A 54288-nucleotide genomic window follows, 5' to 3' on the forward strand; every position below is an offset into this window, starting at 1 on the left:
GCGCTCGCCCACGGTGGCATCGCCCAGGTAGGCCAGGTGGTTGGCCTTGGCGCCGCGCGCCAGCGTGCTGTTCTTCACTTCCACGAAGTTGCCGATGTGCACCTCGGGGCCGAGTTCGGCGCCGGGGCGCAGGCGGGCAAACGGCCCGATCAGCGCGCCTTCGCCCACCGTCGCGCCCTGCGTGTCGCCGTCGATGTGCGTGAAGGCGTGGATGACCGCGCCAGCGCGGATCTCGGCGTTGCGGACCACACAGTTCGGACCGATGCGCACGCCATCACCCAACACCACATGGCCTTCGAACACGCAGTTCACGTCGATCTCGACGTCCTGCCCGCAGCGCAGCGTGCCGCGCAGGTCAAAGCGGGCCGGGTCGGCCAGACGCACGCCGTCGGTCATCAGGCGCTCGGCCTGCACGCGCTGGTAGCGGCGCTCCAGGTCGGCCAGTTGCGCTGGGCTGTTGACGCCCAGCACCTCGACTTCGTCGCGCGGCTGCGCGGCCACCACGGGCACGCCATCGGCGCGGGCCATGGCCACCACATCGGTCAGGTAATACTCGCCCTGGGCGTTGTCGTTGGTCAGGCGGCTCAGCCAGCCCTTCAGCAGCCGGGTGGGCGCGGCCATCATGCCGGTGTAGACCTCGTCGATGGTGCGCTGCTCGTCGTTCGCATCCTTGTGCTCGACGATGGCCAGCACCTTCTCGCCCCAGCCGTCACGCACGATGCGGCCATAGCCGGTCGGGTCGTCCAGGCGGATGGTCAGCAGGGCCAGGTGTTCGCCTGCGCAGGCCTGCACAAGAGCCGCCGCGGTGGCCGCCTCGATCAGCGGGGTGTCGCCATTGAGGATGAGCGTCACGCCCTCATCCGGCAACACCGGCACGGCCTGCTGCACGGCATGGCCGGTGCCGAGCTGTGGCTCCTGACGCACGAAGTGCAGCGGCGCGCCGGCAAAGGCGGCCTGCATGGCGCCTTCCACCTGCTCTGCGCCGTGGCCCGTGACCACGATCTGACGCGCGGCCCCCAGCGTGGCGGTGGTGCCGATGACGTGCGCCAGCATGGGCCGGCCGGCCAGCGTGTGCAGCACCTTGGGGCGCGAGGACTTCATGCGGGTGCCTTTGCCCGCGGCCATGATGACGATGGAAAGTGACATGAACGACGTGGTGGAGTGGGGTCAGGGTGCCGGCTGCAGCGGCACGATCACGGTACGCGGCCCCAGTGTCAACGGAAAATCTTTCAGGGCGGCGTCGAACAGTGGCGCGTACAGCGCCGGGTCGGCCGAGCCCAGGCGGCCCAGGCTGGCGCGCGCCTCGTGCAGCACCGCGTGGGTGCGGCGATCGCGCACGACCACGCCCACCAGCATCTCGACGTAGGGTTGCTCCATGCGGTAGCTCAGTGCCAGCCCGCCACCGCCCGTGCCCCACCAGCCTCCCACACCAGGACGGCCCCAGGGGTGATACCAGTAGGGCGCGCCGCCCCAGAAGGGGTCATAGCGCGGCGTGACGCGGGTCGAGGCCGTGAGCTGCACGGTGTAGACCGCCTGATCGGGCCCGCTGGCCAGCGTGAAGCCATGCGAAGCAAGTGCCGGCGCGGCCGCAGCCTCGAGCTGGCCGATCTGGTCCGCGGCATTGGCCTGCGAAGGCAGCCGGTCGAAAACATAGGGGCCGGGGCTGCGGGTGGCCGGCCAGTCGCCGAAGGTCTGAACTTCGGTGCGCACCTCATTGAGTGCCGCGCAGCCCTGCAGCGCCAGCATCGCCACGCACAACAGCCCCCCGGTCAACCAGCGGAGGGCAGAAAACCGGGTTGTGCGGGCGGTGGTCATGGTCAGACTTCCTTGCTGCGGATCGGGATGGACTTGATCGACACGCTGGCCTCGGCGGGCAGGCCGGCCTCGGGCGTGTCGCCACAAGCTTCATCTTCGTCGAAAGCGATGTCCCCACCGGCTTCGGGCTTGCCCGTCGCCTTGATGGTCTCGAACGGGTAGAGCTTGCGGTCCATCAGGTGCGAGGGCACGACGTTGGACAACGCAGTGAACATGTTGTCGACCCGGCCGGGGAACTTGCGATCCCACTCGTTGATCATCTCGCGCATCTGCTGGCGTTGCAGGCCGTCCTGGCTGCCGCACAGGTTGCACGGGATGATGGGGAACTCGCGGTGCTCGGCGTACCTGGCTAGGTCCTGCTCGCGGCAGTAGGCCATCGGGCGGATGACGACGTGCTCGCCGTTGTCCGTCACCAGCTTGGGCGGCATCCCCTTCAGGCGCGAGCCGAAGAACATGTTCATGAACATGGTCTGCAGGATGTCGTCGCGGTGGTGGCCCAGCGCGATTTTGGTGCAGCCCAGTTCCTTGGCCACGCGGTAGAGGATGCCGCGGCGCAGGCGCGAGCACAGGCTGCACGTGGTCTTGCCCTCGGGCACCACGCGCTTGACCACGCTGTAGGTGTCCTGCTCTTCGATGCGGAAGGGCACGCCGACCTTGGTCAGGTACTCGGGCAGCACGTGCTCCGGGAAGCCCGGCTGCTTCTGATCCAGGTTGACCGCGACGATCTCGAACCGGATGGGGGCCCGCCGCTGCAGGTTCATCAGGATGTCGAGCATCGAGTAGCTGTCCTTGCCGCCGGACATGCACACCATGACCTTGTCGCCATCTTCGATCATGTTGAAGTCAGCAATGGCCTGCCCCACCTCACGGTGCAGGCGCTTGCGCAGCTTGTTCATCTCGTGCGCGTGCTTGCGGGCGCGGGCAGCCTCTTCGGCCTCCTGGGCGCTTTGCTGCACCGCCTGGGCCACGGGCACGCCGGCCTTGGCCTCGACCGCCAGGGCGGCACGGGCAAACAGCAGGGCGTCGTCCACCATGCGGTCTTCTTCGTCGGGCGTGTGGAAACTCAGGTGGGTGGACATAGGGGCGGTCGCGTCGGTCATAACCGGGTATTTTCGCCGATCCCGGCAATCCGCGTGCTCACCACTGCCCGGTTTCCATGCGGATGGCCACCTCGCAGTCGTCAAAGATCTCCAGCTTGGCAATCTTCACGCGCACGCCGAGCACGCCGGGCAGGTCCATCAGGCGCTTGCACAGCTTGCCGATCAGGGTCTCGAGCAGGTTGGTGTGCTCGGACTGGCACTCTTCGATGATGATGGCGCGCACCTTGCGGTAGTCCAGCACATTGAGCAGTTCGTCGTCGCGCGGCAGCAGGGGCTGGCTGCCCATGTTGAGCTCGGCGTCGACCTGGATGGGCTGCGGCGCGTCGATTTCGTGGTCAAGCACACCGAGGCTCGCGTCGAAGCGCAGGCCGGTGAGGGTCAGGATCTGGTTGCCTTTGGTCAGGGACATGGCTCGCGCTCACATCATGGAAAAGTCGCGCTCGAAGCGCTGGAGGTGCTGGCCGCCATCGACCAGCAGCGTGGTGCCCGTGATCGAGCGGTTGGTCAGCGCGAAGGCCACGGTCGCGGCCACGTCTTCCGGGGTGGACGAGCGCCCCAGCGGCGACAGCGCATGCGCCTGCTGGAAGGCTTCGCCCTGCAGCCACTCGCTGGTCAGCGTGAGGCCCGGCGCCACGCCGATCACCCGCACGCGGGGGGCCAGCGCCAGCGCCAGCAGCGTGGTGGCGGATTCGAGCGCCGCCTTCGACAGCGTGTAGCTCAGGAAATCGGGGTTCGGGTTCCACAGCTTCTGGTCGAGCAGGTTGACGACCGCCCCTGCCCCACCCTCGTTCACGCCGCGCTCGGCCAGGTGCGCCGCCAGCGCCTGCGCCAGCACGATGGCCGGTGCGGTGTTGGCGCGCAGGTGCTTTTCCAGCGCGGCGTAGGTGAAGGTGGCCGCGTCGTCGTACTCGAAGGTCGAGGCGCTGTTGACCACGGCGTCCAGCCGGCCCAGGCCCTGCACCGCGGCGGGCAGCAGCGCCCGGCACGCGGCTTCGTCAGCCAGGTCTGCCGCCAGCACCACAGCCTGGCGGCCCAATGCGCGGACGTCGGCGGCGGTCTGCTCGGCTTCGGTGCGCGAGGCACGGCAGTGCACGGCCACATCCCAGCCCTGGCGGGCCAGCGTCAGCGCAATCAGGCGCCCGAGGCGCTTGCCCGCCCCCGTGACGAGCACGGCCGGCGCAGCAACAGAGGGAAGTGTGGAAGACATGGACTTTCTACAATGCGGCGATGAACCGCCCGAACCCATCCGGCCAGAGTGTAGTGGCCGCCCCCGTCTCCAGCGCACCGCTGGCCCGCCTGATCGCCCACGAGATCCGCGAACGGGGCGGGTGGATGCGCTTCGAGCGCTTCATGGAACTGGCGTTGTACGCGCCAGGGCTGGGCTATTACACGGGCGGCCGACGGGTGCTGGGCAGCATGCCGCAGGACGGCAGCGACTTCGTGACCGCCCCCGAATTGACGCCGTTGTTCGGCCAGCTGCTGGCCCGCCAGGTGGCCCAGGCGCTGGAGGCCACCGGCACCACCGAGGTGTGGGAGTTCGGCGCCGGCACGGGCGCGCTGGCCGAGCAGCTGCTGGGCGAGCTGGGCGATCGGCTCACCCGCTACACCATCGTCGACCTTTCGGGCACGCTGCGCGACCGCCAGCACCAGCGCCTGCTGAAAGCCCACCCGGCCCTGGTCCACAAGGTGGTCTGGGCCGACAGCCTGCCGGACGCGCTGAACGGCGTGATCGTGGGCAACGAGGTGCTGGACGCCATGCCCGTGCACCTGCTGAGCTGGAACGGCGAACACTGGCTGGAGCGCGGCGTGGCGCTGGCCGACGCCGCCACGGCCGAGGACGACGTGCCGCGCTTTACCTGGGCCGACCGCCCGGCCCCCGAGGGCGTGCGCCCTCCCACCGAGCAGCCGGACGCGGCCTACCCCCCCGGCACCGTGACCGAAACCCACGGCCAGGCCGAAGCCTTCGTGGCCACGCTGGCGCAGCGCATGGCGCGCGGCGCGGCCTTCTTCATCGACTACGGCTTCCCCGAGTCCGAGTACTACCTGCCCCAGCGCCACGGCGGCACGCTGATGTGCCACCACCTGCACCAGGCCGACCCGGACCCGCTGAGCAGCGTGGGCCACAAGGACATCACCGCCCACGTGAACTTCACCGGCATCGCGCTGGCCGGCCAGGAGGCCGGGTGGGAGGTGCTGGGCTACACCAGCCAGGGTCGATTCCTGACCAACTGCGGGCTGGGCGAGGCGCTGGCCAGCACCGGCGAGGCCTGCACCGCCGACCAGCTGAAGGCCCGCGCCGCCCTGCAGATGCTGGTGGCCGAGCACGAAATGGGCGAGCTCTTCAAGGTGATCGGCTTCGTGAAGGGGCCCTGGTTCGATGCGATCGGCTTCGAGCACGGGGACCGGACGCACATGCTGTGACCCCCGGGACTGCGGGGCCGGGGAACACCGTGTAAGGGAATGACACGAAAGAATCTGGGGGTGAAGATAGATGGCGGCGAGCGCAGTCCAGCGCCAAGGCTCTCATCTACAACCTGCTCAGGATTTCTTGATGTCACAATTCCCTCGACTGGCCCTGGCCGGCACGCTCGCGCTCGCGACAGCCGGCGTGGCACACGCGACGTCGTCCGTCATGTCCACCATCTCGAACATCGCGGTCACTACCGCGGGAACGGTGACGGCGTATTCTCCGTTCGCACAAGCGGTGGTCAGCGCCTATGATCTGGTGCCGCACCCGCTAGTTGGATGGTTGTCAACGAACGCCGTTTCGGATTGGGCATCCGACCTCTCCACCCCCTCCCCCTCGGTGTCGGTCAATGTTGCGAGTGACTCGGCCACCGCATCCGCATTCGCATCTGCCACGAACGTGTCTGCAGCCGTGACCACCGGTGCCGCGGGGGGCTCCGGTTATGCGACTGCATCCTTCAACAGCGTGTTCTCCATGGCGGCCCGGTCCAGGGTGACGGTCACCTGGGACGCCAGCGTGCTGGGCATGGGCGCCGGCAACGGCACTTTCCTTACCTACACTGGCTACGGCACCGTAACCGGTGCCGCACATGTCGACCTCGGGAACATCTCCGCGTCCACCCAGGGCAACGGCTTCTGGTACGGTGACGACGACTTCGGCTTCTCCTTCGAAGAGACCGCGACCGGCAAGAAGCTGACCGTTTCCACCGGCGCCACCGGACGCGACATCAGCTTCGCTGCCTCGGTGTTTGCGCAGACCGTCGATTACGCCGCCCCGGTTCCCGAGCCCGAAACCTGGGCACTGACCTTCGCTGGTCTGGCCGTCATGGGTGGCATCGCCCGTCGCCGAATTGCCAAGTAAGCCTTCTGCCTCACGCTGAAAGCGGGCTTCGGCCCGCTTTTTCTGTTGGGGAGGCCGCCTCCGTCGCCGGGATAGCGTGCATCAATGGAGGACATCATTCAGATTCACGCCCACGATGCTGCACTGCCGCGATAATTGCGCCCATGCTGCAACAACGCACCCTCAAGTCCCTGACCCGTGCCGTGGGCGTTGGCCTGCACAGCGGCCAGCGCGTCGAACTGACGCTGCGCCCGGCACCGGCCAACACCGGCATCGTGTTTCGCCGGGTGGACCTGGCCCAGCCGGTCGACATCCCCGTGCGTCCGGAATCGGTGTGCGACTGCCGCATGGCCACCACCATTTCGCCCGGCGGTGACCCGGGTGCGCCCAAAGTCAACACCATCGAGCACCTGATGTCGGCCTGCGCCGGCCTGGGCCTCGACAACCTGTATGTGGACATCACGGCCGAAGAGGTGCCCATCCTCGATGGCTCGTCGGCTGCGTTCGTCTACCTGCTGCAGAGCGCCGGCATCGAGCTGCAGAAGGCGCCCAAGAAGTTCCTGCGCGTGACCCGTCCGATCGAGGTGCGCGACGGCGAAGGCCGCACGCTGAAGTGGGCCCGCCTGGAGCCGTACCACGGCTACAAGCTCGCCTTCGAGATCGACTTCGACCACCCCGCCGTTGACCAGACCGGCCAGCGCGTCGAGTTCGACTTCGGCGCCGGCCAGTACAAGCGCGACATCGCCCGCGCCCGCACCTTCGGCTTCACCAAGGACGTGGAGATGATGCGCTCGCGCGGCCTGGGCCTGGGTGCCAGCATGGACAACGCCATCGTGGTGGACGACTACCGCGTGCTGAACGCCGACGGCCTGCGCTACGACGACGAGTTCGTGAAGCACAAGATCCTCGACGCGATCGGCGACCTGTACGTGGTGGGCTACCCGCTGCTGGCGGCCTACACGGCCTACAAGTCGGGCCACGCGATGAACAACCAGCTGCTGCGTGCGCTACTCGCCGAGAAGGACGCGTGGGAAATCGTCAGCTTCGAAGACGAGGCCAAGGCCCCGCGCGGTCTGGCCGAGCTGGCCCCGGCCTGGTAAGGCCGAGGGGCGCGCCATGGTCCTGATCCGCACGGCGGCCCTCTTTCTTGTGCTCGGCTTTCTGGCCTGCATGGGCCTGTTCCGGCTCACCGGCCAGCCGGTGTGGCGCCAGCGCGCCATGACGTGCGCCCAGTGGGGCGTGGTGCTCGCACTGGGCGTGGTCGGGTTCTTCGTGCTGCGGCGCGCCGCCGTGTTCATCTGACACGGCCCGTGCCGCCGGGCATCAGCCCTCCGAGCGATCGTCGTCGCGGTCGAAAAAGCCCTGGCCGAACGGCCCGCGCACCGGCTGCAGCGTCTTGCTGAAGATCGACACGCCGTCGATGTCACGGAAGTCGACCGTCAGCGCGTGCGAATGGCGGTCGATGTTGACCTCACCGAAGAACTGCAGGCCGGCAAACGGCGACAGGTTGGCCTGACCGGCCGGTGGTGCCTTCTGGAACACCACCTGCGGACCAAAGGTGTTGTCCAGCGCGTTGGGGCCGAAGGTGCCGGCGTTCAGCGGTCCGGCCACGAACTCCCAGAACGGCTCGAAGTCCTGGAACTGCGCCTTGGCCGGCTCGTAGCGGTGGGCGGCACAGTAGTGCACGTCGGCCGTCAGCCACACTGTGTTGCGCACGCGCTCGTGCTTGATGAAGCGCAGCACCTCGGCGATCTCCAGCTCGCGGCCGAGCGCCGGACCATCGCCGTTGGCGGGGCCTTCCCACCGCGCCCGGCCCTGGGCGTCCTTGCCGTCGCCGATCTGCAGGCCCAGCGGCATGTCGGAGGCGATCACCTTCCACGTTGCGCGGGACTTCTTCAGTTCGGTCTTGAGCCACTCGATCTGTTCGCGGCCCAGGATGGCGGTGTCCGGCCCGGCTTCGGTCTGGCGGTTGTGGGTGTTGGGACCGCGGTAGCTGCGCATGTCGATCACGAACACGTCGAGCTGCGGGCCGTGCGACAGCTTGCGGTACACACGCTGCGACTCGACCGCCGAGAACGGCCGCATCGGTGCGTAATCCAGGAAGGCGCGGGTGCCGCGGGCCGTCAGCAGCGGCACGTTCTTCTCGGTGTAGCGGGCGTCAGCCGACAGGTCCTTGGCGTCCGACCAGTTGTTGGTGACCTCGTGGTCATCCCACTGCCAGATCTGCGGCACCTCGGCGTTGAAGCGGCGCACGTTCTCGTCCAGCAGGTTGTAGCGATAGCGACCGCGGTACTCGTCCAGCGTCTCGGCGACCTTGGCCACTTCGGGCGTGACGATGTTGGTCCACAGCTGGCCGTTCTCGGCCGTCACCGACTCCTTGATCGGGCCGTCGGCGTAGATGGTGTCGCCGCTGTGCAGGAAGAACTGCGGCTGACGCTGGCGCATGGCCTCGTAGATCTTCATGCCGCCGAAAGACGGGTTGATGCCCCAGCCCTGGCCGGCCGTGTCGCCGCCCCACACGAAGCGCAGGTCACGCGGGCGGGTGGAGGGCACGCTGAAGCGGCCCAGCACCGGCTCGCTCATCGCGCGGCTGTTGTCCAGGCCCTGGAACTGCACGCGCACGAACACGTCGCGCCCAGCGGGCAGGCCGACCAGATCCTGGCGGGCCGTGAAGTCGGTTTCTTCCAGCGCGTACGGGCCGATGATGCGGCGGCTCTTGCGGAAGGACTCGTCGAGCGACCACTCGACGATCATGCGCGAGGCCCGGTCGGCACGGCTCCACAGCAGCGTGGCGCCCTGGGTGGGGTCACCCAGCTGCAGGCCCTGGGCCGCCACGGGGCGAACGGCGTCCGAGGTGATGAGGGCGGGCGCACCGGCCGCCCAGCTGGGGCGAACCAGCGCGGCCGAGCCGAGGGTCAGCGCAGAGGATTGCAGGAACAGGCGGCGGGGATGCTTCGAATCGGACATCGTGGTGCTTCAGGGTGGAGGGATCCGCGCATGCTGGCCGCCGGCCGTGACGCCGGCTTGACGCCGATGCGGTCCGGATGGACTGCCGTCGGCGTGTACCGACGGGGACCATCCGGTCCCGGGTTTCCCCGTCTCGATTGCGGAAAACGCTTGGCTACCATCGGCTCCCGGGCCACCACAAGGGCCCGCACCCCAGAACAAGCCGAACACACTTCGGTACCAAGGAGACATCAGCATGGATTACGCCGCCCTGTACCGGCGGTCGGTGGACGACCGTGACGCTTTCTGGCGCGAACAGGCCGCCCGCATCGACTGGCACACACCGTTCGAGCTGGTGTGCGACACGGCCAACCCGCCGTTTGCACAGTGGTTCGTCGGCGGCGAAACCAACCTGTGCCACAACGCGGTCGACCGCCATGCGGCCACCCGGCCCGACCAGCCCGCGCTGATTCATGTCTCCACCGAAACCGGCCGCGAAGAAACACTGACCTTCGGCCAGCTGCACACCGAGGTGCAACGCATGGCCGCCGTGCTGCAGGGCCTGGGCGTCAAGAAGGGCGACCGCGTGCTGCTGTACATGCCCATGATCCCCGAGGCCGTGATCGCCATGCTGGCCACGGTGCGCCTGGGTGCCATCCACTCGGTGGTGTTCGGCGGCTTTGCCAGCCACGCCCTGGCCAGCCGCATCGATGACGCGCGCCCCACGGTCGTGGTCACAGCCGATGCCGGCTCGCGTGGCGGCAAGGTCATTCCCTACAAGCCGCTGCTGGACGAGGCCCTGGCCCAGTGCAGCCACAGCGTGCCGCACGTGCTGCTGGTCAACCGCGGTCTGGCCGACGCCAGCATGACCGCTCCGCGCGACGTGGACTTCGCCCAGGCCCGCGAGGCCGTGCTCGATGCACAGGTGCCCTGCACCTGGGTGCCGTCCGAGCACCCCAGCTACACGCTCTACACCAGCGGTACCACCGGCAAGCCCAAGGGCGTGCAGCGTGACACCGGCGGCTACACCGTGGCGCTGGCCACCTCGATGGAGCAGATCTACTGTGGCAAGCCCGGCGAGGTTTTCTTCTGCACCAGCGACATCGGCTGGGTCGTGGGCCACAGCTACATCGTCTACGGCCCACTGATCGCCGGCATGGCCACCATCGTCTACGAAGGCCTGCCGATCCGGCCGGATGCCGCCATCTGGTGGTCGCTGGTCGAGAAGTACAAGGTCAGCGTGATGTTCTCGGCCCCGACCGCCGTGCGCGTGCTGAAGAAGCAGGACCCGGAGTGCCTGCGCCGACATGACCTGAGCAGCCTGCGCCACCTCTTCCTGGCCGGCGAGCCGCTGGACGAGCCGACGGCCGCCTGGATCGGCGAGGCCATCGGCAAGCCCATTGTCGACAACTACTGGCAAACCGAGACCGGCTGGCCCATTCTCAGCCTGGCGCGCGGCATCGACCCGGATGCCAAGACCCGCCTGGGCTCGCCCGGCATCCCCATGCCCGGCTACGACGTGAAGCTGCTGGACGACCAGACCGGCGCCGAGCTGACGGAGCCGAACCGCAAGGGCGTGCTGACCATCGGCTACCCGCTGCCGCCCGGCTGCCTGCAAACCGTGTGGGGGGACGACGACCGCTACGTCAAGACCTACTGGAGCACCTTCCCGCACAAGCCGGTCTACAACACCTTCGACTGGGGCCTGCGCGACGCCGACGGCTACTACTTCATCCTGGGCCGCACCGACGACGTGATCAACGTGGCCGGCCACCGCCTGGGCACCCGCGAGATCGAGGAGGCCGTGAGCAGCCATTCCGGCGTGGCCGAGGTGGCCGTGGTGGGCGTGGCCGATCAGCTCAAGGGCCAGGTGGCGCGCGCCTTCGTGGTGGCGCGTGACCCGTCGCGCACCGCCACCCCCGCGCTGCGTCAGGCGCTCGAAACCGAGATCATGCAGACGGTGGACCGGCAACTCGGTGCCGTGGCCCGCCCGGCCCGCGTCGATTTTGTGAACGTGCTGCCGAAGACCCGCTCGGGCAAGCTGCTGCGCCGCGCCATCCAGGCGGTGTGCGAAGGCCGGGCCACCGGCGACCTGACCACGATCGAAGACCCGACCGCCTTGCAACAGTTGCAGGACGCGGTCAGCGAGGTGCGGGGCTGACGGACGCCGTTGCCCCAGGAGCCTTGCTGGCCGCCATTACACAACCCTGGGCGCCCGACCGGCCCGGGACCTGAAGGCGAGACCCCGGTCTCGCCTTTTTTCTGGGACTGCGCAAGTCGGCCGTTGGCGGGCACAATGCGGGTTTGACACCGCACCGGACTGAACCAAGATGAAGACCCCGCCTCCGCTGACCGACGCCGAGATCAACGAGATCGACGAGCTGCTGGCTGCCGTGCCGGCCCCGTATGAAACCGTGGATGCGGTGATCCTGGACGGCTACCTGGCCGGTGTGCTGGTCCAGCCGGTGATGCTCGAGCCCGAGCAATGGCTGCCCCCGATCTTCGGCACCGAAGGCATGCCCGAGGGCGGCATCGAAGGCTGGAGCGAGGCCCAGCACAACCGCCTGATCACGCTGATCACGCGGCGCAAGGACGAAATGCTGCGCGGCATCCTGGAAGACGGCTGGTTCGACCCGCTGGTGCCGATGATGGAAGACGAAGACGGCAAGGCGCTCGAGGGCAAGGACGCCATGGAGGGCCTGGGCTACTGGGCCGCCGGCTTCGAATGGGCTTTGGCCAACTTCCCGCAGCTGGAAGAAGCCGCCCTGCCCGGCGTGCCCGATCTGCTCGACTCCATCTGGCGCCATCTGCCCGAGCAGGACGAGACCCAGCGCGCGATGACGAAGGCGCTGGACGAGGAGCACCCGCTGCGCAACCTTGATGAAGGCATCGAGGCGCTGGTGTTCGACGTGGTCGACCTGGCCCAGATCGGCATTGCCGAGCGCACCAAGGTCGAGACCGTCGTGCGCGACCAGCCCAAGGTCGGCCGCAATGACCCCTGCCCCTGCGGCAGCGGCCGCAAGTACAAGCAGTGCCACGGCGCGAACTGACCTGACGCACCCCGGCCGCCAGCGCCGGTGCGCAGCGGCCCCGTCACGCCCGTGAAGATCCAGCTCCTGTCCGATCTGCACCTCGAGACCGAGGTCTACGCGCCCCGGCCCGCCCCGGGCGCCGACCTGCTCGTGCTGGCCGGCGATGTCGACAGCACCTGGGCCGGGCTCTCGCACTTCAAGAACTGGCCGGTGCCGGTGCTGTTCGTGCCCGGCAACCACGAGTTCGACCGCCGCGATGTGGACGAGGCCCTGAGCGGCCTGCGCGCGCGCTGCACCGAGCTCGGCCTGCGCCTGCTGGAGCGCGAGTCCATCGTGCTGCGCGCGCCCGACGGCCGCCGCGTGCGCTTTGTCGGCACCACCCGCTGGTGCGACTTTGATCTCTTCGGCGAGAAGGAGCGGCCCCGCGCGATGCGCGCCGCGACCTACTTCGTCCGCGTCATGCAGTCCACGCGCGGGGGCGCGCCGTTCGACCCGGTCGCCGTGCGCGAAGAGGGCCTGCGCTGCCGAGACTGGCTGGCCACCGAACTCGCGCGACAGCCCACCGAGGCCGACCCGTGGGATGTCACCGTGGTGATCACCCACTTCGGCCCCAGCCTGCGCAGCGCCGATCCGCGCTACGGCCGCCAGCCCGGCACCGCCAGCTTCTGCAATGCCGACGACCACCTGCTGGCCGGCGCGCAACTCTGGCTGCACGGCCATCTGCATTGCCGGCACGACTACCTCGTGCCCCACGCCGGTGGCGTCACCCGTGTGGTGAGCAACGCACGCGGGCACGCCTACAAGGGCGAAGCCGATGGCCACGACGGCCAGTGCTGCATCAGCGTCTAGACTTCACGCTGGCGCGTCCGGCTTGATGGCGGTCAACGCCGCGGTGCCTGCGGGTGCCGACACTGATCTCCAGGCTCATCCATCACACGAGGTTCCATCCATGAAGATCCTGCTTCCGGTCGACGGCAGTTCGTACACCAAGCGCATGCTGGCGTGGCTCACGACGCATGAGGAGTGGCTCACGGGCCAGCACGAATTCACCGTGCTGACCGTTGTGCCTCAGATTCCGCCACACGCAGCGTCGATGTTCCCGCCCGAGCAACTGAAGTCGTATTACGACGACACGGCCGAGGCCATCTTCAAGCCGATCCGCAAGTTCACAGCCAAGCACGACATGGCCACGAACTACGTCGCCAAGACGGGCCATGCACCCGACGTCATCGCCAAGCTGGCCGACAAGGGCAAGTTCGACCTCGTCATCATGGGTTCGCACGGCCACAGCAACCTGATGAACCTGGTGATGGGCTCCGTCACCAACCAGGTGCTGGCGCGCTGCAAGGCGCCCGTGCTGCTGGTGCGCTGAAGCCTCGGCGCGGTGGTCAGGCCAGCGTGAAGCGGCCGACCGCCTGCTGCAGCCGCATCGCCTGGTCGCTCAGGCTGGCTGCGGCGGCGCTCGACTCTTCCACCAGCGCAGCGTTCTGCTGCGTCGTCTGATCCAGCAGCGACACCGCCTGGTTGACCTGGACGATGCCCAGGCTCTGCTGCTCGCTGGCCGAGGCGATCTCGGCCATCAACTGGCTCACCTTCTGAACCTGGCCGATCAGCCGCTCGATCGATTCGCTGCTGTGGCTGGCCAGGTCGTAGCCCTGCTCGATGCTCTCGACGCTGCTGCTGATCAGACTCTTGATCTCGCGCGCGGCCTGGGCACTGCGTTGCGCCAGCGTGCGCACTTCACCGGCCACCACCGCAAAGCCGCGGCCCTGCTCGCCGGCCCGTGCCGCTTCCACCGCGGCGTTCAGCGCCAGGATGTTGGTCTGGAAGGCGATGCCATCGATCACCGCGTTGATCTCGGCAATGCGGGTGCTGGTCTGCTTGATCTCGGCCATCTTGGCCACGACCTGACCGAACACCTCGCCGCCCTGCGTGGCTTCTCGCGAAGCGGCCGTGGCCAGTTCATTGGCCTGCACCGCGGTGCTGGCGTTCTGCTTCACGGTGGCCGACATCTCTTCCATCGACGAGGCGGTCTGCTGCAGCGACGAAGCCTGGTTCTCGGTGCGCGCGCTCAGGTCAAGGTTGCCCTGCGCGATTTGGCTGGACGCGGTGGCCACCGAGTCGCTGGCGGCCTTGATCCCGAAGATGGTGGCCTTGAGTTGCTCGATGGCCTGCGCCATGGCGTCCACCATCTGGCCCACCTCGTCCCGGCTGCGGCTGCGCAGCGTGCGGGTCAGGTCGCCGGCTGCGAGGGCCTGCGCCACCTGCATGGCGTCTTGAACGGTACGGGTGGTCTCACGGGTCACCACGACGGACACCCAGACCCCCAACGACAGGGCCAGGAGGGTGATGGCACCGATCAAGGCCAAGCCGGTCTGGTCCTCGCGGATGCGACGATCGAAGAGGGTGTCCAGCCGCTTCAGGGCCTGCTCGCTCACCGCAAACTGCGCGGTGATGACCTCGGTGGTGGCCTGAAAGTAGTCGCTTCCCGCCATGTTGGGCAGGGTTTCGCTGGCCGACACGGCATCCACCAGGGCCATGCCGCGCTGGACGGCGGCCTCGGCCTGCTCGGTGGCCCGAACGAACTCGGGCACGGCCTCGCCACCGCGGGCGGCGGTGGCGCGCGCCAGGTTGCGCTCGGCGTCGGTGGCATGGCTGAGCGCCATGCTCTTCAGCGCCTGCAGCGTCTGGCGCTCGTCGGGCGTGCTGGCGCCCCGCACCAGCATGCCGGTGCCACGGGCGCGGGCAAGGCCCAGCTGCTCGGTCAGGCGGGGCAGGTCGCGGAAGGCCGCCTGGATCAGGAAATAGCTTTCGGCATCGGGGTCGAGGCTCAGGCCGCTGACCGCGCCCACGTCTTCCAGCAGCAGCAGGCTGCGCACCACCAGGGCGGTGTGACGGCGAACGCTGTCAGGCGAGGTCAGCGCACCTTTCGCGACGTCGGCCCCCAGCGCCGTCCAGTCTGCCTGGAGCGCCTGCAGCGCGGCCGTGGTCGGCGCGTGCTCGAGGGTGGCCACGCTGTGAACGGCTTCACCCAAGGCCTTGTCGAGGCCGGCCCGGCGGGCTGCCAGGTCCCCCTTCTTGCTCGCATCGCCGCTCAGAAAGGCGTTCGACATGCCGCGGTGCTCCTGCATGAGCTTGATCACGGCCAGCAGGTCCCGTGAGGGCTGCATCCCGATGCGCTCTTGTTCGACCGCGCCCAGTTTGGCCGCCGCCGTGCGCAGCACCATCACGGTGGGCGCGCCCGCCATCAGCACGGCGAGCAGGCACAGCAGAACGAATTTGTGCCGCAACGGCAGGTTGGCAATCCAGGCAGACATCGGCACGACTCCGGACCCGGCGGAAACACACACCGGCGGCGAAACACTCTGGGCGGCTTCGCTTTGCCCTGAACGCCCTTCCGACGCCCTGACACGCCGGGGCCCATCCTGCGCCCGACGGCCTCTCTTACGGCGTGATTCGGGTTTACTTGAGGGTAAAGATGAACAAAATGAAAAAGCCCCCTGGGAAGGGGGCTGGCTTGTGTGCCTGATGCCACCCGGAAAGCCGGGCGACGGGTGCGCGAAACGGCTCAGCCGCGCTGCTGGCGGCGGCGCATCACGCCGGCGGTCAGCAGGCCCGCGATCATCAGGGCGTAGGTTTCGGGCTCGGGCACTTCGCACACGAACTTCAGCGAGTCGATGAAGTAAGCATCGCCGGCGTAGCCGAACTTGAAGGACTTGCCCGTCAGCAACGGCGTGGTGGTGTGGCTGTCGAGCGAGTACAGCTTAGAGGTTGCGCCATCCACGGACAGGCTGAACTGGTTCGAACCAAAGGGCAGGTCGTCCATGTCCCAGTAAAGCAGCGAAACCGTCTTCTCGAACGAGACGGTGATGGACTCGCCCTTGCCCAGGCGCGGATCGAGCACACCCAGAGGGCCACCGGTCACAACGCCCAGTTCGCCCGCCACCACCACCAGCTTGCCGGAATCGGCAGTCACCGTCGCGTCTCCACCCGCGTCGGTGTCCTTGTAGACGTACGTCGTCTTCTTGTCCAGCAGGTTGGAGAAGGTGAGCGTGGTGAGGCAATCGGGCTTGCAATCATGGACGGGCGGCTTGTGGCCGCCAGTGGCGTGTGCCGAAACGGAGGCAAAAAGGGCCGAAACGGCCAGCATGATGGACGCAATGCGCATGAAAAGTTCTCCCAGAGGTCAGTGGCGCCGAATCGGCCCCATGAGTGACATTGTCGAGACACCAACAGGGACTACGCCACCCCCCAATTGACAATATCCCGCTTGTCTCCCCGCGAACACGGGGGCAATTTGCGCCCCTTGCACGGAACTTCGGACGATGTCCCTCCCCCGGTCAGGAGAGGGGAGAGGTCCCTAGAATGTTTGCGCCCCCCAGCCAACAGGCCCACACCATGTCTGATATCCGCATCCGCGGTGCCCGCCAGCACAACCTCAAGAACCTCGACCTCGACATCCGCACGGGTGAGCTGACGGTCGTGACCGGGCCCAGCGGTTCCGGCAAGTCGTCGCTGGTGTTCGACACGCTCTATGCCGAGGGGCAGCGCCGGTACGTGGAGACCTTCAGCGCCTACGCGCGGCAGTTCCTCGACCGCATGGACCGCCCTGCCGTGGACCGGGTGGAAGGGGTGCCGCCGGCCATTGCCATCGACCAGACCAACCCGGTGCGGACCTCCCGCTCGACCGTGGGCACGATGACGGAGCTGAACGACCACCTGAAGTTGCTGTTCGCCCGGGGAGCGCAGTTGTTCGACCAGGACACGGGCCAGCTGGTGCGCGAAGACACGCCGCAATCGGTGTTCGACGAACTGCTGCGTCGTTGCAGCGCCACCGAGGGCGGCCGGCGCGTGGTCGTGACCTTCGCGGCCGAACTGCCGGCCAACACCAGCACCGAGCAGATGGAGGAGTGGCTGTCGGCCAGCGGTTTCTCGCGGGTGCAGGCCCAGCGGGTGGTGAAGGCCAGCAGCCTGCCGTCAGCAGCATTGGTGGCGGGCCAGGCGCGTGCCACGGCCGCACTGGATGACGCCGATGCCCCGAAGAAAAAGCCGGCGGCCAAGAAAGCGGCGGCGAAGAAGACCGCCAAAAGTGAAGCCGACGCGCCCGGGTCCGACGAGCGCCTGGTGCTCGACGTGGTGGTCGACCGCTTCCGCATCGGCGCCGACCCGAGCGGGGCCGACCTCGACCGTCCCCGCGTGATGGAGGCGCTGGAAGTGGCCTTCAAGCGCGGCAGCGGCCACATCACCGTCTATGCATTGACCGACGACGAGCCTGAGCTGTGGCGCTTCTCGGCCGGCCTGCACTGCCCGGACAGCCACCGCCGCTACAGCACGCCGCAGCCGGGCATGTTTTCGTTCAACTCAGCCGCAGGCGCCTGCCCCACCTGCCGGGGTTTCGGCCGCGTCATCGGCGTGGACTGGGGCCTCGTCATCCCGGATGCGAAGAAGACGCTGCGGGGCGGCGCGATCAAGCCGCTGCAGACGCCCGCCTGGGCCGAGTGCCAGAACGACCTCATCAAGTACGCGGGCGATGCCGGCGTGCCGCGCGACACGGCCTGGTCGCAGATGAGCGCCGAGCACAAGCACTGGGTGCTGGAAGGCGACCCGGACTGGAAGGGCAACTGGAACAAGCAGTGGTATGGCATCCGCCGCTTCTTCGAGTACCTGGAAAGCAAGGCCTACAAGATGCACATCCGCGTGCTCTTGTCGAAGTACCGAAGCTACACGCCCTGCCCCACCTGCGAGGGCGCGCGCCTGCAGCTGGAATCGCTGCTGTGGCGCCTGGGCTCGAGGGCCGATGCCGACGCGGTGCTGCTGCCCGGCAAGCGTTTCAGCCCCAAGGGGCTGCCGCTGCAGCGCGAGGCCTTCGAAGCCCTGCCCGGCCTGAACCTGCACGACCTGATGCTGCTGCCGATTGACCAGCTGCAGCGCTTCTTCAGCTTCGTGACGCTGGCCAACCGGGGCGACAACGAGGCCCTGGCCCTGCTGCTCGACGAGATCCGCACGCGCCTGAAGTACCTGGTCGATGTGGGCCTGGGCTACCTCACGCTCGATCGGCAAAGCCGCACGCTCTCGGGCGGCGAGGTGCAGCGCATCAACCTGACCACGGCGCTGGGCACCTCGCTGGTCAACACCCTCTTCGTGCTCGACGAGCCCTCGATCGGCCTGCACCCGCGCGACATGGACCGCATCAACCTGGCCATGCAGCGCCTGGTCGATGCCGGCAACACGCTGGTGGTGGTCGAGCACGACCCCGCCGTGATGCTGGCCGCCGACCGCGTGATCGACATGGGCCCCGGTCCGGGCCACCAGGGTGGGCGGATCGTGTTCGATGGCTCACCGGATGAGCTCAAGCGCGCCGAAACGCTGACCGGTGCTTACCTCGGTGCGCGTCGCACCATCGGCATCGGCAAGCGCCGCCCGGTGGAGGAGAACACGCCGAAGCTGATCCTGCAGGGCGCCCGCGAGCACAACCTGAAGAACCTGAACGTCGACTTCCCGCTGCAGCGGCTGGTGGGCGTCACCGGCGTGAGCGGTTCGGGCAAGTCCTCGCTGATCCAGGACATCCTGCACCCCGCGCTGCTGCGTCACTTCGGCCAGGCCACCGAGAGCCCGGGCGAGCACGATGACCTGTTGGGGGCCGACTGGCTCAGTGGGGTGAGCTTTGTCGATCAATCGCCCATTGGCAAGACGGCGCGCTCGAACCCGGCCAGCTATGTGGGCGCCTTCGATGCCGTGCGCACGCTGTTCGCGACCACGCCGCTGTCCCGCGAGCGCTCGTACACCGCCGGCACCTTCAGCTTCAACGCGGGCAATGGCCGCTGCCCGACCTGCGGCGGCTCTGGCTTCGAGCACGTCGAAATGCAGTTCCTGAGCGACGTGTACCTGCGCTGCCCGGATTGCGACGGAACCCGCTTCCGCGCCGAGGTGCGCGAGGTGCAGATCGAGCGACTGAACAAGAAGCTCAGCATCTCGGACGTGCTGGAACTGACCGTGGCCGAGGCCGTGCGCCTGTTCGCGCAGGATGTGGACGTGGTGCGTGCGCTGCAGCCGCTGGCCGATGTGGGCCTGGACTACGTGAAGCTGGGGCAGCCGGTGCCGACGCTGTCGGGCGGTGAGGCACAGCGCCTGAAGCTGGCCGGCCACCTGGTGGAAGCCGCCGCGCAGATGAGCAAGAGCGGCCAGCGCACCGCGCGCAAGGGCACCCTCTTTCTGTTCGACGAGCCGACCACCGGCCTGCACTTCGACGACATCGCCAAGCTGATGCGCGCCTTCGGTAAGCTGCTGGACGCCCGCAACAGCATCATCCTGATCGAGCACAACCTGGACGTGATCCGGGCCTGCGACTGGCTGATCGAGCTGGGCCCCGAAGGCGGCGATGCCGGCGGGCAGATCGTGGCCACGGGCGCGCCGGAAAGGCTGAAGCTGGGCCGCACCCACACCGCCGTGGCGCTGCGTGAGTATGAACAGGCGCTGGGCCTGAAGGACGAAACAGGCTCATCCGATGAGCCTTCAAAACCCACCGCCCCCACCAAGGCGAAGGGGCGCGGCAAGCCGGCGCCGGCCGGCGAGACCGCAGCGACCCCAGCCGCGCCCAACCGCGTCATGGTGCCCGCGGCCAACGACAGCACCGCCCTGCTCGCCGCCGAAGCCACGCCCACCTACGCGCTGGCCGCCAGCGACGACGGCGTCTCGCTGCAAGCCCTCATCAAGGCCCGCCGCGAACAACGCCGTGCGGCGGCCGCCAAGGCCCCGGGCCACGATGCCATCGAGGTCGTCAACGCCCACGAGCACAACCTCAAGGGCCTGAGCGTGCACATCCCGCGTGGCAAGTTCAACGTGGTCACGGGCGTGTCGGGCTCGGGCAAGTCGACGCTCGCCTTCGACATCCTGTTCAACGAAGGCCAGCGCCGCTACCTGGAATCCCTCAACGCCTACGCGCGCTCGCTGGTGCAACCGGCCGGCCGGCCCGAGGTCGATGCGGTCTACGGCATCCCGCCCACCGTGGCCATCGAGCAGCGCCTGTCGCGCGGCGGGCGCAAGTCCACCGTGGGCACCACCACCGAGGTGCACCACTTCCTGCGCCTGCTGTACGTCAAGCTCGGCGTGCAGCACTGCCCCTGCTGTGTCGACGCCAACGGCCATCCCATCCCGGTGCTGCCGCAGACCCCCGAGGCCATCGCCGCCCAATGGGTGCGGGATCACCGCGGCCAGCACATCGGCCTGATGGCGCCGCTGGTCGTCAACCGCAAGGGTATCTACACCGAGCTGGCCAAGTGGGCCGCCGGCAAGGGCTTCACGCACCTGCGGGTCGATGGCGAGTTCCTGCCCGTCGCGGGCTGGGGCACGGCCAAGGGCCCGAAGATCGACCGCTACCGCGAGCACACCATCGAACTGCCGGTGGGCGACGTCGTCGTCACGCCCGAGAACGAAGGCCGCCTGCGCGAGTTGCTGGCCAGCGCGCTGGAACACGGCAAGGGCGTGGTGCACCTGATCACCGGGCTCGATGGCCTGGCCGATGCGCTGGCCACGGGCAAATCGACGCTGCACATGGGCCGCGTGAAGGTGTTCTCCACGCAGCGCGCCTGCCCGAGCTGCGGCACCAGCTTCCCCGAGCTCGACCCGCGCCTGTTCAGCTACAACAGCAAGCATGGCTGGTGCCCCGATTGCGTGGGCACCGGGCTGGCGCTGACGCGCGAGCAGCGCCTGGCGCTGGATGACTCGCAACAGGACGACAACCGCGGCCGCGAACAGACCTTTGCCGAGCCCGAGGTCGAGGACGTGGAAGACGTCGAATGCGGCACCTGCCACGGTGCGCGCCTGAACGCGGTGGCGCGCGCGGTGCAACTGCGCGGCGACTCGATTGCCGATGTGTCGGCGCTGGCCGTGAAGGACGCGCGCAAGTGGGCCGAGAAGCTCAAGCTTGATGGCCGCGAGGCCACGATCGCGCGTGACATCGTCAGCGAGATCAAGTCGCGCCTGGCCTTCATGGAGCAGGTGGGCCTGGGCTACCTCAGCCTGGACCGCGCCGCGCCCACGCTCTCGGGCGGCGAGGCCCAACGCATCCGCCTGGCGGCGCAACTGGGCAGCAACCTGCAGGGCGTGTGCTACGTGCTGGACGAGCCGACCATCGGCCTGCACCCGCGCGACAACCAGCTGCTGCTCGATGCCCTGCACACGCTGGGCAAGGAAGGCAACACCCTGGTTGTCGTCGAACACGACGAGGACACCATCCGCCGTGCCGAGCACGTCATCGACATCGGCCCGGGCGCCGGCGTGCGCGGCGGCACGGTGGTGGCCCAGGGCACGGTGGCCGACATCATGGCCTCGGCCGATTCAGTCACGGGCCGCTGCCTGCGGGCACCGATGGTGCACCCGTTGCGGCGCGATGAAGAAGGCCAGCCCCTGCCGCGCCGTGCCATCGCGGCCGACACCCCGCTGCTGACGGTGAAGAAGGCCCGGCTGCACAACCTCGACCAGGTCACGGTGGAGGTGCCGTTGCACCGCCTGGTGGCCGTCACCGGCGTGTCGGGCTCGGGCAAGTCCACCCTGGCGCGCGACGTGTTGCTGGCTAACGTGCAGGCCGCCGTCGCCATTGCACCCAAGGCCCGCGCCACCACCCGGCCCACGTGGCATGGGTGCGAAGGCATCGACGGCTGGGGCCTCGTCGACCGCGTGCTCGAAGTCGACCAGACGCCGATCGGCAAGACGCCACGCTCATGCCCGGCCACCTACATCGGCTTCTGGGACACGATCCGCAAGCTGTTTGCCGACACGCTGGAAGCGCGCGCGCGCGGCTGGGGCCCGGGTCGCTTCAGCTTCAACACCGGCGAAGGCCGCTGCCCCGATTGCGAAGGCCAGGGCATCCGCACCATCGAAATGGCCTTCCTGCCCGACGTGAAGGTGCACTGCGACACCTGCAACGGCATGCGCTTCAACCCCGAAACGCTGGCGGCCACCTGGCGCGGCAAGCACATCGGCGATGTGTTGAAGATGGAGGTGGACGAGGCGGTCGAGTTCTTCGCCTCGATGCCGTCGATCGCGCACCCGCTGAAGCTGCTGCAGGACGTGGGCCTGGGCTACCTCACGCTGGGTCAGCCCTCACCGACGCTGTCGGGCGGCGAGGCGCAGCGCATCAAGCTGGTGACCGAGCTAAGCAAGGTGCGCGACGACATCACCCGCCGCGGCCAGAAGGCCCCGCACACGCTGTACGTGCTGGATGAACCGACGGTGGGCCTGCACATGGCCGACGTGGAGCGGCTCATCAAGGTGCTGCACCGCCTGGTCGACGGCGGCCACAGCGTGGTGGTGATCGAGCACGACCTCGACGTCATCGCCGAGGCCGACTGGATCGTCGACATGGGCCCGGAGGGCGGCTCCGGGGGCGGGAAGGTGGCGGCACTCGGCACGCCGGATCAGGTCGTGGCCAGCCGCTCGCACACGGGGTTGGCGCTCAAGGGTGTGCTGCAGCGGTGACGGCAGCCGTGTGACCCGCCTCGCCTGCCTCGCCCGGGTCAGTGCAGGCGGTCGGCACGCAACGCGCCGGCCGATTGACGCAACCAGGCCGACACCTGCGCGGGCGGCAGGGCCGGCGCCAGCCAGTCGCCCTGACCGAGCAGGCAGCCACCCGCTTGGAGCACCTCGATCTGGCCAGGCGACCCGACCCCCTTGGCCACCACCGCCAGGCCCAGGTTGTGCGACAGGGTCACCATCGCATTCACGATGCGCGCGCAGGCCCGGTCATGCTCCATCGCCTGCACCAGCGTCGCGTCCACCCGCACGCCATGGATGGACGGCAGCGACAGCATCGGGATCGACGACAAGGCCGCGCCCATGTCGTCCAGCACCAGCCGCACCCCGAGCGCATGCAGGCCGCTGACCACCTCGCGGTGATCCTGCATCACCAGCATGGCCGATTCATGAAAGACCAGCTCCAGCTCGTCGGATGGCAAGGCGCTCTCGCTCAATGCATGAGCCACCAGGTCGACGAAGGCAGACGACATGAGCTGCGAGTTCCGGATCGGCACCGACACCGGCACGCCCTGCCCGCCCCGTCGGAGCGCGGCCGCGAACCCGCATGCCTCACGCAGCACCCAGGCGTCCAGTGCGTCGCGCAGGCCGGCCTCTTCCGCCACATGGGCCCAGCGCGTGGCGGTCAGCACCTCGGCGCCCTCGGTGGGCCAGCGCAGCTGGGCGTCCAACGCCACCACCATGCCGTCCTCATCCAGCGACATCACGGGCTGGTAGACCAGGCTCAAGCTGCGGGGCTGCGCCAGTTCGCGCGCCAGGGCCTCGGCCGCCGCACGCTGTGCAGCATGGCGCTGAGCCAGGGCGGGCATGTGCACCGCGAGCGGCCCGCGCCCGTGCGTGTACGCCATGGCGCCGAGCGCCGGATTGAGCAGGCTGTCGATGCGCGCGAAGGCGGCCTGCCCGATGGCCAGGCCAGCGCGGGGCTCGAGTCGGACGCTGTGGTGACGAGCGACACTCACCGGGCATTGCAGCGCGTCCAGCAGCGCCTGGGCTTGCAGCACCGCATCCCCGCCTGCCTGCCATGCCAGCACCCAGCCACCGCCCCCGTCGTGCGAGGCCACCATGCCGGCCGAAGCCGGCAGGCACTGCCGCAGCAACGCCAGGACGACGCCCGGCACGGCCGCCGCGACCTCGGCGGGCAGGGTGTCCCGCAAGAAGGCGTGGCGCTCGATCTGGATCGTCATGACCGCGAGGTGGGCCCCACCGCCGCCCGCATCGGCCACCGACACCGGCGAGATCGCACAGGGACCGGGCGCCCGGTCCAGCGGCGACACGGCCGTGCCATCGACCAGGAGCACGACCGGCGTGTGCCAGGCATCCTGGATGGCCTGCATCACCGCTGAGGCGCCGGGATCGACCAGCAGCGGCTGCTCGACCAGCACCAGGTCCGCGCGGCCTTCGGGCAGCACGGGCAGAACCTGCTCGATCTGGCTGACCTGGCCGGTCACCTGCAGACGCGCGCCCGCGTCGGGCCCGAAGCTGGCCAGCGCCTCCTGCGCGTCCAGCCCCACCAGCACGACAGGAAATCGGCCTCCCGACATCAACCGGTGTTCCGAGCCTGTCCCAGGCGCATCTGCAGCGCCTGCATCGCCAGCTGCCCGAGGTCTTCCATGGCTGCGAGCTGATCGGCCCGCAGCCGGTGCGGGCGGTTGTCCACCACACAGAGGGTGCCCACGGGCTGGCCCTCGCACAGCAGCGGCACCCCGGCATAGAAGCGCACGTGCGGCGGCCCGATCACCAGCGGGTTGTGCACAAAGTGCGGGTCAGCGTGGGCATCGTGCACCTCGAACACGCGCTCGGACGCAATGGCCCGGGCACAGAACGAGAAGTCGTTGTGAGACTCGCCGCCTTGCGGCAGCCCCACTGCTGCCTTGAACCACGTGCGCCGCGCATCCACCAGGCCAATCGCCCCGATCGGACAGCCCGTCACGGTGACAGCGAGACGGGTCAGGGCATCGAAAGTCGCCTCGGGGGGCGTGTCAAGCAGAGCCAGTGCACGCAACACCGCCAGCCGCTGGCCATCGTGCACGATGGGCGGGGCGCAGTGAACCAATTGCGCGAGGGCGTCGGAGGCGGGGGACTGCAGCATGCGGGTCTCGAGGGGCAAGGGATCCGAAACAGCCTGTTAAAAGATCATAAACGCCCTTGCGCCACCCAAATCGGGCTCTCTTCGAGCACCCCTTCACGTTATACGGCCTGCTTCACCCCCAGCACGGCACACCATCCGAGCAGGGTCAGCACGGACCCGGCCGTGGTCCAGAGAATGATCCGGGCGATCAAGCCGGTGTCGGCGCCTTCGCGCTCGGCCAGCATCGACACATTGGCCGCGGCGGGCAGCGCTGCGGCCAGGGTGACCGCCACAAGCCCCATCTCGGACAGGGGATGGCCCATGGCCTGCAGCGCCCGCCCCATGCCCCACACCAGCGCCGGGTGCACGGCCAACTTCAGGCTCACCGGGATCAGGAGCCCGCTCAGGCGGGGTGCCCGTGCACTCGGCTGGGCCCTCGCCGGCATCTGCGCCCGCGCCACGATGGCCCCGAGGGTGAACAAGGCCGCCGGGGTGGCGGCCTGCCCCAGCAGGCGCAACGTGTCGTCCACCGGCGTGGGCACCACCCAGCCCAGGGCCCCGCACGTGATGCCGGCCGCCATGGCCTGAAGCAACGGATTGCGCAGCGCACCGCGCAAAGAAGCACGCAAGGAGGCCAGGGCGTCGCCGCCGCCTTCCGCACCGGCGTGGATCCAGGCCACGCAGCACGAGCAGGTCAGGATGACGTCGACCAGCAGCGTCGCCGCCACCGGGCCCGCGGCACCCGGGCCGAGCAGGCCGGTGAGCAGCGGCAGCCCGAGAAAACCGGTGTTGGGAAAGGCCGCCACCAGGGCCGCCATGCCGGCATCCCGCCGGTTCATTCCGTAGCGCACGGACCAGACCAGCCCCGCCACGGTCACCACCGCGCTCGACAACGCGTACACGGCCAGCAGCCCCCACACCGGCCCCGCCTGCAGACGCCCACCTGCCCCCAGTCGGAACAGCAAGGCCGACAGCGCAAAGTACAGCACGAAGACCATCAGGGCGCCGATGCCCTCGACCGGCAGCAGGCCCTTGCGCGCGGCCACCCAGCCGATCAGCACCAGCGCAAAGAACGGCAACAGCAGCGACAGCAAGGACCCCATGCGGGCATTGTCACGGCAAGCGCCGGCCGCGACAGCGGGCTCCGGCCACGGCCGCGCGCTCAGCGCACACGCCACATCGCCAGGATGCCCCCGCGGCGCATCACGCGCCAGCCGAACAGCACGGCCAGGATGACGGCGTAGACCAGAACCTCATCGGTGTCGTTCTTGGCGGCCTTCTTAAGGTAGAAGTGCAGCAGGCCCAGCATGGCCACCACGTAGGTCAGCCGATGCAGCCACTGCCAGCGCCGCCCGCCCAGCGCCCGCACGGCGGCATTGAACGAGGTCAGCGCCAGCGGCAGCATCACGACAAAGGCCAGCATGCCGACCAGGATGAAGTTGCGCTTGAAGACGTCGCGCACGATGTCGTCCAGCGCCCAGCCCTTGTCGAAGCCGGCATAGGACAGCAGATGCAGCACCGCGTAGACGAATGTCGTGACGCCCAGCGTGCGCCGGAAGCGCACCAGGGCGGGCAGCGAGGCCAGCTCACGCAGGGGTGTGATGGCCAGCGTCAGCCACAGCCAGCGCAGGGCCCATTCGCCCGTCTCGCGGATCAGTTTCTCGGCCGGGTTGGCCCCCAGCGAGCCGACCATGGCGCCCACCAGCAGCGCGATGGCGGGCACCGCACACACGGCCCACAGCAAGGGCTTCATCCAGGGGCGAACCAGCCAGGCGTTCAGAAAGGACAGCGGGGGCGCAGGCATGACAGACATGGGCAGACAGGCAGTTCAGTAGTTCTTCTTGAGGTCCAGGCCAGCATACAACTGCCCCACCTGGGCCTCATAGCCGTTGAACATCAGCGTAGGCTTGCGGGGGGCGAACAGCCCCCCTTCGCCGATGCGTCGCTCGGTGGCCTGGCTCCAGCGCGGGTGGTCCACCCTGGGGTTCACGTTCGAGTAGAAGCCGTACTCCTGCGGGTTGGCCTTGACCCAGCTGGGCGTGACCGGCTTCTCGGTGAACTGAATCCGCACGATGGACTTGGCGCTCTTGAAGCCGTACTTCCAGGGCACGACCAGCCGCACGGGCGCGCCATTCTGATTGGGCAGCACCTCGCCGTACAGGCCGAAAGCCAGCAGCGTGAGCGGATGCATGGCCTCGTCGATGCGCAGGCATTCCACATAGGGCCAGTCGAGCACGCGCGACTGCACGCCCGGCATCTGCTTCGCATCGGCCAGGGTGTAGAACGACACAAACTTGGCGCGGCTGGTGGGCTCGACGCGCCCGGCCAGTGCCGAGAGCGAAAACCCGATCCATGGGATCACCATGGACCAGCCCTCGACACAGCGCAGGCGGTAGATGCGCTCTTCCATCGGGGCCGTGCGCATCAGGTCTTCCAGCGCCAACCGCTGCGGCTTGCCGACCTCGCCATCCACCAGCACCGACCACGGCCGGGGCCTAAGCGTGTGCGCATGCTCGGCCGGATCGCCCTTGTCGGTGCCGAACTCGTAGAAGTTGTTGTAGCTGGTGATGTCCTCGTACGAGGTGGCCTTGTCCATCACGAGCGCACCCGGCACGGCGCTGCGCGCAGCCGGCAGGGCCGCCGCCTTGCCGGGCCGCTTCACAGCCGATGCGGGGCCCTGCGCCAGCGCGGCACCACCCACCGCAACGCCCGCCACACCGGCCAGACCCTGCAACAGACGGCGCCGGTCGGCGTAGATGGCCTGTGGCGTGACCTCCCGCTCGGGCAGCACGAAGCCGCTGTCAGGATGCAGTCGGTGGTGACGGGTGCGGATGAAGGACATGGCAGGCTCCACGACGGGGACGCCGCGAACCTTACACCCTCGGCGTCAGGACCGGGCCGCTGGGGCTTTTGCCGCGCGCACGCGCACCAGCTCGGCCGTGTCCCGGTAGTCCGGCACGCTCGCTGCCCAGCCGAGTTCTTCCTCGATGCGCAGGCGCAAGGTGTCGGCGGCAGTCGCCTCGCCATGCACCACGTACACGTGCTTCGGCTCCTTGCCCAGGTGCTTCAGCCACTTCAGCAGGCCGCGCTGGTCGGCATGGGCCGACAGCCCTTCGATCTGCGTGACCTCGGCACGGATGGGCACGTACTCACCGAAGATCTTGAGCGAGGTGGCGCCCGCCACCAGCGAGGCCCCCCGGGTGCCACCCGCCTGGAAACCGCTCAGCACGATGGCATTGCGCGGCTGCGGCCCGAAGTGCGAGATGTGGTGGAGCGCCCGGCCGCCCGTCAGCATGCCGCTGCCGGCAATGATCACCATGGGATAGCGCTGCCGCATCAGCGCCTGCGATTCGGCAACGTCGCGCACGAAGCGCGTCATCTCCTGGATGCCCTGACACTCTTCCGGCGTCAGGCGGTGCTGGTCCATGTGACGGCGGTAGAGCTCCGTGGCCGAGATGGCCATCGGGCTGTCGAGCACGACCGGCAACTTCGGGATCGCGCCGGCCTCGCGCAGGCGGTAGAGCGAATACAGCAGACTCTGTGTTCGCCCCACGGCAAAGGCCGGGATGATGACCGTGCCGCCGCGCGCCGCGGTACGCCGGATCACATCGCCGAGCACCTCGATGGCATCGACGTCGGCATGCAGTCGATCGCCATAGGTTGACTCGACCACCACCCAGTCGGCCATCTGGCCGTTGGCCGGCGGCAGCATCACCAGGTCGTCATCACGCCCCAGGTCGCCGGAGAACAGCACCGACTTGCCCTTGTGCTCGATGGCGATGCTGCTCGCGCCCAGGATGTGTCCGGCCGGCGTGAAGCGCACCTTCACGCCACCCTCGAGCGCCACCACCGCATGGGCATCGACCCGCTTCAGGTGCTGGATGGCCTTCTTCGCATCGCGCACGGTGTAGAGCGGCTTGGCCGGCGAATGCTTCGTCGCCGCGTGGCGATTGCGGTAGCGCGCTTCCTCTTCCTGCAGGTGGGCCGTGTCCTGCATGAGGATTTCGGCCAGATCGGCCGTGGCAGCCGTCGTCCACACCGGGCCCTTGAAGCCATCGCGGTACAGCGCGGGCAGCATGCCGCTGTGGTCGATGTGCGCGTGCGTCAGCAGCACGGCGTCCAGGCTGGCCGGGTCGAACGGGAAGCCGGCCCAGTTGCGCTCGCGCAGCGTCTTGAAACCCTGGAACAGGCCGCAGTCCACCAGCAGCCTGAGGCCGCCCACTTCAACCAGCGTCTTGGAACCGGTGACGGTGGCGTTCGCCCCGTAGAAAGTCATGCGCATCGGTGCTCTCCGTTGAATCATTCAACGCTAGCACAGCGACGCGCCGGTGACCTTGCCACACATCGCACCGCGCGCTCGCTACGCCGGGCGATGTGTGGCGCGCGCCACTCAGGCAGCCTTGCGGGCCGGAGCCTTCTTGGCCGCTGCACGCGGCGCACGCGGCTCGAACTCGAAGCCGACCTTTCCGGCCTTGGCATCCCAGCTCAGGAAGGCCTTGAACTTGCGCCGCGTCTTGTTCGACACGAAGTTCTCGAGCAGGTCGGTCTTGCCGGTTTCCAGCAGCTTGCCGAACTGCTCCGGCGTGATGGGTTGCTGCAGGATGACCTTGCCGCTCTTGAAGTCGCACTTGCCCTTGGCTGCGCCCAGGGTGTTTTCACACACGTAGTTGGTGCCGTGCTCGTAGACGCTGCCGCCGCACTTCGGACAGGCGCCCAGCGTGGTGGCGTTGCTGAAGTCCACGGCCTCGCCCGACTCCTCTTCCTTCTTCGCGTCTTCGCCGAAGTCGAACTCCATCTTCCAGTTGTTGAGCTCGGCGTCCTTGACGAGCTTGAGCTCGGCGGTGAAGGGCCAGCCCGCCTTCGAGCGGAAGCCTTCCAGCGGGCCCAGCTTGTGCTCGCGCAGCAGCTGCTCCACCTCGTGCAGCTCGAAGCTGCGGCCCGCCGGGATCTTGGTCATGCTGAAGCCGCAACCAGTCTGGCCTTCGGCATCACCGCCACCCTTGCCGGTGCAGGTGAAGCGGCGGTAGTTCTCCTTCACGACGCCGCCGCAGTTCGGGCACGGCGTGCTCAGCGTGGCGTAGTCGCCCGGGATGGTGTCGCGGTCGTATTCCTTGGCCTTCTGCACCACGCGCTGCGTCATGCTCGCGATCTCGGCCATGAAGGCCTCGCGGCTCAGGCGCCCGCGCTCCATCTCCGAGAGCTTGTGCTCCCAGTTGCCGGTCAGCTCGGGCTTGGTCAGGTCTTCCACGCCCAGGCCGCGCAGCAGCGTCATCAGCTGGAAGGCCTTCGCGGTAGGGATCAGCTCCCGGCCCTCGCGGATCATGTACTTCTCGGTCAGCAGGCCTTCGATGATGGCGGCGCGCGTGGCCGGCGTACCGAGGCCCTTCTCCTGCATCGCAGCCTTCAGCTCCTCGTCGTCGATCAGCTTGCCCGCGCCTTCCATGGCGCTCAGCAGCGTCGCTTCCGAGTAGCGGGCGGGCGGTTTGGTCTTCAGGGCATTGACGACGACGTCTTCGTTGCGCACGGCCTCGCCCGGCTGCACGGCCACCAGCGTGGTGTCGTCGCCCTCTTCCGCGGCTTCCTTGCCGTACACGGCCAGCCAGCCTGGTTTGACCAGCACCTTGCCGTTGGTCTGGAAGTGGTGCGTCTTGCCGGCCGCCGGAATCTTCGTGATGCGGGTGGTGACCATGAACTCGGCCGCCGGGTAGAACACCGCGATGAAGCGCTTGACCACCATGTCGTACAGCTTGGCCTCGGCCTCGGTCAGGCTCTTGGGCGTCTGCATCGTCGGGATGATGGCGAAGTGGTCCGACACCTTGGCGTTGTCGAACACGCGCTTGTTGGGCTTGATGTAGCCGTCGTTGACCGCCTTGCGGGCGTGCTGGGCCAGCTCGCGCAGCGGGCCGGGCAGGTCCTCGTCGGCGATCATGCCCATCGTCTGCTGGACCACGCTCACATAGTCTTCCGGCAGCGCGCGCGAATCGGTACGCGGGTAGGTCAGCACCTTGTGCTTTTCATACAGCGCCTGCGCCAGGCCCAGCGTGGTCTTGGCGCTGAAGCCGAAACGCGAGTTGGCCTCGCGCTGCAGCGTGGTCAAGTCGTACAGCAACGGGCTCGACTGGCTGCTTGGCTTGGCCTCTTCCGTCACCGTGCCGGTCTGGCCGCGCACGGCATCGGCAATGGCCTGCGCCTCGGCGGCGCTCCAGACGCGGTCGGCGCGGAACTCGGCCTCGGCCGAACCCTCGGCTGCCGCCTTGTCCTTCTTGAAGTCCGGGTTGAACCACTTGCCGTCGTAAGTGCCGGCGGCCGCGTCGAACGTGCCCTTGATTTCCCAGTAATCGCGGTAGACGTGCTTGCGGATCTTCTCTTCGCGCTCGACCACGATGGACAGCGTCGGCGTCTGCACGCGGCCCACGGTGGTCAGGAAGAAGCCGCCATCGCGCGAGTTGAACGCCGTCATCGCCCGCGTGCCGTTGATGCCCACCAGCCAGTCGGCCTCCGAGCGGCAACGCGCGGCGCTGGCCAGCGGGGTCATCTGCTCGTCGGTGCGCAGGGCTTCGAAGCCGTCGCGGATGGCGGCCGGCGTCATGCTCTGCAGCCACAGGCGCTTGACGTCCTTGCCCAGGCCCTTGGCCTTGGTGGTGGCCGTGCTGTCCTGCGCGTACTGCACGATCAGGCGGAAGATCAGCTCACCCTCGCGCCCCGCGTCACAGGCGTTGATCAACGTGGTGACGTCCTTGCGCTTGATGAGCTTGACCAGGGCGTTCAGGCGCCCCTTGCTCTTGTCGATCGGGTTCAGATCGAAATGCGGCGGGATGACCGGCAGGTTGGCGAAGCTCCACTTGCCGCGCTTGACGTCGAACTCTTCCGGCGCCTTGATCTCGACCAGGTGACCCACGGCCGAGCTGACGACATAGTGCTCGGACTCGAAGTATTCGTCGTGCTTCTCGAACTTGCCGTCCACGGGCGTCAGCGCCCGCACGATGTCCTGTGCGACCGACGGCTTCTCTGCAATGACCAGGGCTTTGCTCATGGGCGTGTTTATATCTTCACTCAGCCTCGACGTTGGAGGCAGGGTTCCGTTCTTACAATCGGGCCTCGCGCGCACGTGCACACGTACGTACACGTGCACACACGCACGCGCGCGCCCACCAATTCAATGTAACCAAAAAGGCCGATGACGCAAGCCGCCACCAAGCCCCACCCTGCCGCCCGCACGGCCCCCAGCAGCGCACGGGCCACGGCCAGCCGTCGCACCCAGGTCCGGGACTCCGGCGTCCACGGCAAGGGGGTGTTCGCGGTGCGGCCCCTCAGGGCAGGCGAGCGGGTCCTCGAGTACAAGGGCGAGATCATCACTTGGGAAGAGGCCCTCGATCGCCATCCCCATGATCCCGAGCAGCCCAATCACACCTTCTACTTCCACCTTGACGACGGCCATGTCATCGACGGCAAGTACCAGGGCAACTCGGCCAAGTGGATCAACCATTCGTGTGCGCCCAACCTCGAAGCAGAGCAGGTCGGCAACCGGGTCTTCCTGAACGCCTTGCGCGACATCGAACCCGGTGAAGAGCTCTTCTTCGACTACGGCCTGATCATCAATGCCCGCATGACGGCCAAGCTGAAGAAGGAGTACGCCTGCTGGTGCGGCAGCCCCGCGTGCCGGGGCACGATGCTGGCGCCCAAGCGCCGCCGCTGACGCATGACCGAAACCGATCAGGCTGGGCTGGACGCCGCCGTGACGGACCTGAATGCGGCCGCCGAACAGATCTGGATGGCGTGCCAGGCCGATTGGCCCGGCCTGTCGGTCGAGGTGCAGCCCGAGCTGGCGTCCACCAACACCACCCTCATGGCCCGCGCCGACGAGGCGGAGCCCGGCCCCGTTCTGCTGACTGCGGCCAGCCAGACCGCCGGGCGGGGCCGACAGGGCCGGCAGTGGGCCGCCCGCGCGGGTGACAGCCTGGCTTTCTCGCTCGGGCTCCCCGTGGCGCTGGACGCGATTCCGGGCGGCGGCAGCGCCCTGTCGCTTGCCGTCGGTCTGGCGGTGGCCGAAGCGCTCGACGCACTGCGTGCGGAACGCGCGCGATCCACGGGCCTCGGTGCACCGCAGCCGCTGGGCCTCAAGTGGCCGAACGACCTGTGGCTGGAAGGCCGCAAGCTCGGGGGCATCCTGATCGAAGCGCGCAGCGGGGCCCATCTGCCACACGGGTACCGTTGGCTCGTGATCGGCGTGGGCCTGAATGTGCGGGCTGCCGTGCTGCCCGGCACCGCCTGCGTGGCCGAGGGCCTGCCCGCCTCCGCACGACCGACCGCGGGTGAGGCCTGGACGGCCGTGGCCCCCGCGCTGCTGCAAGGCGTGCGGGCCTTCGTCCGGCATGGCTTTGCATCACTGCAGGCCGCCTATGCCGAGCGTGACGTGCTGGCCGGCCAGCCTGTGGCCTTGTGGACACGCCCCGGCGCCGATCCGCTCGCCGACGCACCGCACGCCTCCGGCATCGCCACCGGCGTGGATGGGCACGGGGCCTTGCTCGTGCATACTGACGCCGGACTTCGCGCGTGGTCCAGCGGCGACGTCACAGTCCGCCCTCACGCCTCCTGACACCTCCACCCCATGCTGCGCTCCCTGGTGCTGATCCTGCTGCTTGTCAACGCCGCCTTCTTCGCGTGGACGCAGGGCTGGCTGAATGAGGTTGTCGGCATCCGGCCCGATGGGCAGCGCGAGCCCCAGCGTCTGACGCAGCAAAAGGCAGCCAGCCAGCTGATCGTGGTGACGCCCGAACCCGCCGAAGCGCCCCGCAGCGCACCGGCGGTCTCACCGGCCAGCGAACCGGCGTCGGCCGTTGTGGCGTCGGCCAGCGAAGCCGACGCCATCCGCTGTTTGGAGGCCGGCCCCTTCCCTGCCACCCAGCGCACCCAACTCGAAGCGCTGCTGCGGCCGGTGCTGCCAACCACAGCACGGCAGATCGACACCGTCACGGTGCAGGGGCTGTGGATGGTCTACATGGGGCCGTACGCAGACAATGACGCGCTCGGGCGCAAGCAGGACGAACTGCGGCGCATTCGGGGCATCACGTTCGAGCCCGTTCGCTCCCCCGCCAGCCTGGCTCCGGGTCTCTCACTGGGCCGCTACACCACGCAGGCCGACGCAGAAGCCGCGCTGGAGCGCATCCGGCTGCGCGGCATCCGCACGGCCCGCACCGTGACGCTGCGACCCGCCAGCGAACTGCTCGTGGTGCGTGTGCCACGCGCATCGGGCCCCGACCAGCAAGCGCTGGCCGCGCTCACACTTCCTCAGAACCGCGGCTTCGCCGCCTGCCGCTGAGATCGCCGCCCGGTGCTCGCGGCCAGTGCCAGCAAGGCAGCCCAAGCCAGCGACCACCCGGTCGTCATCGAGCCACCGCCTGATCCGCCCGTGCGCGGCGGCGGGGTCTGCAAACGCGGCGGCACGAACCAACTCGCGGTGACAGCGGTCTCGGGCGCCTCTCGGGCCCCCACGGCGTCAACCCGACCTGCCGCCCAAAGCACAGCTTTTTCGGCATCCAGCACGCCGCTGCCGCAGGTGGTCGTGTCGCAATAACAGTTCTGCTGAGGCTGACCAGCCGAACACACGGTAGAGAACCCCGGCACGCTGCCCGTCGCCACGTGGGGCCGCAGTCCGCCGGTTGGCCCGGGATCGGTCAACACCGCGTGCAATTCATCGACGGTGATCGACGGATCTAACGCCAGCATCATGGCCGCCACCCCGGCCGCCATGGGCGCGGCGAAACTGGTGCCGGCGGCATAGACGGCGCTCGGCCTCGCACTGCCACCTTCACCGGAATACCCAGGCAGCAACAGGTAGTCGGCATACGCCACGTCCTCTGGTCGCCGCTCTCCCGAAGCCACGGCCAGTCCACTGGTCGTCTGGTTGGCATAGTGAGCCTTCAGGCCGCGCTTGCTCAGGCCCGTCACGGCCAGCACGCCGGCGCAGTTGGCGGGCCGGCTCGCAGCGCCCGCACCCGTCACGAAATCGCCATTGCCCGCCGAGGCCACGATCAGCGCCCCCTTGCTGCGCACGGCGGCAATGGCCTGCCGGTACAGCCACGCAGCATCGCGGTCGCTGTTGGCGCCCGTGCAGGTGCCATCCCCGCCAAAGCTCAGGTTGATGACACGGGCCGGCGCCGGATTCACGAGCGGCTCGCCCTGGTAGCGTACGCCGGCTGCCCACAGAAGCCCCTCGATCACGTCCATGACCGAGGCCCCACAGCTGCCGCTCACCCGCACCGGCAGCACCAGCGGCCCACCCGCTCGCCCCTGTCCAAGCTGGGGCAGCATGCCCACCACGCCAAGGGTGTTTCCACTGTCCAGTGCCTTCGGCATGGCGCCCAGCATGCCCGCGATGGTGGGGCCGTGCCACGTGCTCCCGTGCGCGCTGCAGACCTCCGCGGGATACAGGGGCGGATCACGCGCAATCTCGAGCGACGTCAGCTGGTCACCCTCGTCTCGCGGGTCCGGATCGAGGCCATCGCCGTCTTTGGCGTACGCCGCCTCGCTGACGAAGTCGTAGCCCGCGAACCAGCGGCCCGCGAGGCCAGGAATATCACGCCGGCCGGAGTCCAGCACGGCGACCACGACCGGGTACAGCGCCCGCCCTGCAAGCTGATCCCAGGCTCCGCGGACGTTGGCCACCCCCTCCAGGCCGCTCGTGGGCCTTGCCATCCACCACTGCTGCAGGGCAAACGTGTCGGTCAATGGGGAGGCCAGCGCGGGCGCCGTGTGCGGCGTCGGCAAGGCGGCGGCCGTCACGCGTTCATTGACGATGACCCATTCGACATCCGGGTCCGCGCGCCAACGCGCCGCCTCGCGCTCGGCTTCGGCGCGCGTCATGAGGCGCTGGGGGTTGACCACATGGGCGCCAAATGCCGTCGCCCTGCGTGCCAGCAGCGGCACCTGCCGCCGTTGCGCCACGGCTCTCAGTCGGGCGGCCTGAAGGCGATCCGGCTCCGCGGTACGCTGCGTGGCCGCCAGCCGAACCACCGAGGCCGGCGCGCCCTGCTCCCGCAACTTCACCACCAGCCCCGCAGCCCCCGCCGCATCGGCCGGCGCGACTGCTGCAGCACCCCATGCGGTGGCCCCCGCCCATCCCAGTGCCCCGACAAGCATGGCACGCGCCACATCGCGAACGCGTGACACCCCCAGCGATCTCCACCGCAACAGCCTGCTCACATCGGCCCCCAAATTCGAAAAGCCGCGATTATGTCGCAGTGCCCCGTAGGTTGCGCCCTGGGGCAGGCCGTCGAAACACATGGGCACAAATCGAGACAGATGCCCCATGAAAAAGGCCCCTTTCGGGGCCTTTGGACACATGAGCGAGCGATTGCTTACTTCGCGATCACACGTGCCATTTCCAGGCACTTGTTCGAGTAACCCCACTCGTTGTCGTACCAGGACACGACCTTCACGAAGGTCTTGTCCAGGGCGATACCGGCTTCGGCGTCGAACACCGAGGTGCACGGCTCACCGCGGAAGTCGGTCGCCACGACCTTGTCTTCCGTGTAGCCCAGCACGCCCTTCATGGCGCCGTCCGAGGCGGCCTTCATGGCCTTGCAGATGTCTTCGTACGAAGCTTCCTTGTTCAGCTCGACGGTCAGGTCGACCACCGACACGTCGGAGGTGGGCACGCGGAAGGCCATGCCGGTCAGCTTCTTGTTCAGCTCGGGGATCACCACGCCCACGGCCTTGGCAGCGCCAGTGCTCGAGGGGATGATGTTTTCCAGGATACCGCGGCCGCCGCGCCAGTCTTTATTCGACGGGCCGTCCACGGTCTTCTGCGTGGCGGTGGCAGCGTGCACGGTGGTCATCAGGCCGCGCTTGATGCCGAAGGTGTCGTTCAGCACCTTGGCCACAGGAGCCAGACAGTTGGTGGTGCACGAGGCGTTGGAGATGATGGTCTGGCCGGCGTAGGTCTTGTCGTTCACGCCGTAGACGAACATCGGGGTGTCGTCCTTCGACGGGGCCGACATGATGACCTTCTTGGCACCGGCCTTGATGTGGGCTTCGGCGGTTTCCTTGGTCAGGAACAGGCCGGTCGACTCGATCACGATGTCGGCGCCGACTTCGTTCCAGGCCAGCTCGGCCGGGTTCTTCACGGCGGTCAGGCGGATCTTCTTGCCATTGACGATCAGGTTGTTGCCGTCGACGGCCACGTCACCCTTGAAGCGACCGTGCACGCTGTCGTACTTCAGCATGTAAGCCAGGTAGTCGGGCTCCAGCAGGTCGTTGATGCCGACGATCTCGATGTCGTTGGCGAAGTTCTGGACTGCAGCACGGAACACCATGCGGCCGATGCGGCCGAAGCCGTTGATACCGATCTTGATCGTCATGTTGGTCTTACCTCAGAGAGTGAATGAACTGGGTGATGGGGTCAGGCGCCCGGCGCGACACAGGGCCGCCGGGGCAGCCCCATGACCAGACTGCGCCCTTTTACTTCTTGATCGACAGAACCTTGCGGACCGTGGCCACGACGTTCTCGGTGGTGAAGCCGAAGTGCTTGAACAGCACGCCGGCCGGCGCCGATTCGCCGTAGGTGTCGATGCCGACGACAGCATCCACACCATACTTCCACCAGAAGTCCGTCACACCGGCTTCCACCGCAATGCGGGGGAGCTTGTTCGGGAGCACGGCCTTCTTGTAGGCCACGTCCTGGCGGTCGAATACCGTGGTCGACGGCATCGACACCACGCGCACGGGGATCTTCTGCTTGGCCAACTCGGCCTGCGCATGCAGGGCCAGCTGCACTTCCGAACCGGTGGCGATGATGACGGCCACCGGCTTCTTCTTCAGGCCCACTTCTGACGGCTCGGCCAGGATGTAGGCGCCCTGGGTGATGACGTCGGCGTCGACCTTGGGTGCGTACGGCAGGTTCTGGCGCGACAGCAGCAGCGCGGTCGGGCGGTTCTTGTTGGCCAGCGCGATCGACCAGGCCACGGCGGTTTCCGTGGTGTCGGCCGGACGCCAGACGTCCAGCCCCGGGATCAGACGCAGGCTGGCGGCGTGCTCCACCGACTGGTGGGTCGGGCCGTCTTCACCCAGGCCGATCGAATCGTGCGTGAACACGTGGATCACGCGCTGCTTCATCAGCGCGGCCATGCGGATGGCGTTGCGGCTGTAGTCGCTGAAGGTCAGGAAAGTGCCGCCGTAGGGGATGAAGCCGCCGTGCAGGGCCACGCCGTTCATGATGGCGGCCATGCCGAACTCGCGCACGCCGTAGTTGATGTGGCGGCCAGGCTTGCCCAGCTCCGTGACGGCCACCGAGCCGTCGTCCTCGAAGCGCACAGGCGGCGTGCTCTTGGTGTTGGTCAGGTTCGAGCCGGTCAGGTCGGCCGAACCACCCAGCAGTTCGGGCAGCGCGGCGGTGAAGTGCTCCAGCGCCTGCTGGCTGGCCTTGCGGCTGGCCACGGTTTCGGCCTTGTCGTGGGCAGCGGCCACGGCCTGCACCGCGATCTCCGAGAAGTTGGCGGGCAGTTCGCCGGCCATGCGGCGCACGTACTCGGCGGCCAGCTCGGGGAAGGCGGCCTTGTAGGCGTCGAAGCGGGCATTCCAGTCGTTGACCAGCAACTCACCATCGGCCTTGGCGTTCCAGTCGGCGTACACCTCTTCCGGCAGCATGAAGGGCTCGTGAACCCAGCTCAGTGCCTCGCGGGTCAGCTTGATCTCGTCGCCACCCAGCGGCTCGCCGTGGGCCTTGGCCGTGTTGGCGCGGTTGGGCGAGCCCTTGCCGATGTGGGTCTTGCAGACGATCAGCGTGGGCTTGTCGCCGCTCAGCTTGGCGCGCTCGATGGCGGCGTCGACGGCGTCGATGTCATGGCCGTCGACGGGGCCGACCACATTCCAGCCACAGGCCTCAAAACGCTTGGGCGTGTTGTCGATGAACCAGGGCGTGACCTGCCCGTCGATCGAGATGCCGTTGTCGTCGTACAGCGCGATCAGCTTGTTCAGCTTCCAGGCGCCGGCCAGGGCCACGGCTTCGTGGCTGATGCCTTCCATCAGGCAGCCATCACCCAGGAACACATAGGTGTGGTGGTCGACGATGCGGTGGCCTTCGCGGTTGAACTCGGAAGCCAGCAGCTTCTCAGCCAGCGCGAAGCCCACGGCGTTGGTGATGCCCTGCCCCAGCGGGCCGGTGGTCGTTTCGACGCCCGGAGTGATGCCGACTTCCGGGTGGCCCGGCGTCTTGCTGTGCATCTGGCGGAAAGCCTTGAGGTCATCGACCGACAGGTCGTAGCCGCTCAGGTGCAGCAGCGCATAGATGAGCATCGAGGCATGGCCGTTCGACAGCACGAAGCGGTCACGGTCCAGCCATTGCGGGTTCGTCGGGCTGTGGCGCAGGTGCCGGCTCCACAGTGCCACGGCCATGTCGGCCATGCCCATCGGCGCCCCGGGGTGACCGGAGTTGGCTTGCTGGACGGCATCCATGGCCAGCACGCGGATCGCGTTGGCCATGGCGGTGGAGTTCTTGGTGGCGTTGGGCATGGGTGGGCAGGATGAAGAACGATCAATCCCGGATTTTAGCGTCGCCACCGCATCGCTGGACCGCAGGACTGTGTCCACCCTCTTGTAAACCGCATACCATGATCGTCCGTGGCGAGAGGACATTGCCAGCACGCAGCGTTCTGACGGCCCACAGTCTGTGCCAGCCTTACCCCAGGCAACCTGCAATTCAGCGCCTCCATGATGCGTCCCATCGTCCTCATGTCCACCTTTAACGGCTCACGTCATGTAGCGCAACAGATTGAGTCGATCCTGGTCCAGTTGCCGGAGAACGGACGTCTTCTCATCCGCGATGACGGCTCGTCGGATGCGACGGTAGCAATTGCTCGTTCTGCCAGCGACCACCGAGTCAGCATCTCGTGCGGGGAGAACATCGGATTCGCTCGGAGCTTTCTCGAGTTGCTTGCGAACGCTCCTAGCGACGCAGATCTGTACCTTCTGGCAGATCAGGATGATGTCTGGCTCCCGGGAAAGATTGACAGGGCATGGCAGTTTCTCGCCCCCTTCCACGAGCAGGTTGCACTGTACTGTGCGCGAGCGACCCTGACGGACCCCTCGTTACGCCCTATCGGACTCACGCCCCTTCACCGCCCCGCAGACAACTTGCGGCATGCGCTTCTTCAGAACATCGCTACCGGTTGCACCGTGGCGGTTACGAAACCCCTGAAAGACTTGGCAACTCGGACAACCTCGCATGCACAAATCAGCTTCCATGACTGGTGGCTCTATGTGGTAGCGACGGCCTTCGGCACCGTGCTTTTCGACGAGGAGCCAAGGACGCTGTACCGGCAACACAGCGCCAACGTGATCGGAATGAGTGGAGGAAAACTACGATACATAAGAATCCTCCGCTACCTCGTGAAGACGAACTGGCTACAGATCGCGAACCGGCAGATCAGCGCTTTCAGGGCCACCTTTGACGCTCAGCTTTCTGATGCGCAAAGGAAGAGTGTCGCATCGCTCCAAAAGGAAGGGGGCGCGCTAAACCGGAGAGGGATACTGTTCTCCGCCAAGCCCGTCGCCAACACCATGACCGCTGATCTGTTATTACGCGCACTTGTTTTTGCAGACCCGCGAGAGACGACAGTCAATGGCTGAAGTTTGTACAAGAGACTGCCAGCCAACCGGTGACGCATGCCCTTGAAGACCGCAATAAAGCACCTTCGTCTGCAACCGTTCGACCTGTCTACCGACACGGGGCGAGCGGCAGAGCGCTATCGACTCGCGCTATGGTCGATCCTCGCAGAGGTCGTGTCCCGCGTCAGCGGCTTGGCACTGATGGTGATGTCAATCAAGTGGACCGCCCCTTACCTGGGCCACGAGCGGTTCGGGGTATGGGCTACGTTCGTGGGCCTGCCCGCACTGGTTGCGTTCCTGGACATCGGCGTTGGGAACGCCATGACGAACCGAGTTGCACATTCCCTGCGCACAGGGGGCAGAACTGCCGCACGAGACAGCATCAGTAGCGGGCTGCTGATCCTCGGCGCAGTCTCGGTGGCTCTCAGTGCGGGCCTCTACGGCGCGGCAACCGTCATCCCTTGGGCATCGGTACTGAAACTCGGCGATGCCTCCTTCGAGAGGGAGATACGACAGGCTGCACAGGTGCTAGCAGCAGCATCCTCACTGACGCTGTTCAGTAACGGCGTAGGCCGAGTGCTCCACGGACTGCAGCGCGCCTACCTGGTCCACGTCACGAGCGCAGTCGGTTCACTTCTTGCGCTCATTGCGCTGGACACGGCAATCGGACAGCAGGCGACCATGCCAACCCTCATCGCGTGTCAATTGATTCCCGCTACTCTGATGACGGGCGCGCTGGTTTGCTGGCTCTGGAGAGAAGGGCTGATCTCAGGTTCAGACGCGATTGCGTCAGTGAAATCGGAGGGACCGATTCTCATTCGCTCGGGCGCTCTATTTTGCGTCCTCCAGCTGGCTACAACCATCGGATGGAATGCTGACAGTGCCATACTCGCTACCGCGGCAGGCGCATCGAGCGTGGCCGCATTCAGCGTGACGGCACGTCTGCTCCAGATGGTCTCGCAACCCATTTCAGTCATCAATGCGCCTCTCTGGGCTGCCTATGCCGACGCACTCGCAGCAAAAGACCATCAATTCATACGCCAGACGTTCAAGCGCAGCATTCTCACAACGCTGACACTCGCCATTGCGGGGGCAATCGTATGTCTTGTGATTGGTCCAGATGTGGTAAATCTATGGACCTCGCAGAGCGTCCGCACGACATATCCATTGCTCGCATTACTCGGGGCATGGACCATTCTGGAATGCTGTGGAAGCGCACTCTCAATGCTGCTCAACGGACTGAACATCATCAGGCAGCAGGTCGTTACCGCCACGTTGTTCATCGGCCTCGCAATACCAACAAAAATCGCACTGTCCTCGCACTATGGCGCTGAAGGGCTTGTTTCAGCAGGCATCCTCTCGTACGTTGCTGCGCTGCTTATCGGGTATGGAGCCTGGTTCCGCGAGGATGTTCGCCACGCGATACACGGGCGGCTTGAACAATATCGGTCATGAAAATCGCCCTGGATAATCAGGTTTTCTCCCTCCAAGACCGCGGAGGCATATCTCGATATTTCTGCGAACTGAGTTCAGCCTTGGTAGCCGCCGGCGACGACGTAGTGATCACCTCCATCCTGCACCGCAACCTTCACCTTTTGGAGTGCAACGCGGCACGAAACGTCGGGGTGGGCCTACCAGGGCAAGCAGGGATCATTGCCAGAAGCTTTGCGCCTCTCGCCTCTTTCATCAGCGATGCGCTGATACCTTATTTCAAACCAGATCTCGTTCACCTCACGTACTACAGACCCGCCAGAAGAAAAAGAAGACCTCACCCCACCGTGGTAACGGTACACGACATGATCCCGGAAAAATATCCCGACATGACGTCACGGCAGGACCCCGCGGTCCAGTGGAAAAAAGAGGCCATCCTTTCAGCGGATCACGTGATCTGTGTTTCACACAATACAAAGAGAGAACTGCAGGAGGCAGTTGCTTTAAACGACAAAAAAATTTCAGTCGTACATCATGGAATTCGCCCTTTTTTCACCACCGCCCTGAACCGCCCGCACGAGCGCCCCTACCTGCTCTACGTGGGGCACAGAGGTGGATACAAGAACTTCGCGAATCTCGTGAAAGCGGTCGGTGCTCGCAAAATCTTAAGGGATTCTTTCGATGTTGTTGCCTTTGGAGGGCCGCCCTTCAGCGAACAAGAGCGAGATGAGATCAAGCGAGCCGGCATCTCGGCGGCGCGATATTCTGGCGATGATGCAGCCTTGGCGGCGTTCTACCGTCATGCCGTGGCATTTATATATCCGTCCCTACACGAGGGGTTCGGCTTGCCTCCGCTGGAGGCGATGGCTCAGCAGTGCCCCGTGATCGCCAGTTCGGAAAGCTCAATACCAGAGATTCTGGAGGACGCAGCGATGTACTTCTCGCCCCGCGACATAGAAGCCGCGGCTGAAGCGATACAAACGGTCGTGTACGACCGTCAGGTCTCGGCCGCGCTCGTGGATCGCGGAATGAAGCAATTCAAGAAATACACCTGGGAGAGATGTGCCGCGGAAACTCGCGCTGCATACAGGGCAGCCATCGGGTAGTCCAGTCCGCTCATTGCACCTCGCTTTGGTAGTCAGAGAGCGCCGCCGAGACCGCCAGATCATCCTTCGGCGCGCAAGCCAAGAGGTCAAAATAGTGGATGGTGCGGGAACTTCCTCCCACGTTCTGCGCCCAAACGTAGCCAAGCAGCGATCGGAGAACCACAACGTCCGACGTCTCAAGGACAACCCCACCAAAGTTGTCAAAAACGACCCATCTGGTGTAACCGAGCCGCATAAGATCAAAGATGAGACTTTCATAACTATCGCGCTGCTCTCTGTCGAAATACTGGCACTCGAAAAACAAGATGGGGGCAGAGCAGCTTAGAATTTGCATCGCGGACCGAATAACCTCGTAGTCGAAGCCATCAACATCTGATTTGATCAACTTCACCAAGGGGTACTCACCCTCGGACAAAATAGTATCGAGCGGCCGCGATCGAATACCGCCCTTTCCTCCAACCACTGCTGCTTTGGTGCCATCGCGCCCTGAAAGCGACGCCACTTTCTCTCCATCGCCTACAAGTGCTTTTATAAGCACCACATTCAGCAAACCATTCGAGCGCTCAAGGCGAGCGAGATTTCTCTTGAGGTAGCTGAAGAACAACTCGTCCGGCTCCACGCACACATAGCTCAACCAACGATTTTCACCAACCATCGCTGCCAGTGTGTCACCAACGTTTGCCCCCACGTCGACGACGACGCCCTTCTCCCCGAGGTGGCGAGCGAGAATTGGCAAAAATCTGTCGTATTGAAGATGCTCAGCGCGGTACACGGGCAATTTGTGCCCAGGTGGCAACAGAATATCGACCTCACCACAGCGATATGTAGTCGAATGCCCAACCACGCGCCTTATCGCGATGAGCCCATCACTTAATGTTCGTCGAATAAACAGTAGCGCTCGCACGCAGCAGTCTGAAAAACGAGCAATCATCCGACCTCTCCAATCACCTTATTATCCGCCGCGCTGAAGCGGCAAGACCCCGCCAACGTTGAAGGAGCCGAAACACCCGCTCTTCAGTCATCAGGGATGATCTGGTGAGTCGACTCCACGCAACCCGGCCCAGCCACCCCCAAAAGCCGATGTATCCATGACGTCTACTGATGGCCGCCGACTCGAGGCCGGCGCGCCAGCCAGCTGATGCGCCGCCAAGATAGAAAACAGCCACTGCCTCGGGCACATGCAAGAATGAGAACCCTTCCTTTTGCGCTCGAATGAAAAAGTCACGGTCAGCCGCAATCCTGAAGCGCTGATCGAATCCGCCAAGCCGATCAAATGTCGACCTGCGAACGACGGTCGCGGGATGAGGGAGGGTATCGGACTTGAACTGCTCAGGGTGCCTTTCGTGGGTCACAAGATCAGCAACCCCTGCGCACGCAAGCAGCAACCGTGCGTAGAAGATATCGGCGGCGCGGCTTTCCAGTGCGGACACCAATCGAGTGTAGGCATCCTGAACGATTTCATCTCCCGAATTAATGTACGCAACATATTCGGACCTTGATTGCTGCCATCCCTTGTTCATGGCTTGGTAGATTCCGGAGTCCCGCTCAGAGACAATGCTCGCATGCTTGTGACCCGCGAGAAGCGATCTCGCCACATCTAGCGACGCATCCTCCGATGCGCCGTCCATCACCAGGTAGTGAACCTTGCCGCTCAGTATGGGGAGGATGGACAGAATTGTCCTCCTCAAGCCATTCGCATTATTCTTGTTTACAGTGACGATTGTAAGCAGCGGAGGTGGAACACAGTCGCCCATGCTCAGCACCGTCCCTGGCGAATATGTTGGTCGGGATAACCTAGAGCCAGCTGAACTCCTATGATCAACCAACGAACCAGCCGCGCGGCGATCCACCCTCCACGAGACAAAAGCAGCGACGCAGAGCCGACAGCGTGACGAGCTATCACCTGCATTTGCGATGATTTCATCGCCTCGGCGTTTGACATTTGTCCCTGGCGCATCCGAATGTAGGTCGCCCCGCTGTATTCAGCGTCCGTGTAACATAGCTCGGGCCGCGCCTTGATCAACCTTATCCAGAGATCCCAGTCCTCGTGATGCGTCAACCGCTCATCAAAGCCTCCCACTTCGTTGAAAAACGCCCTGGAAACGACACAGGAACTGATGGGGAAGCAGTTACCTGTGAGGATGCAGAACTGATCAAAAAATGGCCTGGAAAGCAGCCTCGGAGCCCTAAAATACGCCATTAGTGAATTACCCGCCCTTCCGGGTTGCGAGTAATAGGAGAATGGACAGACGACCATACTCTTCTCGCCCCCCCCGCCTCCTGTGATTGCCTCTCGAGCACAAGAGAGATAACGTGACCCAATTTGGTCGTCGGAGTCAAGAAAAAGAAGATATTTTCCCGTGGATGCTTGTACGCCAGCATTCCGCGCCGCCGAGGGGCCAGCATTCGGCTGCCACAATAAAGTCACACGCGCCTCGCCGGAAAAGCGCGCGGAGAACGCCGCAAAATCGGCCTTATCGGACCCGTCATCAACGACCACAACCTCGAAGTCTGAAACGTCTTGCTGACGAAGACAGGATGCTACCGCGTCGAAGGCGAGGTCGTGATCTCTAAAGCAAGGAATGATGACCGAGAAAAGTGGGCGCTTCATGAAATCGGCCTTTACAAAGGCGACGAGGAAAAGCTTTCGGGATCTTCTGCCTCAGAGCTGGCGGAGCCAGGGAAGACCCTCTCGGCTCACGAAGCGGCCACAATCGATCTTGAAATCCTTTCTGAGGAGCTCCCGTTCCGGGGCTACCGGCTGCGGGTTCAGCGCCCTCAAGAACTTCACATACAACATCGACTCCGAAAGTACGAACGTTGCGCTCGAGTCACTGGCTGAATATCCCCGCGTATAACCATAGCCGTTTTTCTTGAGGGCATACTGCCCAGAGGGAAAGAGTCTGGGGCACAAACTTTCCAGCCGCTCGATCGCTCTCCTTGCGCGGGCCTCTTCGGTTGACGTGACCGAGGCCGCAGAACCATTGAGCCGGACCTCATAGCTTGCGTCGCAAAGCCAGTAGCCAGCACTCCCCCTCAAGCGCGCTATTTCGGCGGGGGTATCCGAAGTGCTGATCATCACCGTTTCCCCAAGCGTCTTCGACTTCAACAGGCTGCAGCGCCCCGGCTCACGGATAACAAGGCCGAACGGCTCCAGATAGCCGTTGATCGCGTGCACGGCCTGGTTGTCGGGCGCTCCGGTCACAGGATGGGCCTGTCGAGGCTGCGCCTGCAGGAAAATGCGGAGCCGGCGTGCTCCGCTCAAGCGAGCACGCATCCCAGCCACAACATGATCTTGACTAGCAAGAAAATCGTGCCCGTCAAACCACGATAGGTTCAGCCAGCTGGAATCGGGATGAAATTTGGATGCAAGGAACGCTTGCGACTGCCCGGTGAAGGTCACATACGTCACACCTCGGTGCCCACGTGCGTCACCCACGTCTAGGTCGAAATAATCATGGCCCCGCCAGCGAGACCATTCAAGAGAGTCGAAGGGCCTCCAAGGAGAGTTCACCGCGACAGCGCCCATTTGCAACGAGCACGTGAGGACCAGCATCGTGATCCGCATGGCCTTCGTGTAAGTAGATCGGTAAATCACTGTCGCCAGAACCGGGCCAGCAAAAACCATGAAGGTCATAAAGTAGCGACCGTTTCCCCCCGTGGACAGCCAGAGCCCAAAAGCAAGGCTGAGACAGGCAAGCGGGACGATCACTGATCGCCCTGGACTCCACATGCGTCGTCGGGCAAAACAGGTCAAGAACCCTGCGACGACGAATACCACGATGGCCAGAAACCTCAGGTCAGGTGCCATGATCTCCGTGTACACCCACCCCTGAGGCAAAGCCATGATCACGGGCCGAAGAATCGCCTCGGCGAAACCATCCGGGGAAAATCTGATCATATGCCCACCAGCGGCCGCCAACCGATAATGCTCCTGATGATCGAGAAAACACCATCATAGAACGGGAAGACTGGGTTTCCGAAGTGGACCCACAGTTGGTAGCCCCACCAACCATATGTCACCCAGAAGCCGCCCGCCACAGCAAGCGACCAACACAACACACCAAGCAATCGGTCGGCGACTCTTCCCCCGGAAGCGAGCGTAAGAAGCAGGAGTACTGGGAGGAAGAAGCCGTTGCTCAGCTTGAATGCGACTGACACTCCTCCTAGCAGGCCAATGCCGGTTGCGTACCAGCGCAGTTGCCTCTCGGACAACGAACCGCCCAAAGCCGTGGCCTTGATCCCGATTGCAAGCGCCCACAAGAACGGCAGCGCGGCGAGAACATCGTTGCCGGTCGTCTCAGGCGCTCTGAGGACAAGTAGCGTGCCTACGCCGAGCAGTACACCGCTCAGCCTGAATAGAACAGTGAAGAAGTCTCCTCCTGGCATCAGCGAGCGCGCCATATGGAGCAGCGGAAAACAAATCAGCGCATGGAGAACCGCCCACACGACACCGGCCGTCCGGCCGGACCACCCCCAGAATGCCATCTTGTAGATGGGCCAGTACAGGTACGGGAACTGATAGGACTGTGAGCCTGCGGCGAAGTAATCCTTGTCGAAGCGAGCGCTATCCGCAACCCATCCAAGGTAAATGTGATGGTTCACGGAGTCCCAACTGAGACCAATCCCGCCCCGTTGTAGAGGAATGCTCACAAAAACGGAAAGAACCAAAGCAAACGCAATAAACAGCTCGAAAAGCGACCTATTGCGCGACATGCTTCTTGGCTCCCACAGTCTTCCATGCCAGTCCCATCGCGGCAGCCAGCATCGCCCCGGCGCACGCCTGCAGCCCGAGAATCATCATTGTTACAGCGGGAATAACCGCCCGCATCTTTTCACGAGGGTCGAGCTCTCCAAACCCGGTGACCGACCACATGCCGGCCAGATGAGCAGACCAAGCCAAGCCCGCAAGAAAAACAGCGCCGCCGGCGATCAGCCCTGACTCAACGCTTGCAGAACGAGTCAGCACCCCGACGAGGCGCCCTTCCGGTAGCATCCCGGCCAGCACGCCGATCCATTTTGTGAGCATCGCAAACTGTAGCAACTGCACACCCAAGATCAGTGCGCCACTTGCGTAAAGCAAGGAGTGCACGTCGAGGCCCACGCCGTAAAAACGGAAAGGTCCATGGATCAGCAATAACGTCATCAGCCCACCGGCCAGGCACAACGCCAGCCCGGGGAAGAGAAACAACCATCTGGGCGAGAACAACAACATAAACAGCAAGTGCCGCCACCCATCCCGCCATGTCCGCAGATGAGGCGGTCGGTCTCGCCCGTCGCGAGAGAGTGTCGTCGGCACTTCGCCCACCATCAAGCCGGCCCGGGCCGCCTTTGCGATCATTTCCGTCGCAAATTCCATCCCCGGACTGATCAGACCAAGTCGGGCGATGGCTTCCGTCGAGAAGCCCCTCAATCCGCAATGGAAGTCGCCGATCGGGATCCTGAAGAACAGCCGGCCGACGAAGCTCAGAACAGGATTGCCCAGATAGCGGTGCAAGGGAGGCATCGCCCCTGGCTCTATCCCCCCCTGGAATCGATTCCCGATTACCAAATGATCGCCAGCTCGCAGTCTCGCCATGAAGCCATCCAGCTTCGAAAAGTCGTAGCTGTCGTCGGCGTCCCCCATGATGACGTACCGGCCCCTCGCCTGTTGAATGCCGCTGATCAGGGCCGCACCGTAGCCTCGCTCTGTAGCACGAACAACGCGCGCGCCTCTCTGAGTGGCGATACTTACCGAGTCGTCAGACGAACCGTTGTCACTGACGAGGACCTCTGCAGCGATACCGGTGCGCAGAATGAAGGCGTTCGCCTTATCAATGCACACGCCAATCGTTCGAGCCTCGTTCAAACAAGGGATGAGGACGGTCAACTCCATCTTGTCTCCATAAAAAAAGGGCGGCCAAGCCGCCCTCTTCTTAATCAAACCGATCAGCCGCGGCACGAACCCGGCATCAGACGAGTCGGCGTACCGGAGCAGACCCAACGCGAAATGGTGTTGCCGGAGATCGACGGGGTCAGCGTCACCGTCACGGCCTCGCCGATAGTCGTCGCATTGCCAGTGGCGGTCACAACGCCCGTGGTGACGTTGACTTGGAGGTTCGACACGTATTGTGTCGACGCAAAGCCGGAGGAGCACGAGTCGAGGTTCGTGGCGCCCGAAGACTGTACGATTTCACTCACGCAGGTGCGGGCGCTACTGGCAGCCAGCACGACCTCCGAAACACGGGCCTTCTTCGTGTAGTCCTGGTAAGCCGGCAGCGCCACAGCCGCCAGAATGCCGATGATCGCCACGACGATCATCAGTTCGATCAGGGTAAAACCTTGTTGAACGCGCTTCATGTTCACTCCTAGAGGCTTGCGCCCACTTGTTGAATCAACTTCGGTCAGGCACCTCGCCTTGACCACGTCGTTCATTAGGCAGGGTCCATGCCAGCGTGAACCGATGAAAAAACCGTGACTTACACCACATTTCAAAAGCCAAAGGTGACAAAGTTCGGCACATTGGCGGAGCGCGCCTCAACCAAAGGATGAGCAAACTTCGTCACCTTCCGCTGCACTGACAATTTTTGTCAGCCCGCGCCCTCAGGCGCCAGCGTCGGTGCCGCGCGTGAGATGAAACCGCTGCCCTTCTCGCAGCGGCTCGATCAGATGCCGACTGTCCAGCGCCCGGATCTGTGACAGCACCGCCGGCACCTCGCCGGGCTTCGGGTGGGTGATGTACACACTCACCTCGCCATCCAGTTGCACCAGTTCCTGCGCCAAACTCTGCGGCGACAAGTGGCCGCTGATTTGAGCGAGGTGCGCTTCTTCGTTGCCGAACGCGGTCTCGATCACCAGTTGGGCGATGCGGCGACCTTGCAGCGCCTGCCACAGTGCCGGATTCGGCCCTGTGTCGCCCGTGAAGACCCACCATCCTTGAGGCGTTTCCACCGCGTAGCCCACCGCGGGCACCGTGTGCGCCGCGGGCAGCACATGAACCCGTCGGTCCGGGAGCCCACCGCGCGCCGGGAACAGCAGCTCGGCCCCCACAGTCAACTCATGCAGCACCAGAATGGGCCGGGCCGCGCTCGGCAGGCGGGTGAAGTCGGGCCAGATGACGCCGTTGAAGACGTGCTGACGCAGCGCGTCGAGCGTTTCAGGCAACGCATGCACGTGGATTGGACGCAGGTCGTTCAAGCCACCCGCGCCCTGTCGCAGCTTGATCACCGTATCGGCAAGAAGCGGAATGGAGAGGACGTGGTCAAGGTGGCTGTGCGTCAGCAGGATGTGGTCGACCCGGGCGAGTTCATCCAGCCGCAGCTCTCCGACACCACTCCCCGCATCGATCAGGATGTCGTCGTCAAGCAGGAACGCGGTCGTGTGGCACCGCGCGGCAATCGAACCATGGCACCCCAGAACCCGGATCATGACGTGGCCTCCGGCGTGGGTGACGGGCCGGTCAGGCCTGGACGAACTGCATCTGCGTGCCAGCCAGCTCGATCAGGTCGCCGCTCTTGAGGTGGACGGGATCGGCGGCCACCGCCTGGCCATTGACCAGGGGCCGCGCGGCCCCCTCCACGTGCGCAAACACATAGCCGCCGGGACGCTTGGTGATTGATGCAACCTGCACGCCGGGCTTGCCGACCGTGGTGACCACCTTGGTCAGCGCGACCTCGCGGCCAGCGGCTGCCCCGTTGAGCACCTTGATTGACGCCGGTGACTGCGCCCCCAGGCCGCCAAACCCGGTGCCCAACCCACCCGGCATGCTGTGGGCAAAACCGGGTGCAGGCGCAGCCGGAGGGGCGCCCACCGGCACGCTGCCCAGGCCGCCGGGACCCGTGTGCCCGCCCACCGCCGCGGGTGGCGTGCCGGGGCGCATGATCATGGTCTTTTCGTAGTCCTGGCCCTCTTCCGCCAGGTACTTGATCTTGTATTTGCCGATCTCGACCGTGTCGTTGTGCTGCAGCAGCTGCTTCTTGACGGCCTTCCCGTTGATGTAGGTGCCGTTGGTGCTGTTGAGGTCCTCGATGAACACGTCGCTGGCTACCATCTGCAGCACGGCATGCTCGCCACTCACCGCGAGGTTGTCGATGACGATGTCGTTGTATGGGCGACGCCCGAGCGAGGTCTTGTCCTTTGTGATCTGGACTTCTTTGATGACGACCCCGTCAAGCGAGACAACCAGCTTTCCCATTCGTAACCTCTCGGGTTGATCTTCTCGGTGTTCAGCCAGCGCCACCCAGGCGACGGAAGGGCCACCAGGAGCGGGCGGGCGGTTCGGCCGCTCCCTGCGCACGAACCAGTACCACGGCAATATTATCCCGGCCACCCGCTTCGTTGGCGGCAGCCACCAGGGCCGCCCCCATGTCCGGCAGCGAGTCGTGCGCAGCCATCACCTCGGCGATGCGCGCGTCAGGGAGCATGTCCGACAAGCCATCAGAGCACAGAAGGATGACATCGCCCGACTCGAGGTCGTGCTGGTGGGTTTCGAGCAGAACCATGTCCTCAACACCAACCGCCCGGGTCACGAGGTTCTTGTTGGAGGCGAACTGGGCCTGCTCGGGTGTGAGGATGCCAGCGTCAATTTGTTCCTGCAGTAACGAATGGTCTTTCGTCACCTGCTGCAACACGCCGCCCCGCCAACGGTAGGCACGCGAATCACCAATGTGGCCCAGCAGCATGCGACCGGAGCGGAACACACCCAGCACGAGCGTCGTGCCCATGCCCGCATAAGTCGGGTTCGAGGAAGCTGCAGAAAAGATGGCCCGGTTGGCGTTGTCGACGCAGATGTCCATGGCGCGGCGCACGTCGGCATCGCTGGCACTGCCGGCCGCCTCGGTCAACCAGCGGCCCAACTCGGCCTTGATGAAGTCGCACGCCATGCCGCTGGCCACCTCACCGGCGGCATAGCCGCCCATGCCGTCGGCCAGCACCGCCACGGCACATTGCTCGTCCAGGGCGACCGAATCCTCATTGTTCGTTCGCACCCGGCCGGTATCGGTCTGACTGTAGAACTCGAAGTCCATGGCGGGATTGTCACCTCGTTTTCGTCTTCGGGACCTGCCTCGGGTCGGCCAAACAGCCGTGCACTCACCCCCCATTCCCCCACGAGGGGGTGTCAAAGGGCAATATCAAGAGGCTGCAGCGCCCGCGCGACGGCGAGCAGGTCGGTGGCCATCTCGTGACCGGTGGCGTAGCGGGTTGTCGGATGCTTCTCCAGCGCGAGCGCCACGATGTCGCCCAGCGCCGCGGGCAGCTCGGGACGCAGCGAACAGACATTCGGGGCCGTCTCGTGTGCAATGGCCCGCATCAGCACGGCCATCGAGTCATTGCGGTACGGCAACTGCCCGGTGAGCAACTGGAACAGCGTCACCCCCAGCGAGTACAGGTCGCTGCGGCCGTCGATGGTCTGCCCCGCAAGCTGTTCGGGCGACATGAAGGTCGGGGTGCCCAGCACGACGCCTGTCCGTGTGCGGGCCGCGTCGGCCACCCGGGCCACACCGAAGTCCATGACCTTCACGCTGCCTGCCCGCAGGTCGATCATGATGTTGGCGGGCTTGATGTCACGGTGCGTGACGCCGCGGCTGTGCGCGTAGGCCAGCGCCTCGGCCACCCGCGCCACAATGGGAAGCAATTGCGCCAGGGGCAACAGGCGGGTTCTTTGCGTGTGCTGGCTGAGGTCGACGCCCTCGATCAGCTCCATCGCGATGAATGCCACGCCGTCCTGCTCACCCGCATCGATGATGCTCACGATATCGGGGTGCTGCAGGCGACCCGCCATCTCGGCCTCACGCAGGAAGCGCGCGCGCGCATCGGCCAGCTCATCGCCCTGAAACTCCTGTGCGAGCGACATCGTCTTGAGCGCAACATGGCGATCGGTCGCCGGGTCATAGCCAAGAAAGACGGCGCCCATCGCACCCTTGCCGATCTGGCGCTCCACCAGGAACTTGCCGAGCTGCTTGCGCGCCACATCCGGCAACGGCCGCGCAGGCACGGTGCCCCAGGTGTTCATCGTCGCCGCCTGGGCCAGTCCACGGGCGCGCATCAGGCGCAGCTTCACCTGGCGCCACTCGGCGTCGATGTCGGCCATGTGCTCGTAGACATCGCGCGCGACGTCGTACCGCCCTTCGCGCTCGAACGCCATCGCAATGCGATCCAGGGTTTCAAGGGCCGCCTGACGATGGGCCGCCTCGGGGAAGAAGCCGCGCAAGGTGTCCCAGGCGCGGTCGACCGGGCCGTCGCCCAGCGCCTGGAGCGCCCGCTCGATGCGCTGGCGGCCGCCTGGCCGGATGCGCAACCAGTCGGCAGACTCCAGCTCGGCCAGCGCGTGCGGCTGGGTCTCGGGTCCTGGGTCGCTGGGCGGCGCACTCGGGCGCCAGACCGGCGCGGTCGTGGCCACCGCATTCCGGGGCGGCACATCGAGGTAGGACAGCACCGTTTCCGGGCCGGAGTCCGACTCTTCCTGATGCAGCGGCATGGGCGCCGTGCGGGCGTGTTCCCCCGTCACCGGTGTGCGGCTGGCGTTGCCGCTGCTGCCCGTCGCCGGCCACGGCTGGCGCACCGCCCTCTGCTGCCGGACCAACCACAGCGCGAGGCCGCACGCCAGGATCAACAGAACAGCAATGACAAGCAGCGACAGGAAGAGGTCCATGGGGTTCAGCTTTGCGCGGGCGCGCGCTTCGCCAGCATGGTACCCACGACCAGGACGAACAGCGCGCCAGCCACCCCCGCCACATGGTGGGTACCGCGACCCGGTGTGAGGTGATCGACCATAGCGGGGTCACCGACCGCCAGCGTCCCGGCAATCCAGCCGAGCAACATGCCGCCTGCCGTGATGATCAGCGGGAAACGGTCCATCAGCTTCAGTACCACGGTGCTGCCCCAGACGATGATCGGGATGCTGACGAGCAGACCGAAGATCACCAGCGGCATCTCGTGGCCAGCATGGCCCGAGCCTTGCGCCGCACCCGCAATGCCGATGACGTTGTCGACGCTCATGACGAAATCGGCCACGATGATGGTCTTGATGGCGCCCAGCAGACGGTCGCTGCCGCTGACCTCGTGGGCGTCGTTCTCGGGCACGAGCAGCTTGATGCCGATCCAGAGCAGCAGCGCCGCCCCTACCAGCTTGAGGTAAGGCAGCTTGAGCAGCGACATCGCGAAAAAGATGAGCACGACGCGCAACACGATGGCGCCGGCCGTGCCCCAGATGACGCCGCGCGTGCGCAGGGCGGGAGGCAGGTTGCGACAGGCCAGCGCGATGACGACTGCGTTGTCACCGCCGAGCAGGATGTCGATCATCACGATCTGACCGACAGCCAGCCAGAATTCAGGGGTCAGGAAAGCGTCCATGAAAACTCAAACAGAACAG

Annotated in this window: 45 protein-coding genes; 15 read left to right on the plus strand and 30 right to left on the minus strand. The window is 66.0% G+C overall.

Annotated features, from left to right (window positions below; translation table 11 throughout):
• The 5 genes from glmU to Q0Z44_RS08100 all read right to left on the minus strand — a co-directional run.
• On the minus strand, positions 1–1146 hold a 1146-nt coding region (glmU, locus tag Q0Z44_RS08080), incomplete at its 3' end, for a bifunctional UDP-N-acetylglucosamine diphosphorylase/glucosamine-1-phosphate N-acetyltransferase GlmU (protein ID WP_298011659.1).
• A gap of 21 nt (positions 1147–1167) precedes the next feature.
• The gene (locus tag Q0Z44_RS08085; protein WP_298011660.1) at positions 1168–1815 is read right to left on the minus strand and encodes a DUF4136 domain-containing protein; all 648 of its coding nucleotides are present in this window, start codon (positions 1813–1815) and stop codon (positions 1168–1170) included.
• 2 nt (positions 1816–1817) lie between these two features.
• Positions 1818–2894 carry a tRNA 2-thiocytidine(32) synthetase TtcA gene (gene ttcA, locus Q0Z44_RS08090; protein WP_298011661.1) on the minus strand — a complete coding sequence of 359 codons (1077 nt, stop codon included), beginning with the start codon at positions 2892–2894 and terminating at the stop codon, positions 1818–1820.
• A gap of 58 nt (positions 2895–2952) precedes the next feature.
• Entirely contained in the window at positions 2953–3324 is a 372-nt protein-coding gene (locus Q0Z44_RS08095) for a dihydroneopterin aldolase (protein WP_109034500.1), read from the minus strand.
• Positions 3325–3333: 9 nt separating this feature from the next.
• Positions 3334–4122 carry an SDR family oxidoreductase gene (locus Q0Z44_RS08100; protein WP_298011663.1) on the minus strand — a complete coding sequence of 263 codons (789 nt, stop codon included), beginning with the start codon at positions 4120–4122 and terminating at the stop codon, positions 3334–3336.
• A 125-nt stretch (positions 4123–4247) separates the two neighbouring features.
• On the opposite strand from Q0Z44_RS08100, the gene Q0Z44_RS08105 reads away from it, so the two are divergent.
• The 4 genes from Q0Z44_RS08105 (at position 4248) to Q0Z44_RS08120 (ending at position 7524) form a co-directional block, all read left to right on the plus strand.
• The gene (locus Q0Z44_RS08105; protein WP_298011709.1) at positions 4248–5336 is read left to right on the plus strand and encodes an SAM-dependent methyltransferase; all 1089 of its coding nucleotides are present in this window, start codon (positions 4248–4250) and stop codon (positions 5334–5336) included.
• A gap of 130 nt (positions 5337–5466) precedes the next feature.
• Entirely contained in the window at positions 5467–6243 is a 777-nt protein-coding gene (locus Q0Z44_RS08110) for a PEP-CTERM sorting domain-containing protein (protein ID WP_298011664.1), read from the plus strand.
• Positions 6244–6386: 143 nt separating this feature from the next.
• A complete protein-coding gene (gene lpxC / locus Q0Z44_RS08115) occupies positions 6387–7322 on the plus strand; it encodes a UDP-3-O-acyl-N-acetylglucosamine deacetylase (RefSeq protein WP_298011665.1) in 936 nt (311 codons plus the stop codon).
• 16 nt (positions 7323–7338) lie between these two features.
• Positions 7339–7524, plus strand: coding sequence for a hypothetical protein (locus Q0Z44_RS08120; protein WP_109034487.1), 186 nt, complete (start codon positions 7339–7341; stop codon positions 7522–7524).
• 21 nt (positions 7525–7545) lie between these two features.
• Here the strand turns inward: Q0Z44_RS08120 and Q0Z44_RS08125 are convergent, their stop codons facing one another.
• Positions 7546–9189 (minus strand): alkaline phosphatase D family protein, encoded by a 1644-nt coding sequence (locus Q0Z44_RS08125; protein WP_298011666.1) that lies wholly within the window; start codon positions 9187–9189, stop codon positions 7546–7548.
• A gap of 235 nt (positions 9190–9424) precedes the next feature.
• Between Q0Z44_RS08125 and Q0Z44_RS08130 the strand changes: the two genes are divergently transcribed.
• From Q0Z44_RS08130 to Q0Z44_RS08145, 4 genes are all read left to right on the plus strand, one after another.
• Positions 9425–11329 (plus strand): propionate--CoA ligase, encoded by a 1905-nt coding sequence (locus tag Q0Z44_RS08130; RefSeq protein ID WP_298011667.1) that lies wholly within the window; start codon positions 9425–9427, stop codon positions 11327–11329.
• A gap of 169 nt (positions 11330–11498) precedes the next feature.
• Positions 11499–12218, plus strand: coding sequence for a UPF0149 family protein (locus tag Q0Z44_RS08135; protein WP_109034480.1), 720 nt, complete (start codon positions 11499–11501; stop codon positions 12216–12218).
• Between the two features lie 51 nt (positions 12219–12269).
• The gene (locus Q0Z44_RS08140; protein ID WP_298011669.1) at positions 12270–13049 is read left to right on the plus strand and encodes a metallophosphoesterase; all 780 of its coding nucleotides are present in this window, start codon (positions 12270–12272) and stop codon (positions 13047–13049) included.
• 100 nt (positions 13050–13149) lie between these two features.
• A complete protein-coding gene (locus tag Q0Z44_RS08145; RefSeq protein WP_298011670.1) occupies positions 13150–13572 on the plus strand; it encodes a universal stress protein in 423 nt (140 codons plus the stop codon).
• A 16-nt stretch (positions 13573–13588) separates the two neighbouring features.
• Here the strand turns inward: Q0Z44_RS08145 and Q0Z44_RS08150 are convergent, their stop codons facing one another.
• Together Q0Z44_RS08150 and Q0Z44_RS08155 are read right to left on the minus strand one after the other, a co-directional pair.
• Entirely contained in the window at positions 13589–15517 is a 1929-nt protein-coding gene (locus Q0Z44_RS08150; RefSeq protein WP_298011671.1) for a methyl-accepting chemotaxis protein, read from the minus strand.
• Between the two features lie 251 nt (positions 15518–15768).
• Positions 15769–16368 (minus strand): PEP-CTERM sorting domain-containing protein, encoded by a 600-nt coding sequence (locus Q0Z44_RS08155; RefSeq protein WP_298011673.1) that lies wholly within the window; start codon positions 16366–16368, stop codon positions 15769–15771.
• 230 nt (positions 16369–16598) lie between these two features.
• Between Q0Z44_RS08155 and Q0Z44_RS08160 the strand changes: the two genes are divergently transcribed.
• The gene (locus Q0Z44_RS08160) at positions 16599–22676 is read left to right on the plus strand and encodes an excinuclease ABC subunit UvrA (RefSeq protein WP_298011674.1); all 6078 of its coding nucleotides are present in this window, start codon (positions 16599–16601) and stop codon (positions 22674–22676) included.
• Between the two features lie 38 nt (positions 22677–22714).
• On the opposite strand, the gene Q0Z44_RS08165 is transcribed toward Q0Z44_RS08160, so the two are convergent.
• From Q0Z44_RS08165 to Q0Z44_RS08195, 7 genes are all read right to left on the minus strand, one after another.
• Positions 22715–24271, minus strand: a complete 1557-nt coding sequence (locus tag Q0Z44_RS08165; RefSeq protein WP_298011675.1) for an EAL domain-containing protein — start codon at positions 24269–24271, stop codon at positions 22715–22717.
• The gene (locus tag Q0Z44_RS08170; RefSeq protein ID WP_298011676.1) at positions 24271–24819 is read right to left on the minus strand and encodes a GAF domain-containing protein; all 549 of its coding nucleotides are present in this window, start codon (positions 24817–24819) and stop codon (positions 24271–24273) included. The genes Q0Z44_RS08165 and Q0Z44_RS08170 overlap by 1 nt, the downstream gene beginning before the upstream one ends.
• A gap of 98 nt (positions 24820–24917) precedes the next feature.
• Positions 24918–25901 (minus strand): AEC family transporter, encoded by a 984-nt coding sequence (locus Q0Z44_RS08175; protein WP_298011678.1) that lies wholly within the window; start codon positions 25899–25901, stop codon positions 24918–24920.
• Positions 25902–25960: 59 nt separating this feature from the next.
• On the minus strand, positions 25961–26602 hold the full coding sequence (locus Q0Z44_RS08180; protein WP_298011680.1) for a protein-methionine-sulfoxide reductase heme-binding subunit MsrQ: 642 nt from the start codon (positions 26600–26602) through the stop codon (positions 25961–25963).
• Between the two features lie 24 nt (positions 26603–26626).
• A complete protein-coding gene (gene msrP / locus Q0Z44_RS08185) occupies positions 26627–27640 on the minus strand; it encodes a protein-methionine-sulfoxide reductase catalytic subunit MsrP (RefSeq protein WP_298011681.1) in 1014 nt (337 codons plus the stop codon).
• A gap of 45 nt (positions 27641–27685) precedes the next feature.
• Complete coding sequence (locus Q0Z44_RS08190) at positions 27686–29080, minus strand: MBL fold metallo-hydrolase (RefSeq protein ID WP_298011682.1); 1395 nt, start codon at positions 29078–29080, stop codon at positions 27686–27688.
• A 108-nt stretch (positions 29081–29188) separates the two neighbouring features.
• Entirely contained in the window at positions 29189–31831 is a 2643-nt protein-coding gene (locus Q0Z44_RS08195; RefSeq protein ID WP_298011683.1) for a DNA topoisomerase III, read from the minus strand.
• A 144-nt stretch (positions 31832–31975) separates the two neighbouring features.
• On the opposite strand from Q0Z44_RS08195, the gene Q0Z44_RS08200 reads away from it, so the two are divergent.
• From Q0Z44_RS08200 to Q0Z44_RS08210, 3 genes are read left to right on the plus strand one after another with little or no spacing between them, the layout of a single operon-like run.
• Positions 31976–32494 (plus strand): SET domain-containing protein, encoded by a 519-nt coding sequence (locus Q0Z44_RS08200; RefSeq protein WP_298011684.1) that lies wholly within the window; start codon positions 31976–31978, stop codon positions 32492–32494.
• Between the two features lie 3 nt (positions 32495–32497).
• On the plus strand, positions 32498–33394 hold the full coding sequence (locus tag Q0Z44_RS08205; protein ID WP_298011685.1) for a biotin--[acetyl-CoA-carboxylase] ligase: 897 nt from the start codon (positions 32498–32500) through the stop codon (positions 33392–33394).
• A 12-nt stretch (positions 33395–33406) separates the two neighbouring features.
• Complete coding sequence (locus Q0Z44_RS08210; RefSeq protein WP_298011686.1) at positions 33407–34117, plus strand: SPOR domain-containing protein; 711 nt, start codon at positions 33407–33409, stop codon at positions 34115–34117.
• Here Q0Z44_RS08210 and Q0Z44_RS08215 read toward each other — a convergent pair.
• From Q0Z44_RS08215 to tkt, 3 genes are all read right to left on the minus strand, one after another.
• Positions 34087–35967 carry a S8 family serine peptidase gene (locus Q0Z44_RS08215; RefSeq protein WP_298011687.1) on the minus strand — a complete coding sequence of 627 codons (1881 nt, stop codon included), beginning with the start codon at positions 35965–35967 and terminating at the stop codon, positions 34087–34089. The genes Q0Z44_RS08210 and Q0Z44_RS08215 overlap by 31 nt on opposite strands.
• Before the next feature lie 188 nt (positions 35968–36155).
• The gene (gene gap / locus Q0Z44_RS08220; protein WP_298011688.1) at positions 36156–37157 is read right to left on the minus strand and encodes a type I glyceraldehyde-3-phosphate dehydrogenase; all 1002 of its coding nucleotides are present in this window, start codon (positions 37155–37157) and stop codon (positions 36156–36158) included.
• Positions 37158–37257: 100 nt separating this feature from the next.
• On the minus strand, positions 37258–39306 hold the full coding sequence (gene tkt / locus Q0Z44_RS08225; RefSeq protein ID WP_298011689.1) for a transketolase: 2049 nt from the start codon (positions 39304–39306) through the stop codon (positions 37258–37260).
• A gap of 219 nt (positions 39307–39525) precedes the next feature.
• On the opposite strand from tkt, the gene Q0Z44_RS08230 reads away from it, so the two are divergent.
• Genes Q0Z44_RS08230 through Q0Z44_RS08240 form a run of 3 tightly spaced genes read left to right on the plus strand, consistent with a single transcriptional unit; the run spans position 39526 to position 42938 of the window.
• Positions 39526–40422 carry a glycosyltransferase family 2 protein gene (locus Q0Z44_RS08230; RefSeq protein WP_298011691.1) on the plus strand — a complete coding sequence of 299 codons (897 nt, stop codon included), beginning with the start codon at positions 39526–39528 and terminating at the stop codon, positions 40420–40422.
• A gap of 36 nt (positions 40423–40458) precedes the next feature.
• Positions 40459–41856 carry a lipopolysaccharide biosynthesis protein gene (locus Q0Z44_RS08235; protein WP_298011692.1) on the plus strand — a complete coding sequence of 466 codons (1398 nt, stop codon included), beginning with the start codon at positions 40459–40461 and terminating at the stop codon, positions 41854–41856.
• Complete coding sequence (locus Q0Z44_RS08240; RefSeq protein WP_298011693.1) at positions 41853–42938, plus strand: glycosyltransferase family 1 protein; 1086 nt, start codon at positions 41853–41855, stop codon at positions 42936–42938. Before Q0Z44_RS08235 ends, Q0Z44_RS08240 begins: the two co-directional genes overlap by 4 nt.
• Before the next feature lie 10 nt (positions 42939–42948).
• Here the strand turns inward: Q0Z44_RS08240 and Q0Z44_RS08245 are convergent, their stop codons facing one another.
• The 12 genes from Q0Z44_RS08245 to Q0Z44_RS08300 all read right to left on the minus strand — a co-directional run bounded on the left by Q0Z44_RS08245 (position 42949) and on the right by Q0Z44_RS08300 (position 54269).
• On the minus strand, positions 42949–43710 hold the full coding sequence (locus Q0Z44_RS08245) for an FkbM family methyltransferase (RefSeq protein WP_298011694.1): 762 nt from the start codon (positions 43708–43710) through the stop codon (positions 42949–42951).
• 172 nt (positions 43711–43882) lie between these two features.
• Positions 43883–44692: a glycosyltransferase gene (locus Q0Z44_RS08250; protein WP_298011695.1), complete on the minus strand. Its 810-nt coding sequence runs from the start codon at positions 44690–44692 to the stop codon at positions 43883–43885.
• A 2-nt stretch (positions 44693–44694) separates the two neighbouring features.
• Entirely contained in the window at positions 44695–45549 is an 855-nt protein-coding gene (locus tag Q0Z44_RS08255; protein ID WP_298011696.1) for a glycosyltransferase family A protein, read from the minus strand.
• A gap of 51 nt (positions 45550–45600) precedes the next feature.
• On the minus strand, positions 45601–46839 hold the full coding sequence (locus tag Q0Z44_RS08260; protein ID WP_298011698.1) for a hypothetical protein: 1239 nt from the start codon (positions 46837–46839) through the stop codon (positions 45601–45603).
• Entirely contained in the window at positions 46836–47654 is an 819-nt protein-coding gene (locus Q0Z44_RS08265) for a hypothetical protein (RefSeq protein ID WP_298011700.1), read from the minus strand. The genes Q0Z44_RS08260 and Q0Z44_RS08265 overlap by 4 nt, the downstream gene beginning before the upstream one ends.
• On the minus strand, positions 47641–48813 hold the full coding sequence (locus tag Q0Z44_RS08270; protein ID WP_298011701.1) for a glycosyltransferase family 2 protein: 1173 nt from the start codon (positions 48811–48813) through the stop codon (positions 47641–47643). The genes Q0Z44_RS08265 and Q0Z44_RS08270 overlap by 14 nt, the downstream gene beginning before the upstream one ends.
• 53 nt (positions 48814–48866) lie before the next feature.
• A complete protein-coding gene (locus Q0Z44_RS08275; RefSeq protein ID WP_298011703.1) occupies positions 48867–49277 on the minus strand; it encodes a pilin in 411 nt (136 codons plus the stop codon).
• A gap of 243 nt (positions 49278–49520) precedes the next feature.
• Positions 49521–50345 carry a 3',5'-cyclic-nucleotide phosphodiesterase gene (locus Q0Z44_RS08280; protein WP_298011705.1) on the minus strand — a complete coding sequence of 275 codons (825 nt, stop codon included), beginning with the start codon at positions 50343–50345 and terminating at the stop codon, positions 49521–49523.
• 31 nt (positions 50346–50376) lie between these two features.
• Complete coding sequence (locus Q0Z44_RS08285; protein WP_109034430.1) at positions 50377–51111, minus strand: FHA domain-containing protein; 735 nt, start codon at positions 51109–51111, stop codon at positions 50377–50379.
• Between the two features lie 31 nt (positions 51112–51142).
• Positions 51143–51943 (minus strand): Stp1/IreP family PP2C-type Ser/Thr phosphatase, encoded by an 801-nt coding sequence (locus tag Q0Z44_RS08290; protein WP_298011706.1) that lies wholly within the window; start codon positions 51941–51943, stop codon positions 51143–51145.
• Between the two features lie 92 nt (positions 51944–52035).
• Positions 52036–53568 carry a serine/threonine-protein kinase gene (locus Q0Z44_RS08295; protein WP_298011707.1) on the minus strand — a complete coding sequence of 511 codons (1533 nt, stop codon included), beginning with the start codon at positions 53566–53568 and terminating at the stop codon, positions 52036–52038.
• Between the two features lie 5 nt (positions 53569–53573).
• Positions 53574–54269 (minus strand): TerC family protein, encoded by a 696-nt coding sequence (locus tag Q0Z44_RS08300; protein WP_298011708.1) that lies wholly within the window; start codon positions 54267–54269, stop codon positions 53574–53576.
• Between the last annotated feature and the right edge of the window lie 19 nt (positions 54270–54288).

This window comes from uncultured Aquabacterium sp., from assembly GCF_947366995.1.
In the GTDB taxonomy this organism is placed as follows: Bacteria; Pseudomonadota; Gammaproteobacteria; order Burkholderiales; family Burkholderiaceae_C; genus Aquabacterium.

What these genes read in the sequence shown, in the direction of transcription:
- Q0Z44_RS08265 (WP_298011700.1), bottom strand. Translation starts at nt 47,654, where the DNA reads ATGTCGCGCAATAGGTCGCTTTTCGAGCTGTTTATTGCGTTTGCTTTG.
- msrP (WP_298011681.1), bottom strand. Translation starts at nt 27,640, where the DNA reads ATGTCCTTCATCCGCACCCGTCACCACCGACTGCATCCTGACAGCGGC.
- Q0Z44_RS08235 (WP_298011692.1), top strand. Translation starts at nt 40,459, where the DNA reads ATGCCCTTGAAGACCGCAATAAAGCACCTTCGTCTGCAACCGTTCGAC.
- Q0Z44_RS08195 (WP_298011683.1), bottom strand. Translation starts at nt 31,831, where the DNA reads ATGAGCAAAGCCCTGGTCATTGCAGAGAAGCCGTCGGTCGCACAGGAC.
- ttcA (WP_298011661.1), bottom strand. Translation starts at nt 2,894, where the DNA reads ATGTCCACCCACCTGAGTTTCCACACGCCCGACGAAGAAGACCGCATG.
- Q0Z44_RS08110 (WP_298011664.1), top strand. Translation starts at nt 5,467, where the DNA reads ATGTCACAATTCCCTCGACTGGCCCTGGCCGGCACGCTCGCGCTCGCG.
- Q0Z44_RS08125 (WP_298011666.1), bottom strand. Translation starts at nt 9,189, where the DNA reads ATGTCCGATTCGAAGCATCCCCGCCGCCTGTTCCTGCAATCCTCTGCG.
- Q0Z44_RS08095 (WP_109034500.1), bottom strand. Translation starts at nt 3,324, where the DNA reads ATGTCCCTGACCAAAGGCAACCAGATCCTGACCCTCACCGGCCTGCGC.
- Q0Z44_RS08145 (WP_298011670.1), top strand. Translation starts at nt 13,150, where the DNA reads ATGAAGATCCTGCTTCCGGTCGACGGCAGTTCGTACACCAAGCGCATG.
- lpxC (WP_298011665.1), top strand. Translation starts at nt 6,387, where the DNA reads ATGCTGCAACAACGCACCCTCAAGTCCCTGACCCGTGCCGTGGGCGTT.
- Q0Z44_RS08250 (WP_298011695.1), bottom strand. Translation starts at nt 44,692, where the DNA reads ATGGGCGACTGTGTTCCACCTCCGCTGCTTACAATCGTCACTGTAAAC.
- Q0Z44_RS08255 (WP_298011696.1), bottom strand. Translation starts at nt 45,549, where the DNA reads ATGAAGCGCCCACTTTTCTCGGTCATCATTCCTTGCTTTAGAGATCAC.
- Q0Z44_RS08300 (WP_298011708.1), bottom strand. Translation starts at nt 54,269, where the DNA reads ATGGACGCTTTCCTGACCCCTGAATTCTGGCTGGCTGTCGGTCAGATC.
- Q0Z44_RS08085 (WP_298011660.1), bottom strand. Translation starts at nt 1,815, where the DNA reads ATGACCACCGCCCGCACAACCCGGTTTTCTGCCCTCCGCTGGTTGACC.
- Q0Z44_RS08285 (WP_109034430.1), bottom strand. Translation starts at nt 51,111, where the DNA reads ATGGGAAAGCTGGTTGTCTCGCTTGACGGGGTCGTCATCAAAGAAGTC.
- Q0Z44_RS08190 (WP_298011682.1), bottom strand. Translation starts at nt 29,080, where the DNA reads ATGCGCATGACTTTCTACGGGGCGAACGCCACCGTCACCGGTTCCAAG.
- Q0Z44_RS08290 (WP_298011706.1), bottom strand. Translation starts at nt 51,943, where the DNA reads ATGGACTTCGAGTTCTACAGTCAGACCGATACCGGCCGGGTGCGAACG.
- Q0Z44_RS08240 (WP_298011693.1), top strand. Translation starts at nt 41,853, where the DNA reads ATGAAAATCGCCCTGGATAATCAGGTTTTCTCCCTCCAAGACCGCGGA.
- gap (WP_298011688.1), bottom strand. Translation starts at nt 37,157, where the DNA reads ATGACGATCAAGATCGGTATCAACGGCTTCGGCCGCATCGGCCGCATG.
- tkt (WP_298011689.1), bottom strand. Translation starts at nt 39,306, where the DNA reads ATGCCCAACGCCACCAAGAACTCCACCGCCATGGCCAACGCGATCCGC.
- Q0Z44_RS08270 (WP_298011701.1), bottom strand. Translation starts at nt 48,813, where the DNA reads ATGGAGTTGACCGTCCTCATCCCTTGTTTGAACGAGGCTCGAACGATT.
- Q0Z44_RS08155 (WP_298011673.1), bottom strand. Translation starts at nt 16,368, where the DNA reads ATGCGCATTGCGTCCATCATGCTGGCCGTTTCGGCCCTTTTTGCCTCC.
- Q0Z44_RS08275 (WP_298011703.1), bottom strand. Translation starts at nt 49,277, where the DNA reads ATGAAGCGCGTTCAACAAGGTTTTACCCTGATCGAACTGATGATCGTC.
- Q0Z44_RS08205 (WP_298011685.1), top strand. Translation starts at nt 32,498, where the DNA reads ATGACCGAAACCGATCAGGCTGGGCTGGACGCCGCCGTGACGGACCTG.
- Q0Z44_RS08295 (WP_298011707.1), bottom strand. Translation starts at nt 53,568, where the DNA reads ATGGACCTCTTCCTGTCGCTGCTTGTCATTGCTGTTCTGTTGATCCTG.
- Q0Z44_RS08150 (WP_298011671.1), bottom strand. Translation starts at nt 15,517, where the DNA reads ATGTCTGCCTGGATTGCCAACCTGCCGTTGCGGCACAAATTCGTTCTG.
- Q0Z44_RS08280 (WP_298011705.1), bottom strand. Translation starts at nt 50,345, where the DNA reads ATGATCCGGGTTCTGGGGTGCCATGGTTCGATTGCCGCGCGGTGCCAC.
- Q0Z44_RS08100 (WP_298011663.1), bottom strand. Translation starts at nt 4,122, where the DNA reads ATGTCTTCCACACTTCCCTCTGTTGCTGCGCCGGCCGTGCTCGTCACG.
- Q0Z44_RS08160 (WP_298011674.1), top strand. Translation starts at nt 16,599, where the DNA reads ATGTCTGATATCCGCATCCGCGGTGCCCGCCAGCACAACCTCAAGAAC.
- Q0Z44_RS08230 (WP_298011691.1), top strand. Translation starts at nt 39,526, where the DNA reads ATGTCCACCTTTAACGGCTCACGTCATGTAGCGCAACAGATTGAGTCG.
- Q0Z44_RS08120 (WP_109034487.1), top strand. Translation starts at nt 7,339, where the DNA reads ATGGTCCTGATCCGCACGGCGGCCCTCTTTCTTGTGCTCGGCTTTCTG.
- Q0Z44_RS08200 (WP_298011684.1), top strand. Translation starts at nt 31,976, where the DNA reads ATGACGCAAGCCGCCACCAAGCCCCACCCTGCCGCCCGCACGGCCCCC.
- Q0Z44_RS08170 (WP_298011676.1), bottom strand. Translation starts at nt 24,819, where the DNA reads ATGCTGCAGTCCCCCGCCTCCGACGCCCTCGCGCAATTGGTTCACTGC.
- Q0Z44_RS08180 (WP_298011680.1), bottom strand. Translation starts at nt 26,602, where the DNA reads ATGCCTGCGCCCCCGCTGTCCTTTCTGAACGCCTGGCTGGTTCGCCCC.
- Q0Z44_RS08260 (WP_298011698.1), bottom strand. Translation starts at nt 46,839, where the DNA reads ATGATCAGATTTTCCCCGGATGGTTTCGCCGAGGCGATTCTTCGGCCC.
- Q0Z44_RS08130 (WP_298011667.1), top strand. Translation starts at nt 9,425, where the DNA reads ATGGATTACGCCGCCCTGTACCGGCGGTCGGTGGACGACCGTGACGCT.
- Q0Z44_RS08210 (WP_298011686.1), top strand. Translation starts at nt 33,407, where the DNA reads ATGCTGCGCTCCCTGGTGCTGATCCTGCTGCTTGTCAACGCCGCCTTC.
- Q0Z44_RS08165 (WP_298011675.1), bottom strand. Translation starts at nt 24,271, where the DNA reads ATGTCGGGAGGCCGATTTCCTGTCGTGCTGGTGGGGCTGGACGCGCAG.
- Q0Z44_RS08105 (WP_298011709.1), top strand. Translation starts at nt 4,248, where the DNA reads ATGCGCTTCGAGCGCTTCATGGAACTGGCGTTGTACGCGCCAGGGCTG.
- Q0Z44_RS08175 (WP_298011678.1), bottom strand. Translation starts at nt 25,901, where the DNA reads ATGGGGTCCTTGCTGTCGCTGCTGTTGCCGTTCTTTGCGCTGGTGCTG.
- Q0Z44_RS08135 (WP_109034480.1), top strand. Translation starts at nt 11,499, where the DNA reads ATGAAGACCCCGCCTCCGCTGACCGACGCCGAGATCAACGAGATCGAC.